Source organism: Sporosarcina sp. P3, assembly GCF_002743415.1.
GTDB classification, from domain to species: domain Bacteria; phylum Bacillota; class Bacilli; order Bacillales_A; family Planococcaceae; genus Sporosarcina; species Sporosarcina ureae_A.
In genome coordinates this window covers 115,343-173,013 of record NZ_PDZE01000004.1, presented here as the reverse complement: position 1 = coordinate 173,013, position 57,671 = coordinate 115,343, and the positions used below count along the sequence as shown (strand labels likewise).

Annotated in this window: 54 protein-coding genes (2 of these 54 running past the window's edge); 37 read left to right on the top strand and 17 right to left on the bottom strand. The window is 43.0% G+C overall.

Annotated features, from left to right (window positions below; translation table 11 throughout):
* Together CSV61_RS07020 and CSV61_RS07015 are read left to right on the top strand one after the other, a co-directional pair.
* Nucleotides 1–903, top strand: the 3' portion of a protein-coding gene (locus CSV61_RS07020; protein WP_143561063.1) for an S-layer homology domain-containing protein. The gene continues 1,374 nt to the left of window position 1, outside the view; 903 of the gene's 2,277 nt are visible here — the last part of the coding sequence; the start codon falls outside the window, past its left edge; the stop codon is at nucleotides 901–903.
* A gap of 122 nt (nucleotides 904–1,025) precedes the next feature.
* The gene (locus tag CSV61_RS07015; protein ID WP_099638621.1) at nucleotides 1,026–2,165 is read left to right on the top strand and encodes a polysaccharide pyruvyl transferase family protein; all 1,140 of its coding nucleotides are present in this window, start codon (nucleotides 1,026–1,028) and stop codon (nucleotides 2,163–2,165) included.
* Between the two features lie 55 nt (nucleotides 2,166–2,220).
* On the opposite strand, the gene CSV61_RS07010 is transcribed toward CSV61_RS07015, so the two are convergent.
* Nucleotides 2,221–2,895 carry a LytTR family DNA-binding domain-containing protein gene (locus CSV61_RS07010; protein WP_233193537.1) on the bottom strand — a complete coding sequence of 225 codons (675 nt, stop codon included), beginning with the start codon at nucleotides 2,893–2,895 and terminating at the stop codon, nucleotides 2,221–2,223.
* 201 nt (nucleotides 2,896–3,096) lie between these two features.
* Between CSV61_RS07010 and aceA the strand changes: the two genes are divergently transcribed.
* Together aceA and CSV61_RS07000 are read left to right on the top strand one after the other, a co-directional pair.
* Nucleotides 3,097–4,377, top strand: a complete 1,281-nt coding sequence (aceA, locus tag CSV61_RS07005; RefSeq protein ID WP_083035146.1) for an isocitrate lyase — start codon at nucleotides 3,097–3,099, stop codon at nucleotides 4,375–4,377.
* 236 nt (nucleotides 4,378–4,613) lie between these two features.
* The gene (locus tag CSV61_RS07000) at nucleotides 4,614–5,783 is read left to right on the top strand and encodes a pyridoxal-phosphate-dependent aminotransferase family protein (protein WP_099638620.1); all 1,170 of its coding nucleotides are present in this window, start codon (nucleotides 4,614–4,616) and stop codon (nucleotides 5,781–5,783) included.
* A gap of 398 nt (nucleotides 5,784–6,181) precedes the next feature.
* Here CSV61_RS07000 and CSV61_RS06995 read toward each other — a convergent pair whose 3' ends face one another.
* Together CSV61_RS06995 and CSV61_RS06990 are read right to left on the bottom strand one after the other, a co-directional pair.
* Nucleotides 6,182–7,855, bottom strand: coding sequence for an N-acetylmuramoyl-L-alanine amidase (locus CSV61_RS06995; RefSeq protein WP_158233791.1), 1,674 nt, complete (start codon nucleotides 7,853–7,855; stop codon nucleotides 6,182–6,184).
* Nucleotides 7,856–8,068: 213 nt separating this feature from the next.
* Entirely contained in the window at nucleotides 8,069–8,980 is a 912-nt protein-coding gene (locus tag CSV61_RS06990) for a C40 family peptidase (RefSeq protein WP_099638618.1), read from the bottom strand.
* Nucleotides 8,981–9,272: 292 nt separating this feature from the next.
* Between CSV61_RS06990 and CSV61_RS06985 the strand changes: the two genes are divergently transcribed.
* Both CSV61_RS06985 and murJ read left to right on the top strand, forming a co-directional pair.
* Nucleotides 9,273–10,370, top strand: coding sequence for a glycosyltransferase (locus CSV61_RS06985; RefSeq protein WP_099638617.1), 1,098 nt, complete (start codon nucleotides 9,273–9,275; stop codon nucleotides 10,368–10,370).
* Nucleotides 10,367–11,650: a murein biosynthesis integral membrane protein MurJ gene (gene murJ, locus CSV61_RS06980; RefSeq protein WP_099638616.1), complete on the top strand. Its 1,284-nt coding sequence runs from the start codon at nucleotides 10,367–10,369 to the stop codon at nucleotides 11,648–11,650. Before CSV61_RS06985 ends, murJ begins: the two co-directional genes overlap by 4 nt.
* 143 nt (nucleotides 11,651–11,793) lie before the next feature.
* Here murJ and CSV61_RS06975 read toward each other — a convergent pair whose 3' ends face one another.
* On the bottom strand, nucleotides 11,794–13,386 hold the full coding sequence (locus CSV61_RS06975) for a SulP family inorganic anion transporter (RefSeq protein ID WP_099638615.1): 1,593 nt from the start codon (nucleotides 13,384–13,386) through the stop codon (nucleotides 11,794–11,796).
* 202 nt (nucleotides 13,387–13,588) lie between these two features.
* Between CSV61_RS06975 and CSV61_RS06970 the strand changes: the two genes are divergently transcribed.
* Nucleotides 13,589–14,326, top strand: a complete 738-nt coding sequence (locus tag CSV61_RS06970; RefSeq protein WP_099638614.1) for an SDR family NAD(P)-dependent oxidoreductase — start codon at nucleotides 13,589–13,591, stop codon at nucleotides 14,324–14,326.
* Between the two features lie 70 nt (nucleotides 14,327–14,396).
* On the opposite strand, the gene CSV61_RS06965 is transcribed toward CSV61_RS06970, so the two are convergent.
* The 4 genes from CSV61_RS06965 to CSV61_RS06950 all read right to left on the bottom strand — a co-directional run bounded on the left by CSV61_RS06965 (nucleotide 14,397) and on the right by CSV61_RS06950 (nucleotide 17,738).
* Nucleotides 14,397–15,086: a C40 family peptidase gene (locus tag CSV61_RS06965; RefSeq protein ID WP_083035154.1), complete on the bottom strand. Its 690-nt coding sequence runs from the start codon at nucleotides 15,084–15,086 to the stop codon at nucleotides 14,397–14,399.
* Between the two features lie 331 nt (nucleotides 15,087–15,417).
* On the bottom strand, nucleotides 15,418–17,070 hold the full coding sequence (locus CSV61_RS06960; protein ID WP_099638613.1) for a b(o/a)3-type cytochrome-c oxidase subunit 1: 1,653 nt from the start codon (nucleotides 17,068–17,070) through the stop codon (nucleotides 15,418–15,420).
* A 3-nt stretch (nucleotides 17,071–17,073) separates the two neighbouring features.
* A complete protein-coding gene (locus CSV61_RS06955) occupies nucleotides 17,074–17,574 on the bottom strand; it encodes a cytochrome c oxidase subunit II (protein ID WP_083035156.1) in 501 nt (166 codons plus the stop codon).
* A gap of 26 nt (nucleotides 17,575–17,600) precedes the next feature.
* Nucleotides 17,601–17,738, bottom strand: coding sequence for a cytochrome c oxidase subunit 2A (locus tag CSV61_RS06950; protein ID WP_233193536.1), 138 nt, complete (start codon nucleotides 17,736–17,738; stop codon nucleotides 17,601–17,603).
* Between the two features lie 338 nt (nucleotides 17,739–18,076).
* Between CSV61_RS06950 and CSV61_RS06945 the strand changes: the two genes are divergently transcribed.
* A complete protein-coding gene (locus CSV61_RS06945; protein ID WP_099638612.1) occupies nucleotides 18,077–18,781 on the top strand; it encodes a glucosamine-6-phosphate deaminase in 705 nt (234 codons plus the stop codon).
* A gap of 434 nt (nucleotides 18,782–19,215) precedes the next feature.
* On the top strand, nucleotides 19,216–19,674 hold the full coding sequence (locus CSV61_RS06940; RefSeq protein ID WP_099638611.1) for a C40 family peptidase: 459 nt from the start codon (nucleotides 19,216–19,218) through the stop codon (nucleotides 19,672–19,674).
* A gap of 98 nt (nucleotides 19,675–19,772) precedes the next feature.
* On the opposite strand, the gene CSV61_RS06935 is transcribed toward CSV61_RS06940, so the two are convergent.
* Together CSV61_RS06935 and secA2 are read right to left on the bottom strand one after the other, a co-directional pair.
* Complete coding sequence (locus CSV61_RS06935) at nucleotides 19,773–20,681, bottom strand: accessory Sec system S-layer assembly protein (RefSeq protein ID WP_099638610.1); 909 nt, start codon at nucleotides 20,679–20,681, stop codon at nucleotides 19,773–19,775.
* On the bottom strand, nucleotides 20,678–23,041 hold the full coding sequence (gene secA2 / locus CSV61_RS06930) for an accessory Sec system translocase SecA2 (RefSeq protein WP_099638609.1): 2,364 nt from the start codon (nucleotides 23,039–23,041) through the stop codon (nucleotides 20,678–20,680). Before secA2 ends, CSV61_RS06935 begins: the two co-directional genes overlap by 4 nt.
* Before the next feature lie 288 nt (nucleotides 23,042–23,329).
* On the opposite strand from secA2, the gene CSV61_RS06925 reads away from it, so the two are divergent.
* The gene (locus tag CSV61_RS06925; protein WP_083035160.1) at nucleotides 23,330–24,373 is read left to right on the top strand and encodes a glycosyltransferase family 4 protein; all 1,044 of its coding nucleotides are present in this window, start codon (nucleotides 23,330–23,332) and stop codon (nucleotides 24,371–24,373) included.
* Between the two features lie 330 nt (nucleotides 24,374–24,703).
* Here CSV61_RS06925 and CSV61_RS06920 read toward each other — a convergent pair whose 3' ends face one another.
* Nucleotides 24,704–25,735: an LCP family protein gene (locus CSV61_RS06920; protein ID WP_099638608.1), complete on the bottom strand. Its 1,032-nt coding sequence runs from the start codon at nucleotides 25,733–25,735 to the stop codon at nucleotides 24,704–24,706.
* 142 nt (nucleotides 25,736–25,877) lie between these two features.
* Nucleotides 25,878–26,510, bottom strand: a complete 633-nt coding sequence (locus CSV61_RS06915) for a YigZ family protein (RefSeq protein WP_099638607.1) — start codon at nucleotides 26,508–26,510, stop codon at nucleotides 25,878–25,880.
* Between the two features lie 150 nt (nucleotides 26,511–26,660).
* On the opposite strand from CSV61_RS06915, the gene CSV61_RS06910 reads away from it, so the two are divergent.
* The 4 genes from CSV61_RS06910 to CSV61_RS06895 all read left to right on the top strand — a co-directional run bounded on the left by CSV61_RS06910 (nucleotide 26,661) and on the right by CSV61_RS06895 (nucleotide 29,677).
* On the top strand, nucleotides 26,661–27,809 hold the full coding sequence (locus CSV61_RS06910) for a sensor histidine kinase (protein ID WP_199173600.1): 1,149 nt from the start codon (nucleotides 26,661–26,663) through the stop codon (nucleotides 27,807–27,809).
* Nucleotides 27,810–27,837: 28 nt separating this feature from the next.
* The gene (locus tag CSV61_RS06905) at nucleotides 27,838–28,518 is read left to right on the top strand and encodes a response regulator (RefSeq protein ID WP_083035164.1); all 681 of its coding nucleotides are present in this window, start codon (nucleotides 27,838–27,840) and stop codon (nucleotides 28,516–28,518) included.
* Between the two features lie 59 nt (nucleotides 28,519–28,577).
* Nucleotides 28,578–29,144, top strand: coding sequence for a nuclear transport factor 2 family protein (locus CSV61_RS06900; protein WP_099638606.1), 567 nt, complete (start codon nucleotides 28,578–28,580; stop codon nucleotides 29,142–29,144).
* 155 nt (nucleotides 29,145–29,299) lie between these two features.
* Nucleotides 29,300–29,677: a YhjD family protein gene (locus CSV61_RS06895; protein ID WP_099638605.1), complete on the top strand. Its 378-nt coding sequence runs from the start codon at nucleotides 29,300–29,302 to the stop codon at nucleotides 29,675–29,677.
* Here the strand turns inward: CSV61_RS06895 and CSV61_RS06890 are convergent.
* The 3 genes from CSV61_RS06890 to CSV61_RS06880 all read right to left on the bottom strand — a co-directional run bounded on the left by CSV61_RS06890 (nucleotide 29,640) and on the right by CSV61_RS06880 (nucleotide 32,361).
* Nucleotides 29,640–30,176, bottom strand: coding sequence for a competence protein ComK (locus CSV61_RS06890; protein WP_099638604.1), 537 nt, complete (start codon nucleotides 30,174–30,176; stop codon nucleotides 29,640–29,642). The two genes, CSV61_RS06895 and CSV61_RS06890, sit on opposite strands and share 38 nt — an antisense overlap.
* Nucleotides 30,177–30,519: 343 nt before the next feature.
* Nucleotides 30,520–31,683, bottom strand: a complete 1,164-nt coding sequence (locus CSV61_RS06885) for a M20 family metallopeptidase (protein ID WP_099638603.1) — start codon at nucleotides 31,681–31,683, stop codon at nucleotides 30,520–30,522.
* Nucleotides 31,684–31,851: 168 nt separating this feature from the next.
* The gene (locus CSV61_RS06880) at nucleotides 31,852–32,361 is read right to left on the bottom strand and encodes an antibiotic biosynthesis monooxygenase family protein (RefSeq protein WP_099638602.1); all 510 of its coding nucleotides are present in this window, start codon (nucleotides 32,359–32,361) and stop codon (nucleotides 31,852–31,854) included.
* Between the two features lie 291 nt (nucleotides 32,362–32,652).
* Here CSV61_RS06880 and hemE point away from each other — a divergent pair, with 291 nt between their 5' ends.
* From hemE to hemY, 3 genes are read left to right on the top strand one after another with little or no spacing between them, the layout of a single operon-like run.
* Nucleotides 32,653–33,696 (top strand): uroporphyrinogen decarboxylase, encoded by a 1,044-nt coding sequence (hemE, locus tag CSV61_RS06875; RefSeq protein WP_099638601.1) that lies wholly within the window; start codon nucleotides 32,653–32,655, stop codon nucleotides 33,694–33,696.
* A 24-nt stretch (nucleotides 33,697–33,720) separates the two neighbouring features.
* Nucleotides 33,721–34,656 carry a ferrochelatase gene (gene hemH / locus CSV61_RS06870; protein ID WP_099638600.1) on the top strand — a complete coding sequence of 312 codons (936 nt, stop codon included), beginning with the start codon at nucleotides 33,721–33,723 and terminating at the stop codon, nucleotides 34,654–34,656.
* A gap of 28 nt (nucleotides 34,657–34,684) precedes the next feature.
* Complete coding sequence (gene hemY, locus CSV61_RS06865) at nucleotides 34,685–36,100, top strand: protoporphyrinogen oxidase (RefSeq protein ID WP_099638599.1); 1,416 nt, start codon at nucleotides 34,685–34,687, stop codon at nucleotides 36,098–36,100.
* Nucleotides 36,101–36,263: 163 nt separating this feature from the next.
* Here hemY and yhfH read toward each other — a convergent pair whose 3' ends face one another.
* Nucleotides 36,264–36,389, bottom strand: a complete 126-nt coding sequence (gene yhfH, locus CSV61_RS06860; RefSeq protein ID WP_083035173.1) for a protein YhfH — start codon at nucleotides 36,387–36,389, stop codon at nucleotides 36,264–36,266.
* Nucleotides 36,390–36,596: 207 nt separating this feature from the next.
* Between yhfH and lplA the strand changes: the two genes are divergently transcribed.
* From lplA to CSV61_RS06810, 9 genes are all read left to right on the top strand, one after another.
* Nucleotides 36,597–37,589, top strand: a complete 993-nt coding sequence (lplA, locus tag CSV61_RS06855) for a lipoate--protein ligase (protein ID WP_099638598.1) — start codon at nucleotides 36,597–36,599, stop codon at nucleotides 37,587–37,589.
* Nucleotides 37,590–37,696: 107 nt separating this feature from the next.
* Entirely contained in the window at nucleotides 37,697–38,395 is a 699-nt protein-coding gene (locus CSV61_RS06850) for a response regulator transcription factor (RefSeq protein WP_083035175.1), read from the top strand.
* Nucleotides 38,395–39,417 carry a sensor histidine kinase gene (locus tag CSV61_RS06845; protein WP_099638597.1) on the top strand — a complete coding sequence of 341 codons (1,023 nt, stop codon included), beginning with the start codon at nucleotides 38,395–38,397 and terminating at the stop codon, nucleotides 39,415–39,417. The genes CSV61_RS06850 and CSV61_RS06845 overlap by 1 nt, the downstream gene beginning before the upstream one ends.
* Nucleotides 39,398–40,177, top strand: a complete 780-nt coding sequence (locus CSV61_RS06840) for an ABC transporter ATP-binding protein (protein WP_083035177.1) — start codon at nucleotides 39,398–39,400, stop codon at nucleotides 40,175–40,177. The genes CSV61_RS06845 and CSV61_RS06840 overlap by 20 nt, the downstream gene beginning before the upstream one ends.
* The gene (locus CSV61_RS06835) at nucleotides 40,149–42,083 is read left to right on the top strand and encodes an FtsX-like permease family protein (RefSeq protein WP_099638596.1); all 1,935 of its coding nucleotides are present in this window, start codon (nucleotides 40,149–40,151) and stop codon (nucleotides 42,081–42,083) included. The genes CSV61_RS06840 and CSV61_RS06835 overlap by 29 nt, the downstream gene beginning before the upstream one ends.
* 622 nt (nucleotides 42,084–42,705) lie before the next feature.
* The gene (locus CSV61_RS06825; RefSeq protein ID WP_099638594.1) at nucleotides 42,706–44,259 is read left to right on the top strand and encodes a fatty acid--CoA ligase family protein; all 1,554 of its coding nucleotides are present in this window, start codon (nucleotides 42,706–42,708) and stop codon (nucleotides 44,257–44,259) included.
* Nucleotides 44,260–44,383: 124 nt separating this feature from the next.
* Nucleotides 44,384–46,354, top strand: a complete 1,971-nt coding sequence (locus CSV61_RS06820) for a S9 family peptidase (protein ID WP_099638593.1) — start codon at nucleotides 44,384–44,386, stop codon at nucleotides 46,352–46,354.
* Between the two features lie 103 nt (nucleotides 46,355–46,457).
* Complete coding sequence (gene aspA / locus CSV61_RS06815) at nucleotides 46,458–47,903, top strand: aspartate ammonia-lyase (RefSeq protein ID WP_099638592.1); 1,446 nt, start codon at nucleotides 46,458–46,460, stop codon at nucleotides 47,901–47,903.
* A 402-nt stretch (nucleotides 47,904–48,305) separates the two neighbouring features.
* The gene (locus CSV61_RS06810) at nucleotides 48,306–48,596 is read left to right on the top strand and encodes a late competence development ComFB family protein (protein ID WP_099638591.1); all 291 of its coding nucleotides are present in this window, start codon (nucleotides 48,306–48,308) and stop codon (nucleotides 48,594–48,596) included.
* A 760-nt stretch (nucleotides 48,597–49,356) separates the two neighbouring features.
* On the opposite strand, the gene CSV61_RS16550 is transcribed toward CSV61_RS06810, so the two are convergent.
* Nucleotides 49,357–49,542 (bottom strand): hypothetical protein, encoded by a 186-nt coding sequence (locus CSV61_RS16550; protein ID WP_143561062.1) that lies wholly within the window; start codon nucleotides 49,540–49,542, stop codon nucleotides 49,357–49,359.
* A 169-nt stretch (nucleotides 49,543–49,711) separates the two neighbouring features.
* Between CSV61_RS16550 and CSV61_RS06805 the strand changes: the two genes are divergently transcribed.
* The 11 genes from CSV61_RS06805 to csrA form a co-directional block, all read left to right on the top strand.
* Nucleotides 49,712–50,560, top strand: a complete 849-nt coding sequence (locus tag CSV61_RS06805; RefSeq protein ID WP_099638590.1) for a DegV family protein — start codon at nucleotides 49,712–49,714, stop codon at nucleotides 50,558–50,560.
* Nucleotides 50,561–50,574: 14 nt separating this feature from the next.
* A complete protein-coding gene (locus tag CSV61_RS06800) occupies nucleotides 50,575–51,945 on the top strand; it encodes an ATP-dependent helicase ComFA (protein WP_199173599.1) in 1,371 nt (456 codons plus the stop codon).
* Entirely contained in the window at nucleotides 51,942–52,556 is a 615-nt protein-coding gene (locus tag CSV61_RS06795; protein WP_099638589.1) for a ComF family protein, read from the top strand. Before CSV61_RS06800 ends, CSV61_RS06795 begins: the two co-directional genes overlap by 4 nt.
* 5 nt (nucleotides 52,557–52,561) lie before the next feature.
* Nucleotides 52,562–52,978, top strand: a complete 417-nt coding sequence (locus tag CSV61_RS06790) for a TIGR03826 family flagellar region protein (protein ID WP_099638588.1) — start codon at nucleotides 52,562–52,564, stop codon at nucleotides 52,976–52,978.
* Between the two features lie 127 nt (nucleotides 52,979–53,105).
* Entirely contained in the window at nucleotides 53,106–53,372 is a 267-nt protein-coding gene (gene flgM, locus CSV61_RS06785) for a flagellar biosynthesis anti-sigma factor FlgM (RefSeq protein ID WP_099638587.1), read from the top strand.
* A 17-nt stretch (nucleotides 53,373–53,389) separates the two neighbouring features.
* A complete protein-coding gene (locus tag CSV61_RS06780) occupies nucleotides 53,390–53,896 on the top strand; it encodes a flagellar protein FlgN (RefSeq protein ID WP_099638586.1) in 507 nt (168 codons plus the stop codon).
* A gap of 12 nt (nucleotides 53,897–53,908) precedes the next feature.
* Nucleotides 53,909–55,453, top strand: coding sequence for a flagellar hook-associated protein FlgK (gene flgK, locus CSV61_RS06775; RefSeq protein WP_099638585.1), 1,545 nt, complete (start codon nucleotides 53,909–53,911; stop codon nucleotides 55,451–55,453).
* A 16-nt stretch (nucleotides 55,454–55,469) separates the two neighbouring features.
* The gene (flgL, locus tag CSV61_RS06770; protein ID WP_099638584.1) at nucleotides 55,470–56,357 is read left to right on the top strand and encodes a flagellar hook-associated protein FlgL; all 888 of its coding nucleotides are present in this window, start codon (nucleotides 55,470–55,472) and stop codon (nucleotides 56,355–56,357) included.
* A gap of 65 nt (nucleotides 56,358–56,422) precedes the next feature.
* Entirely contained in the window at nucleotides 56,423–56,974 is a 552-nt protein-coding gene (locus CSV61_RS06765; RefSeq protein ID WP_099638583.1) for a DUF6470 family protein, read from the top strand.
* A 60-nt stretch (nucleotides 56,975–57,034) separates the two neighbouring features.
* Entirely contained in the window at nucleotides 57,035–57,520 is a 486-nt protein-coding gene (gene fliW / locus CSV61_RS06760) for a flagellar assembly protein FliW (RefSeq protein WP_099638582.1), read from the top strand.
* Nucleotide 57,521: 1 nt separating this feature from the next.
* Nucleotides 57,522–57,671: the 5' portion of a carbon storage regulator CsrA gene (csrA, locus tag CSV61_RS06755; RefSeq protein ID WP_099638581.1), read on the top strand. It continues 72 nt past the right edge of the window; the window shows 150 of its 222 coding nt (coding positions 1–150); the start codon lies at nucleotides 57,522–57,524; its stop codon lies off the right edge, out of view.

Genomic DNA, 57,671 nt, shown 5'->3' with positions numbered 1-57,671 from the left:
CGCATTAGCGTCAACTACGGATTTGCTGAACAATCATTCCCGGTCACGGTCATTGATCAGCCTGCAAGACTCGACGTGAAATCTTCTGCAACAAGCGTTAAACCAGGGGAGAAGATTACATTTACAGCTACCCCGGCTGATGCTTCCGGGAATCCAATCATCTATCAACCGCACCAATTAGTATGGAGCGTTACAAATGATATTGGTTCCATTACTTCTTCTGGAACGTTTACAGCAACGAAAGCAGGAACAGGACAAGTGCAAGCCACTCTCGGCAAGAAAGTGATTTCGGTACCAATTGAAGTGAAATCCACAAATGCCCCAACTCAACCAGTAGAGCCGGGACCTGTGCCACCTATTGTAGACAATCCGAGTAAAGAATTGTTTAACGATGTACCGTTGTCTTATGCCTACGCGACGGAAATCTATTTCTTACGTGATCGAGGTATCATTAATGGCGACACAGACGGGGCATTCAATCCGGGTGACACGTTATCAAGAGAACACGCAGCGTTAATTTTAAGCCGAGCTTTCAATTTACCACCGGCAGAAGAAGCGCATAGAGAGTTCAGTGATGTTCCGAAAACGCATCGCTATTACACTGAAATCAGTGCGATCGCTAATGCGGGTATTGTAGGCGGTTATTCTGACGGGACGTTTAACCCGACAGGCCAATTGACTCGTTCGCAGATGGCCATGATTTTAGTCAAAGCGTATAGTTTAGAAGGAGAGTCTGCAAAGAAATTTATAGACGTCTCACCGCAACATGGTGCGTACAAGCAAATTCATATTTTAGCACACCACGGAATTACCACGGGGAATGAAAAAGGCGAGTTCATGCCAGGCAAGCCAGTCAACCGTGCTCAATTTAGTGCATTCCTATATAGAAGTATAGCGAAGTAAGTATAGAAGCCTTCCACTCCTTGGCGTGTCCTCGGGGTGGAAGGCTTATCTGTCTTTTGAATACACTATAAAAGGCCACTCTGCTATACTTATAGCAAATGAACTGTAGAGGATGGTATAAATTGAAAATAGGAATAGTAGGGAACTATGGAAACGACAATAACGGCGATGAAGCCATTTTATTGAGTCTTATTTCGCAAGTTACATCGACTTTCAATGTCCCAAGTGACGTCATTACGGTATTCAGCAATAATCCGAAGCAAACTGCGAAACGCTATCAAGTGATGAGTGCGCCTTTGTACTATAAAAAGGGTAACGCAGTGAAAACGTTCGGTGCCACCTATCTTCAAAATAAAAAAATCGTGAAAACATTTGACTTGCTTATTATAGGCGGTGGCGGGATATTAATGGATCTTTACAAACGTGAAGCACCATTATATGGATCGTACGCCATGATGGCTAAAAATTCTGGCGTTCCTTATGTCATTTATGGCTGTGGAGCAGGCCCCCTCAGTAGCGAGTTAGGCAAATGGTTCATCCGGTATATGGGGAAACATGCTGAAAGTATTTCAGTGAGAGATCCTGAATCAGCTGAATTATTACAGTCAGTAGGCGTACAAAAATCTGTAGAAGTGATAGGGGATCCCGCATTTTCATTAAAACGCGAACGCAAAACGACAGCTGATCGTCCGTTAAAAATCGGTATTACAGCTGTACCTTATTATCATGCAGGGTACTGGCCGGAGAGTAAAGAAGAAATCTATCAACAGTATATAGAAGGAATGGCGAGAAATTTAGACGAGCTAGCGGCTAAACAGCCTGTCGAAATTACTTTCTTCGCTACCAAGTTCCCGCAAGACGCTGATGTTACGAAAGATATTCAAGCCTTAATGAAGCAAGCTCCCAAAACAACAGTGATTGATCGTAATTTATTACCAGTAGATTTACTGCAAATTTCTGCTGAACAAGACATAGTAATTGGTACACGACTACACTCGCTGATCCTGGCAACATGTACTGCAACACCTGTTATTGCTGTTTGTTATCACCACAAAGTGACAGACTTCATGAAGCTAGCCGATCTATCGGAAGTAGCTATTCCAATTGGCGAAATGCATAAGTCGGACGACCACTTCACCAAAGCTTATGATGTACTGGCAGCAGACTGGAAAGAGACGTGTGCAAAAACTGAAAACCTTTCCACTTCATTATATGAAGAAGCCATGAAAGGGACCCAACAATTTACCAATGCAATTAAATAAAACAAATCAACAACTGAAGACCGATCCTGAATCAGGAACGGTCTTCAGTTTTTTATTAGAATCCTAGAAGTGCTCGCACTTCATTTAAATACGTCTGACTAACTGGCAATTCGGTACCGTCTATTAATGTAATTACCAGGTTCGAAGAGAAGTCACGAGCAATTTTTTCAATATAGTTCATATTAATAATATACGAGCGATGAATTCGTAAGAAATGTCTCGGCAAACGAAGATGTAAATCCTTCAATGTAAAACTAATATTATAATGATCGCCCGCTGTGTAAAACCACGTTTTCTTATGTAAACTTTCTATATAACTGACTTGGTCTAATGGAATCGGAAACCACTCGTCATCTTTCTTCCCTGTTAGGAACTGTAACTGATCTTTTTTGAGTACGTGGAAGTTAGGCGGGAGGATAATGATTAACGCGCCGCTTTCGCCTTGTACATTAATAGGATAGCCCATGCCGAAGTACGATGTACCATAGAGAGAGTTGTCCATGACGACTTCCACTTTACGCTGGTCTTTAATCGTCACTTCCGCAATACTGCCGGTCTGGACATGCTGACCTTCTCGCAAATGAATATCATGCATACCCGGAACGTAATAGATATAGTGATCGGAAACTGCAATAGCTATAGAAGCGTCTTTTGGAACCCAGTCTTCTAATATAGAAGCGTATTGATTCAGAATTTTCTTTGGAATATCGGTATTTTCCATAATCTTCATAAAATCCCCTTTTTATATAATTAACTTCCAATGTATGCCCTTTCATCCATTCTACCATTCTTTCATCCTCTAAAAAAGCCTTTTTGTCGAAATGAACTGACAATTCTGAAGTGCTGTTATATAGTAATACATAACGAAGATAGCTGTTATGAAACAGATTGTAACAGTTAGCCGTTGAAAAATTGGGAAGGTGTGAAGATAATGTCAACAAGACAAGAACAAATTGCACAATTGGAGAAAAGCTGGGCCGAGGATAGTCGTTGGAAAGGGATCAAACGTAACTACACTGCAGAAGACGTAGTTAAACTTAGAGGTTCACTTCTAATTCAAAATACACTAGCTGAAAAGGGTGCTGCTCGCCTTTGGGAATCTCTTCATGAAGAAGATTTCATTAATGCACTAGGTGCACTAACGGGTAACCAAGCAGTACAGCAAGTTAAAGCTGGTCTACAAGCTATCTATCTAAGCGGATGGCAAGTTGCTGCTGATGCAAACCTTGCAGGACAAATGTATCCTGACCAAAGTTTATATCCAGCAAACTCTGTACCTGCAGTTGTTAAGCGCATCAACCAAGCACTTCAACGTGCTGACCAGATCGACCATGCAGAAGGCCGTGAAGACGGATTTGATTGGTTCGCTCCAATCGTGGCTGATATGGAAGCTGGTTTCGGTGGTCCATTGAACGTATTCGAATTAATGAAAGGCATGATCGAAGCTGGAGCTGCTGGTGTTCACTTGGAAGACCAATTAGCATCTGAAAAGAAATGTGGACACTTGGGTGGTAAAGTACTTCTACCAACTCAAAATGCAGTTCGCAACCTGACAGCTGCACGTCTAGCTGCTGACGTACTAGGTGTAGATACAGTTATCATCGCTCGTACTGACGCTGACGCTGCTGACATGGTAACTAGCGATATCGATCCAATCGATGCTCCATTCATCACTGGAGAGCGCACGAACGAAGGATTCTTCAAAACTACACCAGGTATCAAACAAGCAATCGCACGTGGACTTGCTTACGCTGAATACGCTGACCTAGTATGGTGTGAAACTTCTCACCCATCACTTGAAGAAGCTCAAGAATTCGCTGACGCAATTCACGCGAAATTCCCTGAAAAAATGCTTGCTTATAACTGTTCACCATCATTTAACTGGAAAGCGAATCTTGATCAAGAAACAATCGCGAAGTACCAGATTGAACTAGGTAAGATGGGCTACAAGTTCCAGTTCGTAACACTTGCTGGTTTCCACTCACTAAACCACAGCATGTTCGAATTGGCACATGGTTACAAAACTCGCGGAATGGCTGCTTATTCAGAGCTTCAGCAAGCTGAGTTTGAAAACGAAGCAAAAGGATATACTGCTACTCGTCACCAACGTGAAGTTGGAACAGGTTACTTCGATGAAGTGACACAGGTAATCTCTGAAGGTCAATCTTCAACAACGGCTATGTCTGGTTCAACTGAAACGGCACAGTTCTAATAGTATAACCGCTTGACCGAATGGTACTTTTGGGAGAAAGTTTCGTTCGCTTCAACAAAGGGGTATTCATATGATAACGGGTCACAGCATCTTTTATTAGATGAAGTGATATGAAAAGAAATGTGCAGGGAATTGGATAAAAAATATCCAATTCCCTGCTTTTTATTTTATTTGAAAGATTTAGATAATTTATATAGTATTAGAGATGTGTACACAGGAAGAGGAGGAATTATACGATGAGAAATAAAGAAATGCTGCTAATCCCTGGACCCACACCAGTAGTGGATTCTATTTATGATGCGATGGCGAGTGAGACATGGTCACATACGGATCCGCGTTTTGTCCAAATCTATAAACATACTATCGATCAGACGAGAAAGATCTTTAATACAGATGGTGAAGTATTTGTAGTCGCTGGATCGGGAACAATCGGAATGGAAATGGCGATTGTGAATACGATTGCAGAAGGCGAAAAGCTTCTCGTCGTCAGTCAAGGATACTTCGGAGACCGCTTCATTAAACTGGGACAAGCATTCGGTATTCAAGTAGATGTATTGCAATCTGAATGGGGTAAGCAAGTATCACCTGAAGAAATAGACAAGAAATTGTCTGAAGGGAACTATAAAGCAGTCACTGTGACCCACGCAGATACTTCGACGGGCGTACGAATTGATTTGGAAGCTGTTGTACCTATCATTAAGAAGCACGGTGCTCTGGTTATCGTCGACGGTGTTTGTGCAACTACTGCGATGGATGAGGATATGAGCAAAGAATACGGGGGAGCAGGTAACACGGTCGATATCGTTTTGACCGGCTCACAGAAAGCTATTGGTGTTCCACCAGGTATTGCGCTTGTAGCATTCAATCAGACAGCTCTGGATGCGCGTGCGGCTATGGAACGTGTGCAAGCTTACTATTGTGATATTTATAATTGGATTCCGATCATGCATGATCCTTCCAAGTATTTTGCAACACCTGCAGTAAATTTAGTGTACGCGCTAGAAGAAGGGCTTCGTATCGTATTGGAAGAAGGACTAGACGCTCGTATTCAACGCCATAAAGCATTCGGCCGTGCTGTACGACAAAGTTTAGCAGTCTATGGTATGAAAGCGATCGCGTCAGAAGAAATGGCCGCTCCGACGTTAAGTTGTATTTTATATCCTGAAGGTATTGACGATGGGAAGTTCCGTGCGGCAATGGCAGAAAAGGGCACGGTTCTATCGGGCTCACTCGCTCATTTAGCAGGCAAAGCGTTCCGTATCGGACATATGGGAAATACTACAGCGGACATGTTAGAAAAGGCAGTGATGCAAATTGGTGAAACATTGAACGAGATGGGTCATCCAGTAGATATTGCTAAGGCACAAAACGTCTTTGCGACAGAAATTAATCAGCTGACTGTATAATATAATAATCTGTTATGAGAGGCTTGCTTCTTGTAACGGATTTTTTCCTTTTAGTGAGTAAAATTCGAAGTAAGAGAGCGTGTAGGGCAGTTCATGTAGTTGTTTTAATAGATTTAATGATGAACTTCTTCCTATTAGAGAACCACAACCTACATAACTACTACTCAGTAGCGCAAGCACGTGGGGATAGGCTGTAGCCAATCCCCACGTGCTTGCGCGGGTCTAGAAAGCAGACACTCAGTGATTTCAGTACCCAACAACCAGTCGAGCAACGACCCCAATCTCCCAGTTTGCAAGCCCGCTTAAAATCACAACCAAAATTCATTACCCCTTTCACTCAACCGTGTTAAAACAATAAAAAACCTCCTAGAGAACATATCTAGGAGGGAAGGATGACCTTATTGCTTGCTATAATACTGATACAGGCCTGTATAGATCGCATCAGCATAAATATTCAAATACTTCTCGCTTGTCAACTTCGCATAATCTTGTGAATTTGTAATAAAGCCTAACTCCACAAGAACAGCAGCTACGTTATTATTCTTAATGACATAAAATCCTTTATTCTTCACGCCACGATCAGACATATTGGCCTTTTGCACAATATTACGCTGAATGAAAGAAGCTAAGTCGCGGCTTTCTGTTGCGTTTACGTTAGAAGAAGAATCATAGAAAACTTCTGCTCCTTTTGCAGCAAAACCTGCTGCGTTGACGTGAATTGAAACGAATGTTTCTGCATAATTCTTCTTAGCGAAATCTGTACGTGCTTGTAGTGAATAATACGTATCGTTAGAACGTGTCATGATCACTTTAGCACCCGCATTTTTTAACTTCGCTTCTACTTTCTTAGAAACCTTCAATGTGATGTTTTTTTCAGACTGGCCATTCTTACCTGCGCCTGGGTCGTGTCCGCCATGTCCAGCGTCAACAACGATGATCCGGTTTTTCAATGGATTACCTGTTTGATTCAATAATTTCAAATACGTTTTGTGCACATAACCTGTTGTACTGCCCGTACGAATCTTCGCCCAGTATCCAGAGATGGATAGGACTTCAACTTTCTGACCCGCTTGAAGTTTACCGACAGTAGGGGCACTAGAGTTGCCGGCAGAACGCATGTTTAAATTATTTACCGTTACTTTACCCATTGTTTTAGCAACAGGGGTCGGTTTTGGTGTAGTGACAGGTGGTGGTGTTGGTGCTGGAGTACTCGGTTTCACGTCATTTATATTAGGCGTCGTAAAATATTCATGAATATATCCTTCTACACCATTGATCTTGACTTTTAGCCAGACACCTGTTTTGCCTGTTACTTCTACTAATGTACCGTTAGGCAACACATGAATGATAGCCGAGGACTCAGAAGGTGCGCTACGTACGTTCAATGGATCCGTATCGTCACCTGTTGCGACACGTACGTACTCTACACTGGATTGCTGGTCTGGTGTTTTAACTGTTAATGCAAACTGCTTGTCCATTGCGCGTGCAACAAATAAAGCGAATTGTTTACGTGTTAACTTGTTATTCGGTAAGAATTTCTTGTTGTCACCTTGTGTAATACCTGCATAATACAAGCCATTGATACGATCAGCATATTTATGACTTTGTACGTCATTCATGCCCAAAGGCTTTTGGCTCGTTACTTTTTCGGATAAGTTAAATGCTACGGACATTGCGTAAGCCATTTCATCCCGTTTAATTTCTTCGTTCGGTTTGAAGTTGTTTGCGTCCGTGTTAGGGAAGTATCCTTTTTGAAGAGCAATGTTAGCAAACTTGTATTGTTCGCTAGTCGGCTTCAAACCGTTAATTTGCATATTTTTTAACTGTGTATCTTGCGTGCCAGTTGCAATAACTAGCATCTTGGCAACATGTGAACGTCGTAAGTTATCTTGAGGATTGAATTTAGGAGTTTGATTGATGATTCCTTTTTCAGCTATGTAATGAACTTCTTTAAAATATTCACTGTTGGCGGGGACGTCGGAAAACTTAAAGCTTGCAAATGACTGGAGAGGTGCGAGAGCTAAGATCGTTAGCAGCAACAGTCCGACTGTTGCCCATTTAAATTGTTTCATGAGATCCTCCTTAAAAATATGATTTGTTACTAGACTCATAGGTTCATTTTACCAGTTATGAAATCTAATTACTAGATATTTTTGTCATGGTTCGTAAAATAGCAATGTTCCTTTCTGATTCTTCATTACTACTTTAGGAAGGGTGATACGGAAGGGGGATAGAGCTGAATATAAAAAAGCCGAATGCTCTAATTTGAACATTCGGTAGGGTCATCAATTGTTGATACGATCGATGAATTTATTTAGTTGGCCAACGGATACTTTGTCTGTCAAACCATATGTACCGTCTAGGTAGCCAGTTGTAATTTCATGATAGAATAAGATGTTGATATACTCTGTTGCCCAGTGACCAGCAGGAACATCGGAGAAATTCGCGATGGCAGAACCTCTTAATTCAAATGCACTTACTAAGATTTTTGCCATTTGGGCGCGAGTTAATTCTTTATCTGGATTAAAGTTACCTGCATCGCCAGAGAAGATGTTCGCTTCAGCGACTGCGGAAATTGCTTCGTAGTGAGGGTTTGATTCATCTACGTCTTTAAATGCAATGTTAACTGTTGTCATATCAAGCTCTAACTTTTCTGCTAATACCTGTGCTATTTCACCGCGTGTTGCATAGACGATTTCTTTAACAGGAGCAGCTGCCGCCACCTTTTTCTCTTCCTTTGCTACGTTATCAGTGAAGTTCGCTACGCGACGTGCACCGATATAACGGCTCTTCCAGTAGTATGGATCATCCAATGATGATACCATGACACCTTTGCTCACAGAAGCATGGATGAAGTTATTAGATCCTATATAGATGCCAACGTGTGATACGCCGCGACCTGATGTATTGAAGAATACTAAATCTCCAACTTCTAGATTGCTTTTAGAAATAGAAGTACCGACTCCGATTTGTTGACCAGTCGTTCTTGGAATAGAAAGACCTTCTTTATTGAATACGTATTGTGTAAATCCTGAACAATCAAATGCTGTAGGGGTTGTCCCACCTAAGCGGTAAGGCGTTCCCATATACTTTTTCGCTGTGTTGACTAATGAAGTTGGTGAGTTTGCGGAAGCAAATTCTGGTGCGAATGAAAAGAATAGTAGACTTGCCATGACCAGAGTTAATAGACGTTTCATGCTGTTCTCAAATTCCCCTTTCGCACAATCACTGTTGTGCTTTGTAATCTAGGAATATATTAGCACGGATAAACATAGAAATTGTTACATTTACATTACAAGAGAATTACACCCTGACACATGAGTGAAATGTTAGTATAAATTACTAGTTGAATTTAGATTAATTGGATCAGGTGGAATAGTCAGTTAATTATTATTGCGACTTTATATCCGCGTGGTATGTGGTATAATCATTCAACGTATAAAAAAGCGTAGTAGTTTATGACAGTACGTAATAAAGGATGAGTTATGAGTGCCTAAAGTAGTAGTGTTTAGTAATATGTATCCTTCCACTGAGCATCCCACCTATGGAATATTTGTGAAAAATCAAGTGGAACAAGTAAAAAATGAAGGTGTAAACGTTAAAGTCATCGCCATACATGATCCCGGCAAAGGAAAGATCGGAAAAATAACCAAATATTTATCATGGGGAATGCAATCCCTTCTATATGTCTTACAGCATAAAAAGAACATCAGCATCACACATGCACATTATGCATTTCCAACTGGACTAGTATCGTTGCTTGCAAAGAAAGTATGGAAGATCCCGTACGTTGTCACTGTGCATGGTGGAGATCTAGACAAAATGGCGAAGAAGAGTCCACGAATCACACAACTCACTCAACGTATTTTACAAGAATCTTCAGTGGTAATTACAGTTGGGGAGAAGTTGCGAAATGATGTCATCGAAGACTATGGTATACCCCCTAGTAAGGTAGAGGTTATGAGTATGGGAGTCGATACGGAGGTTTTCAAACCAATGGGCCAGGAAGAAGTCCGGCTTTTATTGGACGTGCCTTTAAATGAACGTGTAGTACTCTTTGTAGGAAACGTGATTGAAGCAAAAGGCGTCATGGAATTGACGGATGCATTTGAACAATTACAACAGACGCATGATGATCTTCTTCTATATATAGTAGGTTCACAAAAGGATCAGCGTTTTGTGGCAGACGTGAAGGAGAAAGTCGCGAACAATACGGGCATTCTCTTTAAAGAACCTGTCAGCCAGACTGAATTGGCGAAATGGATGTCAGCAGCGGATATTCTCGTTCTTCCTTCTTATCATGAAGGTTTTGGTTTAGTAGCACTCGAAGCGCTTGCATCAGGAGCCAAAGTCGTAGCGACGAATGTTGGAGGTCTTCCTTATTTATTGAAAGACGATGTGGGAACCTTAGTTGAACCACGTAATGCGCAAGCTTTAGCTGCTGGACTCGAAACAGCACTTGCTAGTGAAGTGACGAGGGAGCAACATGAAGTGACGCAACAAGTGATTCAGCAACATTCTTCTACAGTAATCGTCAACAGGTTGAACGATATTTATGAACAGAATGGAAAGGGATCTTCCAAATGAGTAAATTATTCAAGATCATCGGTGCTGTCGCGATCATTAATATTGTAGCCAGATTGTTTGGCTTCGGGCGTGAAGTTGTGATTGGCATACAATACGGTACCTCGACAGTAGCGGATGCCATCGCGACTGCATATACGATACCGAACTTTATTTATCTAGTGCTTGGCGGCGCGTTGACGACTGCCTTTATATCGATCTACCATTCTTCAAATATGGATCGACCATTATTTGTGCGCAAAGCATTCACGACAGTTGTCATAACCGCAACACTCGTGACAGTAGTCATCATCGTATTGACGAATCCGATTTTACATCTATTCTTTAAAGAACTAAGTGATGAAGACTACACATTAGTAAGAAATCTCTTCCTCTGGATGATGCCTTCTTCTATCGTTTTAGTCATGTCGACATGGATGAGCGGATTATTGAATATCCATGACCGCTTTCAGTTATCGAGTCTTGCCATCTTGCTGTATAACGTAGCATTTGTTGGAGTGGGGGTTGCGCTGACGAAATGGCTTGGACCTGAATCATACGGCGTCGGTGCGATGGTCAGTGCGATCCTAATGGGACTCTTCCTATATTGGGGGATTAGACGTGCAGATCTCTCTTCATTAAAACCTTCATTCGGCATGCCGACGGATATTAAGAGGATGTGGTGGCTGGCACTTCCGATTTTATTCGGTGGCGCATCTTTGCAGTTCTACTTCGTTATTCACCGTATTGCAGCCGGGGGATTAGGAGAAGGGGCAATATCTTCTATTAACTACGCATCTAAACTAACTGGCTTTCCACAAGCGATCTTGATGACAGCTGTAACGACGGTAATTTATCCAATGCTCGCGAAGAAAGAAGGCGAAGGGGATACGAATACGGTCAAAGCGCTCTACAAGAAAGGTATGCTCTATATGGTCGCGTTACTATTGCCTGCGACAGTGTTTTGCTACTTCTTAGCTGAACCGCTAGTCCGTTTAGTATTCGGTTATGGAAATTTCGATGAAAAATCCATTATGCTGACGGTGCCGGTGTTCAAAATATTTGCTCTGTCGATGTTCTTCCTAGCAGCGAATACATATGTCACTCGTTTTTATTATGCAAAAGGTAATTCAATCACACCGATCATCTTTAGTTTAATTAGCGTGTTTGGAATTAATATTGGTATTATTTTTGCGTTTGTTGATCAGCTGGGTGCGCAAGCTATTGCGTACGGTACAGTGATCAGTGCTGCGGTGAACTTCCTTTTACTTGCGGGGTATGCTCGGTTTAAATGGAAGTTATGAAGATAGTAAAAAGCTTCCACTCAGTTTATAGCTGAGTGGAAGCTTTTTTGTGGTTTCAAGTGACAGCGCGGGTGCAGAAAGCAGACACTCAGTGACTTCAGTACCCAACAATCAGTCGAGCAACGACCCAATCACCCCAACACTCACAACATAAAGAAATTATCCTCACCGATCTTGTCATACAAGCCACTACGTTTAAACAAACTCACTTTCTCAGGAGGCACTTTTTTAAAGATCAGTCGCTTGTTTTGGCGACCTGCTTCGTCGAGCATCGCAGAGAGAGCCGCTTCGCCTGTTGCGTCGATGGCTGTTAAATTTTTCATGTCTAAAATGATCATTTTCTGTTCAAGATTTAATAGCTCGGGATATCGATCTTCAAAATATTTCGCTGTACCGAAGAACAGCGGCCCCGAGATTTTGAACTTAACCAGTTCGGATTCATTTTCTGGATCCAACTTGAACTTCTCCACGTCGGTTAATTTACTCTTTTTAATAGTTAAAGAGCCACTCATTTTACGTAAGAACGACAGGGCGGCGAGTAAGATTCCGACTTCGACTGCGATCGTTAGATTCACGAATATCGTCAACAAGAAAGTTGTCAGTAACACAAGCGAATCGCCTGAGTGTAATGAAGCGATCTGAGCGAAGGCTTTACGTGAACTCATATTCCATGCAACGAACATTAAAATCGGCGCCATTGCGGCTAATGGTATATAAGAAGCGTAAGGTGCGAATAGTAATAAGAACGCCAATACAAATAAACTTTGTACGACACCGGAAATTGGACTGACCGCGCCTGAACCAATATTTGTGGCGGTACGGGCGATAGCGCCTGTTGCTGGAATTCCACCGAATAACGGTGTCACAATATTGGCGACACCTTGACCGAACAACTCTTTCTTGGAATCGTGTTTCGGTACTTTAGTTTTCATTCCATCGGCAACGACTGCGGAAAGCAGGGACTCGATTGCACCGAGTGCGGCAATGATTAAGGCAGGTTGCCATAAGTTTACCAGTTTGGCGAGTGTAATCTCGGGAAAGTGAAAACTAGGAAGATGTTGCGGAATGCCGCCGTATGCTGTACCGATCGTTTCCACTTTACCTGGGAAAAACAAGATCGAGCAAATAGTAGGAACTAGCAGTGCAATAAGTAACACCGGAACCTTTGGAGCAATCCTCGGTAAGAGGAAGATAACGAATAAACCAATTACGGCAGTCAAGATACTAAATGTATTGACGGTATGAAAATGACGAGCGATTTCTATCATGCTTTCATGGAAAAATTCTTTTTTCTCCACTCCCGTCAATCCAAAAAAGTTTTGGAATTGTCCAGTGAATATAATGACGGCTATTCCCGCGGTGAATCCTATCGTTACCGATCGCGGGACGAAATGAATGAGATTACTGACACCGAGAAAGCTCATGATGACGAGAAGAATACCAGCGAGAAATCCAGCGATTAGAAGGTCTTCATACCCGTATTGCAACACAATAGCTAATAATATGGGAATGAATGCGCCAGTAGGACCCGCGATTTGGTAGCGTGAGCCACCTAGCAAAGCGACTAAAAGACCTGCGATGATCGTTGTGTACAGTCCGTATTCGGGTTTCACGCCAGAAGCAATTGCAAAAGCCATCCCAAGCGGAATGGCTACAATTCCAACAGTAATCCCTGCAATTAAATCCTGCCGGAAGCCCGCTGCATTATAATGAAGATAACGTTGATCTTTGAACATAATTGTTCACTTCTTCCATTTGTAGAGTATATATACATCTCTTATTATACCGTATGCATAGGGTCTATACAAGGTATGTATAAAATGAAGGGTGTAGAAACGTCCCATATAGGCTACAGATTTTGCCAAACAGAATAATAGCATCGAATATAGTTTAGTGTTAAAGTATATAACAGTAATAACAATAAAGGAGAGATATACTATGAGCAGATTACAAGATAAAGTAGCATTTATTACAGGTGGAGCATCAGGTATGGGCGAGATGATGGTAAAGCAATTCACGGCAGAAGGCGCAAAAGTAATTGCGGCGGATATCAATACAGCAGCACTTGAAGAAAAGTGGGGCGGGCAAGACAATATCTTCACGATCAAATTGAATGTAACAGAAGATGCAGAGTGGGAAGACGCAATGAAAAAAGCTGTCGATCACTTTGGCAAAATTGATATTCTGGTAAATAATGCAGGAATCTCAACAGAAAAAACGGTGGATCAAATCACCATTGAAGATTGGCGTAGACTTTCAGACATCAATAGCTTCGGTACATTCCTAGGTATGAAGCATGTTTCTAAATATATGAAAGAAGCGAAAAAAGGAGCAATCGTCAATATTTCTTCTTATACTGCTTTAATCGGCATGGGCTTAAATCCGTACTCTGCTTCTAAAGGTGCGGTACGTGCGATCTCAAAAGCGGCAGCGGCAGAATATGGACAAGCTGGTATCCGTGTGAACACAGTATTCCCAGGAGTAATCCAGACACCCATGGTTGCAAATCTGGAAGAGTCAAAAGCTCAACTTGATATGTTGATTAAAATGACTCCACTACAACGTTTAGGTCAGCCAGAAGATGTAGGAAATGCTGTACTATTCCTCGCATCGGATGAAGCGGCTTATATTACTGGCGCAGAGCTTGTCATTGACGGCGGATATTCCGCACGATAATCAATACACTAAATAAAACGGGTTGTCCTACAAGTCATCATGACTTATAGGGCAACCCGTTTTTCATTCATTATTTAATATCTAAAAAGCGCTTGAAGCCCATGAAATGTGATTTCCAGTAAGAGGAATCTAGTGAGGCGATTTCAATTGCTTTGGTCCCTGCGTGAATGAATTCATTATTGCCGAGATAAATACCGATATGTGAGATGCCTGGACGATATGTATTTTCGAAGAATAATAAATCTCCTACTACAGGATCTTTTATAAATAGTGAACGGTTATAGAAACCGATGGTGTCTAGTCGAGGGACTTTAACGCCTGCCTGGTTGAATGCGTAGTAAATGAATCCACTGCAATCAAATCCTGCTGGTGTTGCGCCTGCCCATACATAAGGAGTCCCTAGTAATGGCTGTGTAATGTCTACTAAACTCTTACCTAGTGCTTGGTTAGTAGCAGCGACAATTGGCTGTGTCACAGGCTTGCTTGATGATAATGTACCGAATGAATTAGTAGAAGAGACAACTTTTGAAGAGTTCGTTTTATTTTCTACTATTAGTTTCTGTTTAACTTTGATATTATTAGAAGTGAGAGAATTCAGACGTTTTAACTCGGTTACCGTAATCTTGTACTGAGTGGAAATCTTGTAAAGAGTTTCTCCTGCTTGCACGACATGCGTCTTGGATGCAGCAGCAACACTGCCAACTGAGATGCTAGTTGCAAGCATAAGGGAAGCAATCGTGGTTAGGGCAATTTTCTTCATTTCGACGTATCTCCTTTGAGTATGGTAGATTTGGTACTTTGTACTAACGAGCGTTAACCGTTTATTAAATCTATAAACCTATCATACAATACAATTCTGGTTATTAAACGTATCTTTATACTTATCTTCATTAAATAATTTACTAGTTAATTAGATTCATTTTATGTAAAGGTATGATAGAATCTTTTTATAGTACATTAAAGATCTCAAGGAACTACTGTACGTAAGAGATCATTATGTATCGTATAGATTGTTGTCATAAACCAAGTTATAAAAAAGTCCCTGAAAAACCCGAAGTCATACTCCGGAGTCTTCAGGGCTTTTCTGTTGTTTAAGAACGTCCAATTGGCCAATCGAATGGAATGGATCCAGGAGGGGAGTGCTGAATAATATCGATCATCGGTATCGTATACGCGAATAAAATCAATGCGACCGTAATACCAATCCATAAATACCAGTTCTCCAAAATCTTTGGTGTTTTCTCAGCGTCTATTTCTTCTTCAGCGATTGGATATTCTTCATAACCGCGTGGTGCAAAGAATGCCAATTGAATGAAGATATAGAACATCAAAAGGATACCGATGAATAGAATCGTTCCGCCGACAGCTTGCCACATTTGATAACTAATCCAAGTAGACACTTGATCGCCACCTGCGTACTCAGAGAATGCTGAACGACGTGGTCCGCCAATCAAACCTTGAATATGCATCGAAGTAGACATAATTGTCATACCGATTGTCCAGATGAATGTCTGAATGATTCCTAGTTTATTCAATCTAGGAGTCAAGCGGCGACCCGTCAAGTGAGGAATCAACCAATACGCAATACCGAAAAATGTTAAGATGACTGTTGTGGCAACTGTTAAATGGAAGTGCCCTGTAATCCAAATCGTGTTGTGAACAAGAGAGTTTACTTGGTGAGAAGCATTAATAATACCGCCTGCACCACCGGGAATGAAGGCAGCCATACCAACGAATGGTGCCAAGAAACGAACATCTTTCCAAGGAAGCTTCTTGAACCAGCCGAATAGAGATTTATAGCCTTTTTTTCTGCCTGTAATTTCAAATGTAGCGAATAAAGAGAATGCAGTCATTAATGAAGGAATGACTACCATGAACGTTAAGACTACTTGGATGAACTTCCAAGTCGGATCAATACCTGGCTCCGTCAATTGGTGATGGAATCCAACTGGAATAGAGAACATCAACAATAAAATGAATGCCAGTCTTGCTAACGAATCACTGAAAAGCTTTCCTCCGATGATTTTTGGGATGATTGCATACCAAGCCATATAAGCAGGTAACAACCAGAAATATACGAGCGGGTGACCGAAATACCAGAATAATGTACGTGTTAATAATACGTTGACTGTTGCAACGTAACCAAGTGACCAAGGTAAGATCAATACGATGACCGAATACGCTACACCAAGCGTTGCGACAAACCACATGATCATATTAATGACTACCATGAATGCTAATAAAGGAGATTTTTCACCTTTATGAGCTTTCTTCCATACATATAGTTGACGGAAGTTAGTGAAAGCAGCAATCCAGCTACCTACAATGACCAATGTTAGGCCGATGTAGAAAATAGGATGCGCGCGAAGTGGAGTATAAAATGTATACAATACAGATGCTTCACCTGTTAAGATCATCCATGCGGATAATACAGTACCTACCAACATGACCCAAAATGAAATCCAGCCCCACTTTAATTGTTTGTCTGAAATTCCAACGGTTTTTCCCATAAGTGAAAATTGGAAACCGACAATGAAGAATGTAGTCAATACTAAACCAAGTATGACACCGTGCGTTGTTAAGATTGTATAGTAATCGATGTTGAATGGTAATGTGTATTTACCGGATCGTACTAATGTCTGAAGCAGTCCCATCAATCCACCGACTAAAAGGGAGATGAATGTGACATACATGAAGGCCATATATAGTCTGGATTCTTTTTTTGTGAAATTAAATAGTTCCATAAGTTAGTACACCTCCACTGTGCCGAACATCAAGTGGTGACCGATGCCGCAATATTCGTTACAAACAACTGTGAATTCGCCACCGTTTTTCATAACGGATTCGAAGCGACTGATATGTCCTGGTTCAACCATCATGTTGACATTTGTACCGGCAACTTGGAATCCGTGAACGACGTCTTTACTCGTTACTTGGAAGAGGACTGTGGAACCTTTTGGAACGCGAATCGTCTTAGTAGCGGTTCCATCTTCTTCTTTACCAAAGTCATAGTTGAAAGCGGAAGCGACAATATTAACAACGTATTTGCCATCAGCCACTTCTGTTAGACCGAGATGATCAGGCTGGAATGCTTCATTTGCTTCGACGTTTTGTGGATCAATTGTTTCAATGTGACTTTGTGGATGTGTTCCTTTCCAGAACGCCGCGAAGCCGATAATGAGTAAAAATAAAACCAATGATGCTAAACCGAACACAAGCCATACTTTTTCATACTTATGCAAATGCATAATGTTTCCTCCTTTAATGCGAGTAATTATCTAGATAAGAATAATCCGTAAGCGCCGAACCACATGACAAGAATGACGATCCCGACGATCATCACCATGATCAAGGTACCTTTTAAATTCGCTTCTTCTTTTGGTTGATTTGTAGAAGATATCTTCTTGCTCAATACGGCCACCTCCTTATCTGAATTGAATTCGTACTTTCATCATAATCCCGTCGGAGGAATAAAGAATTAGGGAAGTCCCTATGAATAGTAGATGAAAAGTTTTGTTCACAATATGTTCAATCACTTTACATGCTTTTGTCATACACATGTCGTTGTAATTGTGATTCAGACTGGTAGGAAGGTACTGTCAGAATAGTTCATCGGAAGCATATGGAAATTCCGGTGTAATAGTAAGTAAATTAAGGAATAATAAGTGAGAATACAGGTCTCCATGTTGACCGTATGTTTAATTAAAATTATAATATAATAAGGTAAAACCTAGGAAGCTGGTGTGTGAAATGGAAAATGTGAAATGGATTATAGTAAAAAATCCCGAAGAAGGCGCGAAGGAAGTATTTAATCTGATATCTGAAGAACTTCAACATAATAGATTGCATGTACTTGGATTAGCTACAGGTAGCACGATGATTCCGATTTATGATGAGTGGACTAATTCGTCTCTTGATTTTTCAAACATTACAGCATTCAACTTAGATGAATATGTCGGCATTGACGCGGATAACCCGAATAGCTATGCATACTTCATGGATCAACATTTATTCAGCAAAAAACCATTTAAAGAAACGTTTATTCCAAACGGCATGGCTGAAGATTTAGATAAAGAGTGTAAAGAATACGAAGATCAGTTGAATTCTCACCCGTTAGACATTCAACTTCTTGGAGTGGGAGAGAATGGTCATATCGCGTTCAACGAACCAGGAACATCATTTGACTCGGTCACACATGTTGCGACACTGACAGACTCTACATTGGGGGTTAATAGCCAGTATTTCGAAAACGATGAAAAGATTCCGAATACCGCGTTGACGATGGGAATTTCTTCGATTGTAAAGTCCAAGAAGTTAATCATGGTTGCATTTGGTGAGAAGAAGCGTGCAGCGATGGAAAAGTTGAAAGCTGGAGAGGTTACGAAAGAGTGGCCGATTACTAAATTGTTGCGTCATGATGACGTAATTGTGATCACAGATTTAGAGCTTGATTGAGTAGAATAAACTATTGTTAGAGGCTATCCTGGAAGTGCAAGCAGACTTCTGGGGTAGCCTTTTTTGTGTGAAGAGAATTTGATTGATGCGAACGTTAGCTTCACTTCGATGCTGTGGCAAGCGCCCACGTGCCTGCGCGGGTCTAGAAAGCAGACACTCAGTGACTTAAGTTCCCAACAACCAGTCGAGCAACGCCCCGCAACCGCCTAGTCACTCCAACAACCGCGCTTGCAAGTTGGGTATTCTACACAATCGACTGAACATCAAGATTTGTCAATTATAGACACAAATATTTCAGGACGTAACATATTGTTTAATGTTGAAACAATCTTGTTACACGACTGTAATATTTCAAGAGTTTGGAAAGTGCTAAGATAAATACACACACATAGACAAGTAAACTAGTAAAAATACATATTATCATGGAGGAACTTATGAACTTAGTACAAAAAGTCATTTCAGTCTTAGCACTTTCCGCACTTCTGATTGTTTCACCATTTGCAGGACAAGCAGACGCGGCTAGCAAAACAACGAACATCACTAAAACAGCTACTAGCTTAACGGGTATCAAATATCGCTATGGCGGCACGACAAGAGCAGGATTTGACTGTTCAGGTTATGTTGGGTATGTATTCAAGCAAAATGGTTTGAAAGTAGCCAGAACTTCACGTGCCATGTATGCATCCGGGCGTGCTGTTAAGAAATCAAGCCTTCGCAATGGTGATCTAGTTTTCTTTAACACAACAGGACGCGGTGTTTCTCACGTAGGAATCTATGTTGGAAACGGCAAGTTTGCGCATGCTTCTACATCAAAAGGTGTACGTGTAGATAAAGTAAATGACTCGTACTGGGGTAAGCGTTATATAGGTGCCAAGCGTGTTGCAGGTATTTAATAGAAGAGATATCGATCTTCCTTAAGCGGAAGGTCGATTTTTTTGTGAAAAAAATACCGGATAGGAGAGGGGGGAGCCCCAATCTTATCCGGTACGTATTAATTAGTTGCGTCTTGTGGAACGCGGATTGTCCAACGAGAGAAATCCGGTTCTTCTTTCTTTACTAATTCCTTAGGATAGATAAATGTCCAAGGAGTTGTGCTGTTTGCTTTCACGGAAAGTGGAGGATTCAGATCGAATGTTCCTCGCGCTACTAAATCACCTGTTGCATCTATTAATTCAAGCGGCAACTTTTCGATATTGATTTGTTTAGAGTGACCGTTACGAACAAATACGGACGCAGCGATCGTTTGGTCATCCTGTGACTGGATTTGGAAACCTGCGATATTCACTTCGCGTGGCTTTAATTTCGGAAGATCGCTTACAATGTTAGCCAATGCTTCTTTTTGCTCAGCAGGGAGTTGCTCTTCCCATGTGGGAGCAAGTTCTAGTTGATGCGGCATCATCGAGTGAACGTTGAATGCTAGTTTCCAGTTCGTCGCAGGAATTTCTTCTACTAATTGATCTTTCTTTTCAAAAACAAATACCCAAGGACGTGCACTGCGCGCTGGGATTTCACCTAACTCGTTCAAATCAAACTCTGCAGATGCTGCGGTATTGCCTTCCTCATCAAGTAATAATAACTCGATTTCGCCTACAGTGATCGCTTGATCAAGTGATGAGCGGAAGAACGCTTTGACTAACCAGCTATCGTTTGCGGGTTCCAAATCGATGTCGATACCTGATAGGGAGATTTGATTGGTCTTTAATGGCTCTAGTTCATTTGCTAGAAAGCGGAATACATATTCCTGCTCTTGTGTTAGACTCCATTGCTCATGAAGAGATAGTTCTGTTTCGATATCTTCATCACCTGAGCCTGCTTGGCCATTTTCTAAAATTTCTTCGGATTCAACTGTACTGTCCAATCCAGTTTTTTCGGTTTTTTTGAATAAATTGAAGAGTTTCATCGGGAAACCTCCTGTTGTGTATTGAGTTGCTTCATGAATGCGATAATTTCGGACGCAATATCCCGGCGCAGGCGTTGATAATGCTTGGCGAATAACTGCAAGCCTTCACGCTGGTAAATACGCATAGGATCTTCTTGTCCGTATGAACGCAATCCAATTCCTTCTTTTAGGCGAGTCATCACTTCCAAGTGCTTAACCCACATCGTGTCAATATAGCTCAACATGACTTGTGGCAACAGTTGACTCACTTGTTCATTATCAGTGAAAGTGTCGATAAATGCAAACAACTCTGCCATTTTTTCATCGTACTCTTTCAGTATATCTGCGGTTCTATCTAATGAAGTAGGAAGCTGAACTGGCGTCAATAACAGCGCGTTCATAGTCCGTTCAATCCGCTCGAAATCCCAGTTGTCGGCGATTTCATTATCAGGACAGCTATCAAGAACGACGAACTCAACTGTTTCTGACAACATCGTCTTCAGTTTTTCGAAAATATCATGGCCTTCTAGTACGCGGTTACGTAGAGAATAAATGACTTCACGTTGATCATTGATGACATCATCTAATTTCAGATTGTATTCACGCATAGAGAAGTGTGCGCCTTCAACGATACGTTGTGTGCGTTCTGTCAGTTCATCTACTTCAGGATTCAGTACTTTACCATTTTCATCGGTACGGACTTTCGTCAAGAATTTCTCGAGTTCTTCTGGAGAAAAACGCATGTACATTTCATCTTCCAAAGAAAGGTAGAATTGACTTTCTCCGTGGTCTCCTTGACGCCCTGAACGTCCTCGTAACTGATTATCCACACGGCGACTTTCATGTTTTTCTGTACCTAATACAAATAGTCCACCGTTTTCTTCTACGCCTTCACCGAGAACGATATCCGTTCCGCGGCCCGCCATATTAGTAGCGACGGTAATATTGCCTGCTTGTCCAGACTCGGAAATCAATGAAACTTCCTGCTCCACACTTTTCGCATTCAATAGATGGAATTTCAATCCTTCATCACGTAAATATTTGGCGACAGCTTCAGATTGGAGAATGGATGTTGTCCCGACCAATACGGGCTGTCCTTTCGCATGACGCGCGGCTACTTCTTTCGCTACCGCTTTATACTTATCTTCTATTGTTTTGAAAACGAAGTCTGGTGCATCGATCCGTGCACGTGGCCGGTTCGTCGGAATTTGGATTACTTCCATATTATAGACTTCGCGGAATTCCGTTTCTTGAGTTTTCGCAGTGCCCGTCATTCCACAAAGCTTTGGATACATACGGAAGTAGTTCTGAATGGTAATTTGAGCCTGTGCTTTATTTTCATCTGTAATCTCGACGCCTTCTTTCGCTTCAATCGCTTGGTGAAGACCATCTGATAATGTTCTGCCTTCCATAATCCGACCGGTGAACATATCAACCAATTCGATTTTTCCATCACGTACGATGTAATCCACATCACGCTTGAAGATGACGAACGCACGGACGGCTTGGATGACGTAGTGATAAAGTGTTTGGTGATCTAAATCATACAAATTGTCGATACCGAATGCTCTCTCCACTTTTTCGATTCCTTGTTCCGTAAGAGAAGTGGCTTTTGTTGCATCGTCAAAGTCAAAATCCTCTTCGACTTTAAAGCGTTTGGCTAGTCGGGCTGCGATGTGGTGAAGATCCGCATCTGCCTGCGTTTTGCCTGCAACAATTAATGGTGTCTTCGCTTCGTCAATCAAGACACTGTCGACTTCATCGATAATGGCGAAGTGATAAGGTCGTTGCACTTTTTGAGAAGTATGCTGTACCATGTTATCTCGTAAATAATCAAAGCCGAATTCCGTTCCTACACCGTACGTAATATCTGCTTCGTAAGCGGCTTGCTTAGCTGGACCTTGCATCATCGGAACATTCAATCCGACAGTCAATCCTAAGAAACGATGAATTTGACCGATTTGATCAAAGTCCCGTTTGGCCAGATAATCATTGACGGTAATGACGTGAACGCCTTTACCTTCAAGTGCGCGTACATATGAAGGTAGAGAAGCAACTAGCGTTTTACCTTCACCAGTCGGCATTTCAGCAATATTGCCTTCCGTCAATACAGCCCCACCGATTAATTGCACATCAAAATGGCGCATACCGAGAACCCGTTTAGATGCTTCACGTACCACTGCGAATGCATCTGGCATAATGGTCTCGACGGTTGCACCGTCTTCCAATTGTTGTTTGAATTGAACTGTCATTCCGGACAGATCATCATCCGACATAGCGATATATTTAGGTTCAAGTGAATTAATCTGCTCCACAATTTTACGGTATTTACGCAACTGCCGTTCACTTGTTCCAGTTTTACGTTTAAAGATTTTTAACATGAATTAGACGCTCCTTTATGAATCTCTATCTATAATGAGAGATTCTTATCTATTTTACCAAAAGGACCGACAAAAGACTATCTATATATAGAAAGAGAAGAACAATAGATGGATCATTATTTACAGAATAAAAGAGGTGCGAATCTTTGTCGTAGCGGTGTTTAGTAGTGTTTGCATGTCAGCAAGTAAGGGAATGGTTGGATAGTACGTACTAATTGATGAAATCTAGCAACAATCATGTTATACTAACAGGTGATATGTACGTAATGCTAATTGGGGAGGAAAGACATGTTATTCATTGCAATGTCTGTAGCTTTTATCGCTGCAATTATACTAACACCGCTAGTCATCAAATTCGCGTATCGGATCGGTGCGGTTGACCGCCCCAATTACCGAAAAGTCCACGCGAGAATCATGCCTAGAATCGGCGGGCTCGCAATTTTCGGAGCATTTATTATTGGATATGCTATATTATTGCCGAAAGACGAGCACGCAGTCAGCATCTTAATCGGTGCAGTACTGATCGTCATGATAGGCTTTTTAGACGATATGCTGGAAATTACAGCAAAAGCAAAAATGTTAGGCCAACTAGCAGCAGCGTTGGTCGTTGTACTATGGGGCGGATTACAAATTGAATTCATCAATTTGCCGTTTCTAGGACAGCTTGACTTTGGGTATTTAAGTATTCCGATCACGATTATTTGGATCATCGGAATCACGAACGCCGTCAATTTGATTGACGGATTGGATGGTTTGGCAGCGGGTGTTTCCACCATTGCGCTTATTGCCATTACGGTAATGGCTCTCTTGATGGGAGATGTCTTTGTGGCTGCAACGGCTTCTATATTAGCAGCTAGTTCGCTTGGCTTCTTATTTTTCAACTTCCATCCAGCGAAAATTTTTATGGGCGATACCGGATCACTCTTCCTTGGATTTATGATTTCGGTACTGGCGTTGCTCGGCTTTAAGAACGTTGCCGTCGTATCACTAGTCATTCCGATTATCATGCTAGGTGTGCCGATTTCAGACACATTCTTTGCGATTGTTAGACGAGTTCGCATGAAGCAGTCTATTACTGCAGCAGATAAGTCGCATTTGCATCACTGTTTATTACGCGTAGGTTTCTCGCATAGACAAGCTGTGCTAACGATTTACGGTATTGCGATTTTATTCGGAGCGGCCGCTGTATTGTTCTCACAAGCTACGGTGTGGGGTGCGTTGCTTCTGATCTTCGTTATGTTGATCGTGATTGAGCTGTTTGTCGAGTTGATAGGTTTGGCAGGAGCAAATTACCGTCCGTTGTTAAATTTAGTACGCATGATTGGTAAATAAATCAAACAAGTCCTTGTCTGCTGCGAAGCGGATGAGGGCTTTTTTTGATGAAATGTATAAAGATAGAGTGATGGCTGGGGGGAGAGGTACTGTTGATCGACGTTCTAGATGGATGCTGATCTTCTAGGAGTGAACTGCACTGCACTGCTGTCGTATTCAAGGTTTATAGAGTGGGAGTCAAAGTGACTTTTACTAGTGAATTTAATCCACTTAACCAAATTAGTACAGTGTACACTGAAACTATTACATTCTCTAATCGGACTGACTCCTTCCTATCTCTATCTACAAAAAACGATGAAACCAGTTAAGGCCTCATCGCTTCGGAGTGAATTATGGATAATCGGTTTGAGCGGATGCGGACGTTTGGTCCGTGTCTAGCTCGGTTAAAGAGGAGGAGTCTGGAATCATTCCTAGATGGGATTTCAAAATCTGCTTTACTTCTTCTAGTTTCTGTTCATCTAGCTTGTAATAGTAAATACCTGTCGACATATCGTCATAGCCTGTCAACGTAATGGTATCGACGTCCGGAAGTCCGCTTTTTATATACTGAATGAACGACAACATTTGCTTGGATGTCATGTCGGTCTTCATGTTATCACCAAGCGCATTGATCACGTCTCCATATTTTGTAATGGACGTAATCGATGTTGCTTCTTTAATCATCGCTTCAAGAATCATTTGCTGACGTTTGCCGCGCTCGATATCATTGTCGAGTTTACGAGTACGTGCTAAAGCTAACGCATGGCGTCCGTCAAGACGTTGGAGGCCTGGCATTAAGTGAATTGCATTTTTATCGTTTTCATCTTTCTCAATTCGTTCATATGGAACTTCGACTTCTACACCGCCGAGTGCGTCTACCACGTCGATGAATGCATTAAAGTTCATTTTGACATAGTAGTTGACGGGAATATCGAATAGTTCTTCGACTGTTTCAATAGAGGCTTTAGTACCGCCATAGGCATGTGCATGTGTGATTTTATCTTTATAGTTTATCTGTGGAATATACACATATGAATCACGAGGGATGCTGACGAGCTTGATACTTTTGGTTTTAGGGTTCAGAGTTGCGAGTACCAATGCATCTGACCTGCCATTTGCTCCTGTTTCTTGCCGCGTTTCACTTTCATCTACGCCAATCAATAAAATCGATACTTTGTCTTTTGCGGGTTCTACATATATTTCTGGTGGTTCTTGTTTAGCAATAGGTTCATAAGAACGATCTAGTACGTTCATCGCTTGATTATGCAATTTGAAAGCATAACCGGCAATGGCTAGGGCCGCTATGAAGAACGTACATAATGCTATCTTCAAGAAGCGCTTCGTTTTGGAAGCGTTCTTTTTCTTATATTCTTCTCTTTTCATTTTATACCTCCAGGGTGTACGGCAGAAAAAACCGTCAGTGGCAAATCTTCACATACAATTCGCAGTGATGTAAGGAAATCAGACCTACTGCTCATAAAGTTCACCTTCTACCATTATACCCGCTTTTTGGTTGGACGTATAGTTAGATGTCGAACTCTAGGAATTCATGTCCAGTTATGGTGATGATCGCCTGACCGTTCGTTAACTCCATCATCCATTCCTGAAAAATCTCTTGATCCTCTTCAGGAACATATAAAAAGAGTTCAACGTCCTCTTCATAGACAATCTCTTTTAGTGGGTATTCGGACTGCCGTACTTCGTTTTCTACTTTGCCTAGCCATGTATAATCGATAGAAGTCTTAACTAGTGTGTGTAATTTTCTTTCCACGACACCTGTTGCGGCAATGCCTTCAGAAGCTGCTTTGCCATATGCACGGATTAATCCGCCACCACCAAGTTTGATGCCGCCAAAATAGCGAGTCACAACGATCACGGTATCTTTTAGCTGTTGCTTTTTAAGAACTTCCAACATAGGAAAGCCGGCTGTACCTGAAGGCTCACCGTCATCATTCGCTTTTTGGATCTGGTCATGTTCTCCTATGATATAGGCGGAACAATTATGAGTAGCAGTATGATGGGCTTTTTTGATGTCCTGTATGAAATCCAGCGCCTCTTGTTCTGTCTCGACTCTTTTGACAAATGACAGAAAGCGGGATTTTTGGATAACGAATTCACTCTCTCCGTATAGTTGTACGGTTTTATAATTAGCTCGCATTTGTCGTACCCCCTACATTTGTAATATACTTATAATACTTATTCATCGTTAAAATGATATACTATATATGAAGTGTATAAGTATTTAGGCTAAACTGCAATAATGCTCGCTTTGCGAATTTTCACATAAACGGGTGCGGGGGGTAGTTATTTGAACGACAAAGCAATTGACATTCAACAGATGGAGAAAATTTTTGGCAACATGGTAAATGTAATGGATCGTTCAAAAAATGATATTTTTTTAATTAGTGAACAAAGCCGCCGAAGTTTTGAAGAGATGCAAAAAGAGTTAGCAGAAGTGAAAGAAAGTATTTCTCATGTGATAACAGAAGGCGATTCCTTAGAGGGTATGTCACGTCACTCAAGAAAACGTCTTGCTACTGTGTCAAAAGACTTCGTAACGTATAGTGAAGATGAAGTTAAACAAGCGTATAGCGTAGCAAATGACTTGCTTGTACGCGCCTCCATCAATAAAATGGAGGAGAAACAACTTCGTGAACGACGGGATGAACTTGAACGTCGACTAAAGTTGCTGCTCTCTACAATTGAAAGAGCAGACCAACTTGTAAACCAAGTAACCACTGTGATCACATATTTAACATCTGATTTGAAAAATGTAAGTACAGCACTAGAAACGGCTCGCCAAAAACAAGATTTTGCAGTTCAGATCATTCAAGCTCAAGAAGAAGAGCGTAAACGGTTATCACGTGATATTCATGATGGACCTGCACAAATGCTGGCCAATGTTTTGATGCGTTCGGGTTTAATCGAAAAAACGTTTGTTAAGCATGGCCCAGAAGAAGCGATGCAAGAGCTATCTTACTTAAAAGAAATGGTTAGGGGAGCGCTATCTGAAGTGCGTCGTATCATTTACAATTTACGACCTATGGCTTTGGATGATTTAGGGCTAGTTCCGACATTGCGAAAGTATTTATTGACTATTAGTGAATACGAAGCGCCGCTAATCATTCATTTTCAAAGCAATGGAGCGGAAAAAAGATTTGCTTCCAATTTTGAAATAGGTATTTTTCGTCTCATTCAAGAATCAGTAAATAACAGTATTAAACATGCGAAAACTGATGAAATATGGGTAAAAATCGAATGGTTACGCGAATCGGTTAATATAGTAATCAAAGACCAAGGTCTGGGATTTGATACAAATGAAGTAAAAGAGAAATCATTTGGTTTAATTGGAATGCAAGAACGTGTAGATTTATTGAAAGGGAAAATGAAGGTCATTTCGAAAGTTGGAGAAGGCACTTCAATACTTTTTCAAATTCCATTAGACGAAGATCTGTAAGTAAGGTAATTACTGGGAGGAATAGGATATGGAAGCGACTAAAATATTGATAGTAGATGATCACCAATTATTCCGTGAAGGAGTTAAACGGATTTTGGATTTTGAAGAATCATTTAACGTAGTAGCAGAAGGCGACGATGGAGTGGAAGTAGTCGAGTTATACAGAGAGTATGAGCCAGACGTAGTACTGATGGATATTAATATGCCACGCATGAATGGTGTAGACGCGACTGAGCAGTTAATTAATGAGTTTCCAGACGCACGCGTCATCATGCTATCCATTCATGACGACGAGTCTTACGTAACGCACGCTTTGAAAACAGGTGCTCTCGGCTATATGCTAAAAGAAATGGATGCAGATGCGATTATTCAAGCGATCAAAGTAGTAGCGAATGGTGGCTCTTACTTACATCCAAAAATTACGCATAATTTGGTAACAGAATTCCGTCGTTTGAGCGAAAGAGAACATAAAGGATCCTTCCAGCAGAACGACATTCGTCGCCCGCTTCATTTATTGACGAAGCGCGAATGTGAAGTTCTACAATTATTAACAGATGGCCAAAGTAACCGGACAATCGGTGAAACGCTCTTCATCTCAGAAAAAACGGTGAAAAACCACGTCTCCAGCATTCTACAAAAAATGAGTGTCAATGACCGTACTCAAGCTGTTGTGACAGCAATCAAAAATGGTTGGGTAGAGGTAAAATAATAAAAAAAGAGAAAGGTCTTTGCACGTTAAAGGCCTTTTTCTCTACGTAGGAGGGGCATATGAAGAAAAAATTGGCAGTCGCGTCCATGGCATTAGCGCTCGTATTAGGCGCATGTGGTAACGCAGATGAAACGAATCAGAACAATCCTGAAACCGGGGAACCCGCACCAGGCAGTGGCGCCATCGATCATGGAGTAGATGATAATAAAGTAGGGTTCAGCATGTCAGGCGACAAAGTTGAAGAAGCTACAGACGTACCAAAAGAGGATAAAGAAGATATTTTAGCTGCTTTTGATACCTACATCGAAACATTAAATAATCAAGACGTAGAAGGGTATCTTGCTACACTTTCTACTAAAGGCTATGACTTAGAGGAAGAGCGTCAAGCTACGGAAGAAATGCTTAAAAATACTACGATGAAACGTGAAACAGATCATGAAACGATCGTAAAATATTCAGAGGATAGCGCACAGTTATTTTCTACATTGAAAACGACGTTCACGGATATTGAGACAGGAGTAGAAAATACGCCTGAAGGCCGCCAAGTGACTGTTTTCAATAAAGAAGATGGCGCATGGAAAGTGTTCTCGATCCACTTTATTGGTGATGAACCAGGAAACGAATAAACGACTTTATATGTTGATATAACGACAAAACTTCCAGTGAATACAACTGGAAGTTTTTTTATGCGAAAAAAAGCCATACTACGAGTACTTGCTTTTCTGCGCTAAAGGAATTATAATCAATAAAAGAACACATGTTCTATAAGGAGGCGATTTCAATGCCTTTGATCCCCGCAGAGGCAATGCCCTATTTGGAGAACTATATTTATCTTCCTATGCTGTTGACAATTATGGAACGTGACCGTCAGTTGTTAGAGAAGGTACCGTTTAAATTGAAGAGCCCATACCTTAATTTGCTAGACGAGACAATGAACACCGTTTCTGCTGATCTACAAACAACTTCTCTGTATTTACAAAAGCACAAAATGAAAGTGATACGTCATTCGACAGATGAACTATTTACGGAATATATATTTTTACATGGTGGCTATCAAGATATGCGACGCTATTTGAATGTTCGCTTACGTAATCGATCGGAAGAATTATTGAATCTATATATTAGGAAATTGTCGAATCAGAACTCTTCGGCTCCATGATCATGTAATAAGAACTTCGCAATTCTTCTTGAGCATTTTCAAATCGTTGAGACAAAATATGCGATAATGCCATTTGGCGATAAACGGTAGCTAACGACGTATCGAGATGCATCTGCGTATCGTTTTTTAGCATAACGGTTACACCATCCTCGTGCTGAACAGCGTCTTTGACTGCATGATAAGCCACCCAGGAATTTTTATGTAAAGTAGGGGACAGTAAAGGGAAAAATAATAACGGCCGATCATTCGAATGGGTTAGCATAATCGGTGGTTTTGGACGATTTCTCAAATCCAATTTGGAACTGTTAATAATGGACTCAAAGTTGGAACGGTAATGCGCACAAGATTCTCTCATAATTTCTAATGGTGTTTTCTCGACAATAAATGTCCGGTCGCTTTCCACTACTTTTGTATAGTATGGGTTCGCATGTTGTCCATGAAGTAATGCAAAAGTATGGAATGTAACGATATAAGACGATAGATAATGTGGATTCGCCATGTTGTTCCCTCCTGTTTAATAGGACCATATACGTATTAATTATAGTATAGAAAAAGCGAAAATCAACTACAATGTTGGAAAATAGTAAATCTTCTATTAATATGGTGAGTTTTATCGAATGATTGTGGTTCTGATCGGTAGAAAATCAGCAATTTGATGCTATCAAGTTCTCGTGCATGGAAGGTGAGTGTGCGAACCGCCTTACACCCAATTTAACGGAAGCCATTCATCGGTGCCGCAGTGGAGACAATGAACTCCTCACCTACACTGCCGGCAATAGAGCGAAATTAAAAAGCTGAAGATTATCCTAAGACAATAGGAATGTTCTTCAGCATTGTGACCTTCAGTTCTGGTACTCGATAGCCGCAGCACACAATGTTTTAGCCGCTGCCATCATAGCTTTTTCGTCTATGTCAAAACGTGGGTGATGGTGAGGGTAGGCATCTGCTGGCTTGGCGCCTGTAAAGAAGAAAGTACCTGGCACTTTTTCAAGGTAGTAGGCGAAGTCTTCTCCACCCATTTGAGGTTGCATTTCTTCAACACCATTTAGATTCGGAATAGATTCAGCAACAGTTTTCAAATAGCTCGTTTCTTTTTCGTGATTGACCACTGCTGGGTATCCACGGAAGTAGTCTACAGTGATTTGGCAATCATGAGCCAAGGCAGTGCCTTCCGCTATACGCTTTATTTCTTGTTCCATTAGATTACGTACGTCCTGGGTGAATGTGCGAACAGTTCCTCCTAGAACAGCTTGGTCAGCGATGACGTTGAAGGCATTTTCTGCGACGAAAGAGCCGACGGATAGTACAGCTGATTCAATAGGATCCACACGTCTTGAGACGACTTGTTGCAAGTTCATTACGAGCTGTGAACCGATCACGATTGCATCTTTCGTTTGATGTGGAGAAGCACCGTGTCCGCCAGCACCTTGAATGGTAATATTGAATCGATCCGCTGCAGCCATGATGGGACCGGAGGCGTAATAGATGACGCCTGAGTCAAATAGAGACCATAAGTGCGTGCCGAAAATGACATCGACACCTTCTAAACAGCCGTCTTCAATCATCGCAATCGCACCGCCTGGAGCTAATTCTTCTGCGTGTTGATGGATAAATACATATTCGCCTGTTAGCTCCTCGCGCATTTCGTTCATAGCTTTTGCTAATTGAAGAAGCGTGGCGGTATGGCCATCGTGTCCACATGCATGCATGACACCGGGTACTGTGGAAGTATAGGGTGTGTCTTTTTGATCTTGGATAGGTAATGCGTCGAAGTCTGCTCGTAAAGCAACTGTTTTTCCTGGCTTTGCGCCTTTGACTCTTGCCACGACACCATTACCGCCTACTCCAGTACGTACTTCTATTCCGAGATGTTTATAAAAGTCAGCGATATAGGCAGCGGTTTTCGTTTCTTTAAACGAAACTTCGGGATTCATATGTAAGTAACGGCGAATCTCTACCATATCGTCATAGGATTGTTCTAGTTTCTGAAATAATCGTTCTTTCATTATAAAACCCCTTTCGAATAGACAAATAAGTCAATCAACTCGTTCAGTATAGCAAGCGGTACGCCATATCGCAAACTATGAATTTTGCAATTTTCCGTCACTAGAAAAGCTGAAAAACGGTAAGTTAGACGACGTTCGACATAAAAAAGAAGGTTTGACGTAGAAACGTCAAACCTCATCAGTAGGTGTTTTATAATGTGCAGTGTAAGGAGCGCTTGTGAAGATATGTTGTGTCGAACCACCGGCATCTTTGAAAACCGTTTTATCCGATAATTGATTACCGGGAGAGTTATACCAAATCTCATATAAGCGTCGATCCGTCCATTCCGTCAGCAATGTATACGTATCAGAACCGATCGGACGTAATAAGCGGAAGGCTACAAAACCTGGCATGTTTTGCAGTTGATCGCCCAAGTGTTTGTACTGATGTTCGAAAATGGGTTTCCCTTCATCTGTCACTGCCACGTTATCCATTGCAAAGAATCCCGGTTCTGTCAGGTTACCGTATGAACCCACCACTTCATATTTTCTTGGTGTTTGAAATACGCTCTTGCCATTCGTCTCATGTAGCAACAGTGTACTGCCGCCACCATTCATCAAAAGTATGGATTCATCCGTGTGCTGGTCTTTGATCTTCTCCATAAAACCCAGCGTTCCAGTCGTCATATAAATATTCATATAAAATTCCTCCTTTGGCTAGTAACAATCGTCCGTGCTTAAATTAACAACACTCTTGACTAGTGTATGTTTCTACATATAGTAATTCCCTTAAATCCTCTGAATCAAACACATCTGTTGCAAGCAAGTTAGGAAGGATTGTCTAAAGCGTGGCAGAAATGTGAGTTGCCTTAGCACAAAATTATGACAAAGGCGCAATTCGCTATACATTGACTTGTCAACGGTTTATCATGAGAACGTATATGAGTTACGTGAAAGAAATTAAAAATATGGAAAGAGGTATCTCAGAATATGTCAACTTTTAACGATACGTTATTACGTGCTGCGAGAGGCGAGGAAATTGAACACACGCCTGTTTGGTTCATGCGTCAAGCAGGACGTTCACAGCCAGAATACCTTAAGATCAAAGAGAAATACTCTTTGGAAGAAATTACGCATCAGCCTGAATTATGTGCGTACGTAACCAAGCTTCCTGTAGATCAATATGATGTAGATGCAGCTATTTTATATAAAGATATCGTGACACCACTTGTAGGGATCGGAATAGACGTAAAGATTAAATCAGGCGTGGGTCCAGTGATTTCCAACCCGATTCGTTCTGCACAAGACATCGCAAACTTAGGTGAGTTTTCAGCAGAAGAGCAAGTTCCTTACGTTTTGGATACAATAAAATTGCTAACACAAGAGCAATTGAATGTACCACTCATCGGTTTCGCAGGCGCACCGTTTACACTTGCGAGCTATATGATCGAAGGCGGTCCTTCCAAGAGTTATAACCTGACAAAGTCCTTCATGGTATCTGAGCCGCAAGCTTGGTTCGCATTGATGGATAAATTGGCTGATATGACGATTAGTTATATCCAAGCACAAGTTAACGCAGGCGTTAAAGCTGTGCAAATATTTGATTCATGGGTAGGCGCACTGAATGTATCGGATTACCGAATCTTCATTAAACCTACAATGACTCGTATTTTCTCGGAACTGCGTAAATTAAATATTCCGTTGATCACATTTGGAGTCGGCGCAAGCCACTTGGCGAATGAATGGCATGACCTACCAGTCGACGTAGTTGGACTGGATTGGCGCTTGTCTATTAAAGAAGCTGGCGAACGCGGCATGACTAAACCATTGCAAGGAAACTTGGATCCATCCATGTTATTAGCAGACTGGTCGGTCATCGAAGAACGTGCAAAGCTGATTGTTGAACAAGGTGTAGAGCACGGTAGCCACATCTTCAACTTGGGCCACGGCGTATTCCCTCAAGTAAAACCAGCAACATTGAAACGCTTAACAGCTTTTGTACATGACTATAGTAGAGAATTACGTTCGAAGTAATAATCCAACCATGAGGTGAAAATGATGACGAAAAAGAAAATGGGTTTACTCGTTATGGCGTATGGAACACCAAACTCCTATGACGACCTAATACCGTATTACACGCATATCCGTAGAGGCCGTCCACCGGCTCCGGAACAAGTAGAAGATCTGCGCAATCGCTATGAAGCAATCGGAGGCATTTCACCACTTGCACGGATTACGGATGATCAAGCGGACGCATTAGGCGCTCGTTTGAATGAAGTACAAGATGAAATTGAATTCAAAGTATATGTGGGTCTGAAGCATATTGCACCATTCGTAGAAGATGCTATACAAAAAATGCATGAAGATGGTATTACAGAAGCGGCATCTATTGTATTGGCACCACATTTCTCTACGTTCTCCGTTAAATCATACAACGGTCGCGCGAAAGAAGAAGCAGACAAGCACGGGATCACGCTTACTTCGGTGGAAAGCTGGTACAAGCAACCGAAATTCATCGAGTACTGGGCAAACCAATTACGTCAAACTTATGATGCGATGGACGAGGCAGAGCGCGAGAATTCATGCTTGATCGTATCTGCGCATTCGTTACCGGAAAAGATTCTTGCTAACGGTGATCCATACGCTGATCAGTTGAAAGAAACAGCAGAAATGATTACAGAAGCGGCAGGCGTCAAAACATACGCACTCGGCTGGCAAAGTGAAGGGCAAACGCCTGATCCTTGGTTAGGTCCCGATGTACAAGATCTCACACGTGAACTGTTTGAAACGAAAGGCTATACATCGTTCGTTTACACACCAGTTGGTTTCGTGTCAGATCACTTGGAAGTTCTGTACGATAACGACTACGAATGTAAAGTAGTTTGTGACGATATCGGCGCTGCGTACCACAGACCAGCTATGCCGAACACCGATCCTTTATTCATTGATGCAATGGCGGATGCGGTAATGGATCAATTGCACGCAAGTAAATGAATTCAAGTGGATCGGAGTGAAAAAGGACATGAGTGAACGAAAAAAAGTTGTCATAATCGGCGGCGGCATCACAGGTCTTGCTGCAGCGTATTATATGCAAAAAGATGCCCGTGAACAAGGACTTCCCATAGATATCATCATGATTGAAGCTTCAACACAACTAGGTGGAAAAATCCAAACAGTCCGTCGAGACGGCTATGTAATCGAACGCGGTCCCGACTCCTTTTTGATCCGTAAAAAAAGTGTAGACCAATTAGCGACTGACCTGGGGATAGAGGATCAGCTTGTGCGTAACGCAACAGGGCAAGCGTATATTTTGTTGCATGATCAAATGCACAAAATCCCGGCAGGTGCTGTTATGGGGGTACCGACTGAAATCAAACCGTTTGTTACATCTGGTTTATTCAGTTTGAGCGGTAAAATACGTGCGGCAGGTGACTTCGTATTACCACGTTCTGAAGTAACCGGAGATCAGTCGCTCGGTAAGTTTTTCCGTCGACGCTTTGGTACGGAAGTGGTGGAAAATCTAATCGAGCCACTGTTGTCGGGCGTCTATGCCGGTGATATCGATCATATGAGCTTGGAATCGACTTTCCCACAGTTTTATGAAGTGGAAAAAAATCATCGTAGCTTAATTTTAGGAATGAGAAAGACAACGCCTAAACAGCTACCGCAAAAAAATAGTCATAGTTCAAAGAAAATGGGTGCGTTCCATACATTTAAAAATGGTCTGAATACATTGATCGAAGCATTAGAAGAGCAGTTGACTGATGTCGATGTGATGAAAGGTACGCGTGTCACCCACATAGCGAAACAAGGTGACCGTGCCGTTCTAACATTGAACGATCAACAGCAAATCGTCGCAGATGCAGTGATTATGTCTGCAAGCCATATAGTAGCGAGTCGTTTGTTTGAACCGCATGGTCTGTTGAAAGAGCTAGGAACGATTCCGATGACATCTGTCGCAACAGTTGCACTAGGTTACCCGAAAAGTGCGATGAAGAGCGATATCGATGGAACAGGTTTCTTAGTTCCGCGCAATAGTAACCATTCAATCACCGCCTGTACACTCGTCGACCGTAAATGGCCAACGACAACACCAGACGATAAAGTGATGGTGCGGGCATTCGTCGGCCGTGTTGGAGAAGAAGCGATTGTTGACTTACCAGATGCAGAGATTGAGAAAATCGTTCGCAAAGATATGAAAGAAATTCTCGGGCTTGAAGGTGAACCGGATTTCTGTATTATCACACGTTGGAAAGAAGACCGACCGCAATACCGTGTAGGCCATAAAGAAAAGGTTTTACGTGCGCGGGAAGAAGTACAATTGGAGTTTCCAATGGTCGAGCTAGCTGGTGCATCCTATAAGGGTGTTGGTTTGCCTGACTGTATCGATCAAGGAGTCGCCGCGAAAGATCAAGTATTGGCGAAGTTGTTTAAATAACGTAGAAAAATCCGTACAACCCTAGTTGTGCGGATTTTTTATATTGTATGGGGAATAGGACGGGTAGGCGCGGTGGGTCTAGCACGATGCGCTTGTTGTTCTTTCTATGTATTTTCGCAAAAAAAAGCGAATATAGGAATATTCGCCGAATGAAAGTTATGTTTTATTTTACGTTGCAATGATTACATTGATTAGAGTAACACTCGTGCTGCTCTTCAATTTCTGTTCCACATGTCGCACAAACCTTCGCCGGCAAGTTCTTGAAAAATTCAACGATGCTTTCTACCATATCCATCCATCCCCTTCTGTTTGTTGTATAACTCTTTGGTATATACATATTGTATTATAACAGATGCCGGAAGTCAACATTTCATTTAACTATCTGTTAAAATGGACTCAAGCCTTTGGTGACGCGCTTTCAAGCGGTTTTAGGAGTTCTGAATTGAGAGAATTAACAGAAAATAAATGTGACAATTTTGTGAGGAGAGAAGAAAATATGAAATTTATCGATAATCAAGGCATTACAGACCCGCGTATTAATCTCGCTATTGAGGAATATGTACTCAATACGATGGACGTAGACAAAGATTCGTATTTACTGTTCTATATCAATGAACCTTCTATCATAATTGGGAAAAACCAAAATACGGTGGAAGAAATCAATACAGAGTTTGTGGATCGTCAAGGCATCCACGTAGTACGTAGACTGTCTGGTGGCGGGGCGGTGTATCATGATAAAGGCAACTTGAACTTCAGTTTCATTACGAAAGATGATGGAGAGTCGTTCCGTAATTTTAAGAAATTCACGGAACCTGTAACAGAAGCACTGGCTAAAATGGGAATCAAAGCGGAATTGCTTGGCCGTAACGATATTTTAATTGATGGACGCAAAATCTCGGGGAATGCACAATTCGCCACAAAAGATCGCATGTTTAGCCATGGGACGTTATTGTTTGATACAGATATGGAAGGCGTCGTGAATTCACTTAAAGTGAGGAAAGACAAAATTGAATCAAAAGGAATCAAGTCGATTCGTAGTCGTGTTGCGAATATTTCCGAGTTTTTGGAAGAGCCGATCTCCATTGAACAGTTTAGACAGGAAATCTTAAATTCAATGTTCGATGGGGAAGAAAATATTGAGTATCGTGTGTTGACGGATGAAGATTGGACGAAAATCCGTGAATTGTCTGCGGAGCGTTATGGTAACTGGGAGTGGAATTACGGACGTTCGCCGAAGTTCAACTTACAGCAATCTAAACGTTTTCCTGTCGGTGGCATTGATGTCCGTTTGCAAGTTGAAAAAGGCAGTATAGAAAACGTCAATATATATGGTGACTTTTTCGGTGTTGGCGAAGTGCAAGAAATTGAAAATCGTTTAGTCGGTGTGAAGTACGAACGCAAGGCAATTACGGAAGCACTTGAGTCTCTGGACGTGGAGAAAATCCTGGGCGGTATTAAGCTAGAAGAATTTGTGGATGTAATCTATTAAAGAACAGCGCATGTCTCGCGAGGCATGCGTTTTTTGTATACGACGATTTATTTATGTGCGCTGTGAAATGCGTTATACTGAATATAATGAGAAAGTGAGGGGTTACGGTGAAGCACCGAATATTTATTGTTGAAGATGATTTGAAAATTGCTCAATTATTAGCGGGAACGCTTGAAAAATATCAATACGAAGTCGCGATCATTCAGGACTTTGACCGAGTCGTCGAAGAATGCATTGCATATAATCCACATTTAGTGCTTTTAGATATCAACTTGCCGATCTATGACGGTTACTATTGGTGCCGTCAACTACGTCAGCATACGATGTGTCCAATTATTTTCATCTCGGCACGTTCAGGTGATATGGATCAAGTGTTTGCGCTAGAAAATGGTGGCGATGATTTCATTACGAAGCCATTCCATTATGAAATTGTGTTGGCGAAAATTAAAAGTCATTTGCGCCGTTCATTCGGAGAATATTCACCGAGTCAGTCGGAGCGTATGATTGTGTCAGGTGATTTGACTTTATATATCGAACGAATGACGCTACAAAAAGGTCAAGAAGAAATTCCCCTTCAGAAGAAAGAATGTGTCATTTTGGAATTGCTCATGGGCGAGTCTCCGAAAGTCGTGTCACGCGAAAGGTTACTTGAAGAACTGTGGGATGATCAGTCATTCGTCGACGAAAATACGCTCAATGTCAACATGGCCCGCGTGCGCAAGAAATTAACGGATTACGATGTGCAGTCTTGGATTGAAACGGTGCGTGGTGCGGGATATCGCTTCATGCCGGAGACGGAAGCGTAATGAAGGCTTTCACACTGTTTGTTAAAGAGCATGTATCGTTCATGTTATTTCAAATCGGACTCGTATCGTTCATTTTACTATTGTTTTGGCTTGACGGTTTCCGCAGTCCAAACACGGCGGTCTATTCGGTCGCGATGAGTATTTTACTTACAGCGGGTTATTTACTTGCGAAATTCATTAGGCGGCGTACATATTACGCGAAGATTGCTGAAAAACCGAAGCAGATGGAAGATGCGTTGATTCGGCACGTTATGACACCTGAACATCAACAGACGATGGAATTTACACGTGAATTATATCGCCTGTACCAGCGTGAAGTGCAGACGTTATATGACAGACAAAATCGTCATTTACATTTCGTGAATCAATGGGTGCACCAAATGAAAACGCCGATCTCAGTTATAAATTTATTACTGCAAGAAGAGGAAGTGGATAAGAAGAGTATTGAACAGGAAGTGGGGCGCATCCAAAATGGATTGGAAATCGTCCTGGTCAATGCACGGCTTGAAACATTTGAAGAAGATATGCAAATTGAACGGCTATGGCTTCGGCAAGTGTTGCAAGAAGTGCTCAATGATAATAAGCGGCTCTTTATTGCGAACGGTCTATTTCCCGTGCTGAACGTCGATGAACACTTAACGGTTGCGACCGATCGAAAGTGGATCAAGTTCATGCTCAATCAATTCATTACGAATGCAGTGAAATATACGTTTGAAAAAGGGAAGAAAATACATGTCAATGCGGTGCAGCTTCCAGAAGGACTGTGTCTGGAGATTGTCGATGAAGGAATCGGAATCCCAGCATCCGATTTACACCGTGTGACGAAAGCTTTCTTCACAGGAGAAAACGGCAGATTGTCTGGTGAATCGACCGGCATGGGGCTGTATATAGCGTCTGAAGTCTGTGAGAAACTAGGCCATCAACTGACGATATCCTCGCAGCAAGGTGAAGGCACGACGATCGCATTACTATTTACAGACGGAGAGGCGGGTGAACAACCAAATGACACAACCGGTCGTTAAGATGGAAGATATAACGAAAATCTATGAAGGAAAAGTGGTACACCGTGCATTGAATCAATTGGACTTCGATGTGCAAAAAGGGGAGTTCGTTGCGATCATGGGGCCGTCGGGTAGCGGTAAGACGACGTTGCTCAATTTATTGATGGCCACGGATATTCCGACGTATGGCAAAATTGTCATTGGTGGGGTAGAACCCGAGAAACTCAGTCAAAATGAAATTGCTTTGTTCCGCAGACGACAAATCGGGTTCGTCTTTCAGGAAATCAATTTACTGCAAATGTTGACGGTGGAAGAAAATCTTGTCTTGCCGTTAACGCTTGATGGATTACCTATCGAAGAGATGAAAAAACGTGTGAAAGATATGGCACAAAAGCTGAATCTAGAAGATATTTTGGAGCGCCGACCGGATGAATTATCAGGTGGACAAGCACAACGTACCGCGATAGGGCGAGCGCTCATCCATCAGCCGAGCATTGTATTAGCGGATGAACCGACAGGAAACTTGGATTCCAAGTCTGCGAAAGATGTACTCGAATTACTCGAACATATTAACCAGCATGAAAAGACGTCGATCATTATGGTGACGCACGACCCGGTCGCGGCAAGTTACTGTGATCGCGTGCTATTCATTAAGGACGGAGAGTTTTTCAATGAAATTTATAAAGACGAACGCCGGCAAACTTTTTTTCAGCGGATTTTGAATGTGTTGTCATTACTTGGAGGGAATGTGAATGACTTTTCGACAGTTCGCTTATCGTAACGTCCTTCGTAACCGCCGAGTGTATGCAGCATTTTTCATGGCGAGTGTATTTTCCGTCATGGTATTTTTCCTTTATTCGATGTTGCTGTTCCATCCGTCCATTGAAAACACCTTCTTAAAAGAGATTTCAACGCTCGGCATGGGCATAGCGGAAATCATTCTATTCATTTTCACACTGTTTTTCTTATTTTATTCAATGCGCGCATTTTTGCAGGCGCGATCGAAAGAGTTCGGTGTGTTACTACTTCTTGGAATGGCCAAACGCCAGTTGCATCGACTTATTTTCATTGAAACGATGTTACTAGGCTTTGCCTCGATCATCAGTGGAATTTTCCTCGGCTTCATGTTCTCGAAGTTCTTCTTCATGATCGTCAAAGCGATTGTGCAAATTCCAGTGTTACCGCTTTATTTATCTTGGAAACCATTCGTGCTGACGATGGGCGCATTCCTTAGTTTATTCGCTATCATTTCCTATATCGCCCCTGTATTCATTCAGCAAGGGCAAGTATCGGATTTATTACATGGGGATATGGCGGTGCAGTCGGTTTATTCGTACTCGAAAAGCCGTGGGATCTTTGGTGTGGTGCTCTTATTGCTTGCGTACGCGATGGCGGCATTCGTCTCACGTTCGAGCATCATCAGTCTGTTCTTCTTGCTACCGCCACTCCTCACCATCGGGACGTATTACTTTTTCACGGACACGTTACCGCTCGTCTTGCATGCACTGCGACGGCAAAAGAAGTTTTTTTGGCGAGACTTCTGGATGATCTCGATCTCGGAAAGCATCGTCCGTTTAAGAGAAAATGCGCGGATGTTCTTCATCGTGACAATCGTTTCGACGATCGCGTTCATGTCGGTCGGTATTCTGGCGTCGTTAACGTCGTTCGCTTCGCAATACCGTGAAGTGAATCCACTCGGGCTTATTTATAAAAGTTTGCCACATAATGAATTCGAATACGCGCATATCGCGCAATTGACCAATGAACTCGAACAGGAAGGCCTCGATTATTGGGCTGTACGGTTTCGTGTGCTGCAACAGCAATCATCCTATACTAAAAACAAAGTCCATATCGTCAAGTTGTCCGACCTGAATGAATTGGCCGCAACCTTCGGGGAAAAGCCGCTTTCATTGCAAAGCGGACATGCGTTGTTCTTACCGGCAACAGCAGCCGCTGCTAATCAGTTGTCGACAGAATCAGTCAATACAGAACTGGCTAATAGTGGCGTGTCACTTGATATCGAAGGCGTCTATCCGTATAAACTGTTTCCGCCGAACGCAATCGGGCTTAATACGATTGTCGTCAATCACTTGGACTTCGATCGGATTGAAGAACATGCAGGTGCCGATGCACTGGCGTTTAATTATTATGCGTTTAACGTGCGAGACTGGCAAGAAACGCAAGAAATTGGATTGTCTATCAATGCCCAAGTGCTGGCCGGGCTCATGCTCGAACACCGCGATCCGGTGCGCTACGAGTTTGAGAATCCCGGATTGAATTACTCGCATATCCGCATGACGTTTTCGTTGCTGTTGTTTATCGGGTTATTGCTGGCGGCCGTATTTTTCCTTGCGTCTGGGAGTTTCATTTACTTCCGGTTGTATACGTCGCTCAGCTACGATCGACGGCAGTACGCGGTGTTGCAGCGGATTGGGATGACGGATCGGGAGTTCACGAAGATCGTCAACCGGCAGTTGATTCCGCAGTTTTTCTTCCCGTGGGGTGTGTCGTTCATCCACAGTGTGTTTGCTTTTATGTCGCTGCAAGTGATTTGGGATGCGCTCGCCGAGATCTCGATCGTCAAAGAACTGGCGCTCGTGCTGGCGGGCTTTGCGCTAATGCAAATTTTCTATTTCTACCTAATCCGCTGGCGCTATATTTCACATATTAAGGCACCTACTTCTTAAAGAAGAGGTGTCTTTTTGAATGACAGTAGTTTAGTTCTAAAATACAAGTGGAAGGGCATAAGGGTAGGGATTTGCGCTCTAGGCGGACGCGTTCTGGAGGGCCCGCGGTGAGCCCCCTAGTCGCTGCGCTCCTTTAGTGGTCTCACCTGATCGGGCTGATCCTCCCAGAGTCGCCGCCTGCCGCTCCAATCCCTTACAATCAGAGTAGGTGATAATTTTCAAAGTTCACTGCAGTTAGGGTTGTCATTGCTTTTGTAGTTGGACTATGATTTGAACTTGACTGAAATATGCTCAAAGCCTAAAGTTACACACTATTGTTAGTAAGAGGTCTATACCTAAACACTTTGAAAGTAGGATTGAAGCGGAAGCTGGGGCGACTCCTAGAGGATCAGCGTGCGCCTTGAGACCCCGCAGGGAGCTAAGCGGACGAGGAGGCTCAAGCCACGCCCTCCGGAACGCGTCCCCAGCTGGAGCTTCAATCCCATCCACTCAGCCCGTCCATCCTATGCTATTAAACTAAAATAATTAAATTCCCAGTAAAGTCTTGCCAATTATTTGTTTTATCAGTATAATGAACGAAATACTGAATGGTTATTCATTCACTTGTTAGGGAGATGAAAGCATGAATTTAGTTTCAAGTGTTCAGCAAACCGCACAGACCAAGCCAAGTAAAATCGCCTACCACTTCATGGGAAAAGACACGACGTACGCAGAGTTCGACATGTCCGTATCAATGTTCGCCAACGCACTACAAAACCTAGGGGTCCACAAAGGGGACAAAGTCGCATTCCTACTCGGCAACACGCCGCATTATCTGATCTCACTCTATGCCACTATGCGAATCGGAGCGACAGCTGTGCCGATCAACCCGCTTTATACACCTGACGAAATTTCGTACATCCTAGAAAACAGTGACGCCAAAGCCGTAATTGCGATTGATCAATTATTGCCATTAGTAGAAGTCGCAAGCCAGTCATTCCCAACGATTGAGAACTATGTCGTCTGTGAACTGAGCCCAGATGCTGCACAGAAATTAGCTGAGCTGGACGATACAGTAAAGGCAAAAGTGCATCCATTTAGCATGCTTATTAAGAAATCAAAACCGATGACAGAAGCGGTAGAAGTTGACGAAAATGAAAGCGCTATCATATTGTATACATCTGGAACGACAGGACATCCAAAAGGTGCGATGTTAACGCATAAGAATATTTACTCGAATGCGCGTGATGTAGGAGACTATTTAGGTTTCTCCGAGAATGATAAAATCGTAGCGACATTGCCTTTATTCCATGTATTCGCATTAACTGTCGTCGCGAATGCGCCACTCGTTAAAGGTGCGACGATTTTACTTGAACCACGCTTTAGCCCGGGCGAGATCTTCCATATGATTCGCGAGCAAAAGGCGACCGTATTTGCTGGAGTTCCTACTATGTACAACTTCCTTTATCAATATCCGGAAGGGAAAACAGAAGACTTCGATTCAATCAGACTAGCGATTTCAGGTGGATCGTCTTTGCCTGTTTCGTTGCTTCATAACTTCGAAGAGAAATTCGATGTGCGTGTTTCGGAAGGCTATGGTTTATCCGAAGCTTCACCGGTTACTTGTTTCAACCCGTTGGATCGTGAACGTGTTCCCGGCTCGATCGGAACGAATATTATGAATGTCGAGAATAAAGTGGTCGATGAAAATGGAGACGAAGTTCCTGACAATCAAGTCGGTGAACTCATTGTACGCGGACCGAACGTCATGAAAGGGTATTATAAAATGCCGGAAGAAACTGCAGCTGCACTTCGTGACGGTTGGCTCTATACAGGCGACTTGGCGCGACGAGATGAAAACGGTTACTTTTATATCGTAGACCGCAAGAAAGATATGATTATCGTCGGCGGATTCAACGTCTATCCGCGAGAAGTAGAGGAAGTGTTGTTTAGTCACCGCGATATTGTGGAAGCTGCAGTCGTTGGTGTACCGGATACAAACTTCGGTGAAGAAGTACAAGCTTACGTGGTGTTGAAGGAAGGTTCGGACGCTACAGAACAGTCGTTGCTTGAATTCTGTGCGAAGCGCCTCGTGAAGTACAAAGTGCCGAAAACGATTGAGTTCCTAGATGAGTTGCCGAAAAATACGACAGGTAAAATTTTAAGACGTTCATTGAAAGATCAAGTGAAAAGTTAAGGATGATGGAAACGAGTGATGGGGAATGAAATCCCGTCACTCGTTTTTTTTACGCAATAATTGCCAAAGTAAGTGGAGTCTTGTTATGGTTTAGAGAGAATAGTAAGAAAACAGGAGGGATTAGATGGATAAACGATGTGTAACGATTGACGATCTATTTGAAACGAAATCAGTGACGAACCCGGTCCTGGCACCTAACGACCAAGAAGCAGTGTTTACCGTGACGGAATTAAATAGAGTGGACAACGCGTATCACTCAGCGATCCACCATATCGATTTACAGACGGGTGACGTAACGCGCTGGACATACGGTAAGCAACGAGTCGGTGCAACGAAATGGTCTCCAGACGGCAAGCAAGTAGCTTTTTTATCGAATCGAAGCGGAACAGATCAACTGTATATGATGCAAACAGCAGGCGGGGAAGCCTATGCATTAACGGACTGTAAAAAAGGGATCGATTCATTCGAATGGTCGCCGTGCGGCAAGAAAATCTGGTTTACGGGTAAGCTTACAACAGGCGAAACATTTCCTATTACGGTAGAGAAGCAAAAAGGATTTCCCAAACCGATCCGCGTGACGAAAATGAAATACAAAGAAGATTTCATCGGCGTCTTACCGCCAGACGAATACACACAAATCGGCTATGTCGATGTAGCTACGTGCAATGTTTGTAATTTCACGAAGGAACCATTTGATCATTCATTAGAAGCGGTTTCGCATGACGGTAAACACTTGGTCATCGGGGTCAATCGCAACAAACAGACCGATCATGACTTCAGTGTTCCGTTAGTACTCGTGGAGATTGAAACGAAAAAAGAGACTGTCATTCTCGACGAACCAGGCTATTTCGGCCAAGTCGCTTTCTCTGCAGACGATCGCTATATTGCGTATACCGGGTACGATCTGACGTTCCAAAACGTCACACAGGCGGATGTGTTCGTCTATGACCAAACGAACGGACAGACGATGAATCTAACAGCGGGAATTGACGCACCGGTCGGAGACGAAAGTATTTCCGATCACTTGCAGCAAACGATTGCGCCAGGTGTCGTGTGGACGGAAGACGAGCAACTGTATTTCCAATTATCGAGTATGGGGGAAGTGCGTTTGTATGCGGCTACACTCGACGGCGCGATCTATCCTGCGACTGGCGAAGAGGAACATGTCTACGGGTATGATGTGGCGACTGACGCTGAATTCGCGTTGCTTACTGTCAGCACGATGACCAATCCAGGAGAATTGTATCGCCAAACGATTGCGACAGGTGAACGAACGAAATTGACTTCATTCAATGAAGGCTGGCTGAAGAAAGTCGAGTTAGTTGAACCGGAAACGATTCATTACTCGAATGGGAACACCGATATTCAAGGATGGCTAATGAAGCCAGCGAAATGTACAGCAGGTCAAACGTATCCACTCATTGTAGAAATTCATGGCGGACCGCATGCGATGTACGGCTATACGTATTTCCATGAGATGCAAGTACTAGCTGCGCAAGGGTACGGTGTTCTCTATCTCAATCCACGGGGCAGTCACGGCTACAGTCAAGCATTTGTTGACGCGGTGCGCGGCGATTATGGTGGCGGTGGATACGAAGACATAATGGCAGGATTAGATGAAGTATTGAAAACAGAAGATTGGATCGATGAAACGCGCCTTGGTGTAACGGGTGGTAGCTACGGTGGCTTTATGACGAACTGGATTGTCGGGCATACGAATCGTTTCAAAGCAGCGGTCACGCAACGTTCTATCAGCAACTGGGTCAGCTTCTTCGGCGTATCCAATATCGGCTACTACTTCACCGACTGGCATTTAAAAGCGGGGATGACAGATGTCGATACGCTCTGGAAGCAGTCACCGCTCAAGTATGCGGAGAATATCGACACTCCTCTATTGATTCTTCATGCGGAACGAGATTTCGTTTGTCCGATCGAACAAGCGGAACAACTCTTTATAACATTAAAAGATTTAGGTAAAGAGACAGAATTTGTGCGCTTCCCCGAATCCGATCATAATATGTCAAGAACAGGGAAACCGAACTTACGAATTGCGAGATTAGAAGAGATTACCGGGTGGTTTACACGTTACCTATAAGGTAAGATAAAATTGTATGCTCAAACAGCTATACATGCGAAATATTGTGTGTATAATGAGATACGAATTACACTTATAAAAAACACTTGAGAAGAGGTTCTGCATGATGGAAGAACAATTACTGTACAGAATAGAGTCGGATTTTATCGGAGAGAAGAAGGTGCCACAAGACGCGTATTATGGTATTCAAACATTACGCGCAGCAGAAAACTTCCCCATCACGGGCTACCGCGTTAACCGCGACTTAATTCGTGCGATTGCAATCGTCAAAAAATCTGCAGCACAAGCTAACCGCGACATTGGTCAATTGGACGCTACTCTTGCAGAAGCGATCATTACAGCATCTGAAGAAGTCATCAATGGCGCATTTCGCGACCAGTTCCTCGTCGACCCGATCCAAGGGGGAGCAGGAACGTCAGTCAATATGAACGCAAACGAAGTCATCGCCAACCGTGCACTTGAAATTCTCGGTTACAAAAAAGGCGAATACGATATTATTAGCCCGAACTCGCACGTCAACATGGCGCAGTCGACAAACGACGCGTTCCCGACTGCGATCCATATCGCCACACTAATGAAGGTAGACAAGCTACTCGGTGTCATGGAATCCCTTCATAAAACCTACTTGAAAAAATCTATCGAGTTCCAATCGGTCTTAAAAATGGGCCGTACACACTTACAAGACGCGGTTCCGATCCGTCTAGGACAAGAATTCGAAGCGTACGCAATGGTACTACGCCGCGACATCGAGCGCATCCGTGTATCACGTGTCTACTTATATGAAATCAATATGGGCGCAACTGCTGTCGGAACCGGCTTAAACGCAGATCCACTATACATTCAGAAAGTAGCTAGCTACCTGTCAGAAAACAGTGGTTTTGAATTAAAGTCTTCTACGCACTTAGTAGACGCTACACAAAACACGGACTCGTATGTTCAAGTATCAGCGGCATTACGCGGTACGATGCTGAACCAATCTAAAATCTGTAATGACTTGCGCTTGATGGCATCCGGCCCACGTACAGGTCTATCCGAAATTTCATTACCAGCAAGACAACCTGGATCGTCTATCATGCCAGGAAAAGTCAACCCGGTAATGGCGGAAGTGATGAACCAAGTGTCGTTCCAAGTCGTCGGAAACGATATGACGATCGCATTGGCATCCGAAGCGGGCCAGTTCGAATTAAACGTTATGGAGCCAGTACTAGTGTTCAATCTTCTCCAGTCATTGAAAATCATGACAAACGTTTTCGGCGCATTCCGCGATTATTGTTTAGATGGAATCAAGGCAAACGTCGAGCACTTAGAAGAGTACGTTGAGAAGAGTATCGGTGTCATCACAGCAATCAACCCGCACGTTGGCTATGAAGTGGCGTCGGAAATTGCGAAAGAGGCACTGTTAACGAACAAGTCAATCCGTGAGATTTGTATCGAGCGAAATATCTTGTCGAAGGAAGAGTTGGACGCAATTTTGCATCCGTTCGAGATGACGAAGCCTGGTATTTCGGGTAAAGAGTTGTTGAAGAAGAAGATTATTCTTTCGAAGTAAGGTTTTGCAGTGCGGAGGCTTGACGGGGCTAGTGGTTCGGGGAATGGGGCTCCAGACGGGACGCTTTCCTGCGGGCATGGCTTGAGCTTCCTCGTCCGCTAAGGTAAAGATGTGCTCCTAACGCTTCGCTTTTACTCGCAAAAGCCGTTCTTCGTTACGGCTTTCGCTACCTGCGGGATCTCAAGGCTCATGCTATTCCCGCGGGAGTCGCCCGTCTTCCGCCCCATTCCCTAGGTACATAGTGGGTGCTACTACAAGCGTACGCTGGCATGCTGAGTGATAGTTGTACTGAACTTGCCTATTGGATAACTTGAAGACATAGAGCGATATATTGAATCATTACTATCCAGTTATTCATATCTGCAATCTCTATCTACTCTGAGTTAGAAGGAGTATCTGACTATGAAAGTGCATAATATTATGGAGGTCGTGGTACGCGACGTGATTTCCAAATATCAAAACGAGTTGAATTTGCCGTGTACGTGCGATCATTGTCTTAACGATGTACTAGCGATGACGTTGAATCATGTGACGCCTCAATATGTCGTTGATGAAGCAAACAGTGCGTATATCCGGGCAGTCCATGAAGCGGATCGTCAAGGGGCTACTGCTATACTGACGAAAGTCGCATGGGCTGCGAGCGTTGTGGGACAAAATCCGCGATGTGGCAATATGAAAAATCCTTCCGAGTGATTCGGAAGGGTTTTTTCTTTGGGATAGGTGTGTTGTTGGAGGGGGTTGTTGCTTGTAGGGGTGGGGAGTGTGGTTGGGCCGCGCTCATAGTAGGTTGAGATCCGCTCTATGTGGATTGGTTAGCGCTCTATGATGTGTGTTGACCGCTCATAGTTTGCTGTGAGTGCTCTATTCGACCATTTAAACGCTCAATAATGACGTTTATCCGCTCAATCCAGCCGATTGAAAGTCTAAATCTCCACATTTCATCCGCTTTAATAGGAGCAGTGGCTAGGGCCGCGCTCATTGTTGGTTGGGATCCGCTCTATGTATCTCGGCAACCGCTCTATATTATGTGTTATCCGCTCATAGTTTGCTATGAACGCTCTAATCGACCATTTAAACGCTCAATAAAGATGTTTATCCGCTCAATCCAGCCGATCGATAGTCTAATTCCCCGCATCTCATCCCCTTTAAAAGTGACAGTGGTTGGCCCGCGCTCATAGTAGGTTGAGATCCGCTCTATGTAGCTCGGCAACCGCTCTATAATATGTGTTATCCGCTCATAGTTTGCTGTAAATGCTCTATTCGACCATTTAAACGCTCAATAAAGACGTTTATCCGCTCAATCCAGCCGATCGAAAGTCTAATTCACCACATTTCATCCCCTTTAAAAGTGGCTAGGCCCACGCTCATAGTTGGTTGAGATCCGCTCTATGTATCTCGTTTACCGCTCTATAATATGTGTCATCTGCTCATAGTTTACGGTGGAGCGCTCTATCTAACCATTTAAACGCTCAATAAAGACGTTTATCCGCTCAATCCAGTCGATCGATAGTCTAATTCCCCGCATCTCACCCCCTTTAAAAGTGACAGTGGTTGGCCCGCGCTCATAGTTGGTTGAGATCCGCTCTATCCAACTCAATTCTCGCTCTATAACATCTGTTACCCGCTCATACTTTCCCATCAACGCTCTATCCAATCATCTAACCGCTCAATAAAAACGCCTATCCGCTCAATCCACCAGCCCACAGAACACACCTCCCCACGTACCGCAATTCATCCTCACCAATTCCTCCTTCACAGATGCCAATTCCACCGATTTCAGGTAGAATAAGTAACAGGAGTTGATCATATTGAAAACAGCGATTGTGACAGACACGACGGCGTATTTGCCGGATGATATAAAAGCAGAACTGGGGATTCATACGATCCCGTTACTCGTCACGATAGACGGCAAAGAATTTAAAGAAGACGCTGACATCACAACCGAAGCATTCTACGAAATAGTACGTGGCAAAGGCCCGCTACCGAAAACATCTCAGCCCGCGATTGGTGATTTCGAAGCGCTCTATAGCGAACTTGCGAAAGACTACGACGCGGTCATTACGATCCACCTATCGAGCGGCATCAGCGGAACGTATATGGGCGCGATTCAAGCTGCCGAGCTCGTGCCGGAACTAGAAGTGTTACCGTTTGATTCAGAGATTTCGGCCTATCCCCAAGGCTTTTACGCGATCCGTGCCGCGCAGCTTGCGAATGAGGGCGTGCATCCGCGTGAGATTATTGAAGAATTGAAAGAAATGCAGAAAGATATTCGAGCGTATTTCATGGTGAACGACTTATCGCATTTGCAACGTGGCGGTCGTTTATCAGGTGCTCAGGCGCTAGTTGGCGGACTGTTGCAAGTGAAACCGATCTTGCATTTCGAAGACAAAGTCATTGTCCCGTTTGAAAAAATTCGTACGTCGCGAAAAGCGATGAAGCGGATTTCGGATTTATTGTCGGAAGACGCAAAGAATCATTTGCTCGATGCGGCAGTGATCCATGCGAATCGCTATGACGAAGCAGTAGAATGGAAGAAACAGTTAGAAGAAAAACATCCGAACGTCGATTTCACGATCAGCCATTTTGGCCCGGTCATCGGCACGCATCTGGGTGAAGGGGCGATGGGGCTCGGTTGGGTGAAACGACGCGGAACCTGAACAGGGGGAACTGCATGTCCGAACGACACCAACTCAAGCAATTTTTGGCCGGACGCATTTGGTTGCGTCATCTTTTGCCATTCCCGGAAGAAACCGTTGACGAAGCCATCCGTCATGGCGAGATCCATATAGAACAAGGCGTCACGACGAAAAAGACGTGGCACGGTACGCACTATGCTTGTCAGCTTTGCCATAATGAAAATTCAACACGCTTCACTGTATTTGCGTGTGCGCAATGTGAAGCAACGTGCGCATATTGCAGAAACTGTCTTAACATGGGGCGCGTGTCTTGCTGTTCAGAGTTACTTACGTGGACAGGCACGCCACCAACTTTCTCGACGAACCATCGCATGAACTGGCAAGGGAATTTAACACCTTCTCAGCAAAAAGCGACGCGTGAGTTGCTCGACAGTACGAAACAAGGCGTATCACATTTACTTTACGCGGTGTGTGGATCCGGCAAGACGGAAATGTTGTTTCAGCCGATTCATTATGTATTGAATGAAGGCAAGCGGGTCTGTCTTGCAGCGCCTCGAGTCGACGTCATTTTGGAACTATTGCCGCGGTTAACGACGGCTTTTCCTGATACTACAATAGAAGCGCTATATGGTGGCGCGGAAGTAGAAAACTTCGACGCACAATTAATCCTCGCGACGACCCATCAGCTTTATCGCTTTCACGAGGCATTCGACGTGATTTTCGTAGATGAAGCCGATGCGTTTCCGTATACAGCGGACGAAACGTTACAGCGAGCCGTTAGAAAAGCCGCAAAACCTAACGCGCCGATTCATTTCGCCACCGCGACGCCTTCGAGTCAGTTGCTTGCGATGAATAAAAAGCAAGGCAACATATCTGTCCTCGCGAGACGTTATCACGGTCAACCACTACCTGTACCGCGTAATGAAGCGTTGTGGAATTACGAGAAACAGCTGAAAAAGAAACGGATTCCAGCGAAATTACTACGTTGGACTACCCAACGTCTCAACAAACAGCAACCGTTTCTCATCTTCTTCCATCAAATTGAACTGATGGAACTGGCTGAACCGTTATTTCAGAAACTGGATGAGCGGATTTGTGCCGTTCATGCGGAACATGAGGATCGCAAAGAACGGGTGCAGTTGCTGAGGCAAAAAGAAATTCCTGGCTTGCTGACAACGACGATTCTCGAGCGCGGGATTACGATACCGAATGTGCAAGTGGCGGTTGTGGGAGCGGAGCAAACGATTTTTAATAAAGGTGCGTTGATTCAAATTGGTGGGCGAGTGGGGCGTTCTGTACCGAATACGTCAGGCGACTTCGTATTGTTTCATCAAGGGATCACACAGGCGATGGACGAGGCGAAGCGGGAAATTCGGAAGTTGAATCGTACGGAGGTACCGCAATGACGTGTTTACTTTGTGATAAAGCCCTACACGATCAGCCGACTTGGCAACACTTTCTCGGTATTCAAAGAGACGCTTTTGCTTGTCCGATTTGTTTAGAGAAGTTCGAACGCATCGATCAGGTCATAGAAGACGATGTACTCGATTCTGTCCATTCGCTGTATGCATATAATGAAGCAGCGAAAGAGTTCTTGCATCAGTTCAAGTTCATGCAAGACGTCGCGCTCGCGCAAATTTTCGCGTCTTCATTGCGAAGCGTACTGAACGATTCCAAGAAGATTGTCGTGCCGATTCCGATGCATCCGATTAATAAACGGAAACGAACTTTTTCGCAAGTCGATGCGTTGCTAGAAGCAGCGAAGATTCCGTATCAATCGCTACTTGAAAAGACGACGGAATCGGTCATGGGAGAAAAATCTCGTAGCGAACGTCTCGCGATGACTGAACTATTTCATGTAACGGCCGATATACAACGTAATGAAGCAGTGTATGTACTTGTCGACGATATTTATACGACTGGCACGACATTGCGTCACGCAGCAGAGGCGTTGAAACAGCGCGGTGTACAACGAGTGGAAGCTGTGACGTTGTTTAGACCTATGAGAGAGAAGTGAGAGAGATGGCGGAAGTACGAAATTGTCCGACATGTGGCGGTATGTTTAATTACACGGGCCTTCGGGATGTGTGTGGAACGTGTGCGCAAGCGGAAGAGCAAATGTATGAAACGGTGTATCGATTTTTACGCAAGCGGGAAAACCGTGCGGCGAATATCGACCGAATCGTGGAAGTAACAGGCGTGACATCAGAATTATTGTATCGCTGGGTGCGAAAAGGAAGACTGCAACCGGCATTGTTCCCGAATCTTGGCTATCCATGTGATAAATGTGGCGCATTAACATCGACAGGTAAGATCTGTGCCAAATGTACGGAGGAAATTCAATCTGACTTACGGACATTTGACGCAGCGGAAGAGCTTCGTGAAGCTATAAAGGCGCAAGAACGAGGCACATATTACACTCAAAAAGACGGTAGATGAGGAAATACGAAGCGAGCAGTTCGTACTGCTCGTTTTTTCGTACAAAAGCCTCTAAAAACTTCTTGAAATCTGCCGAAGTAAAGAGTAGGACCCAAATCTACCATAAGAATTGAAAGGAGCGAGACGTATGAAAATAGATGGATTTAAACCACAAGCCGTCAACCCGTACCGCAATCAGCAAATGAAAGTAGAACAAACGAAGCAAGCAGCGCAAGTGAAAACGGATAAGCTCGAAATTTCTTCAGAAGCGAAAAAATTATCTGCCACTTCACCGATTGAATCCGCAAGACAACAGCGTGTACAGGAATTGAAAGCGCAAGTGCAATCTGGAGAATATCAAGTAGATGCGAGCAAACTCGCTTCCAGCATGCTGTCGTATTTCAATAAGCCATAAGGAAAGTAGGGTTAGACATGTCCATTGAACCAATTTTGACAACGCTCAATCACCTAGAAAAACTGCATACGAGCTTGCTCCGTCTGTCGAACGACAAGACCGCACTGCTAAAAAGCGGTGACGTCGACGGGATTGACCAGCTGTTGAAGGAGGAGCAAGCTCACCTAGCAGCTATTGTACAAATGGACCAGAAGCGCCTGCAGGAAGTGAAGCAGTATATGACCGCACAAGGACGTGTAGTGCCTGCTGAACCGACCATGACGCAATTAATCGAAGTAGCAAACATTCCGGACAAAGAACAGTTAGCAGAGGCGAAGGACCGTCTCCTGCATGCGATTCATGAGTTGAAACAGCAGAACGAACTCAATCAGCAACTGACCTATCAATCTCTTCAATTTGTGAATCTATCGCTGGACATGGTCCGTCCGCGTCCGGAAACCGTCAACTATTCGAAAAATGAAGTACAAGGGCAGTCACAAAGCAGAGCCAAAGCGAAGCTCTCCTCATTCGACTCCCAAGCATAAGGAGGACATCACATGCGCTCGACATTCATGGGACTAGAAACTAGCAAACGCGGATTGTATACACAGCAATCCGCTCTTTATACGACAGGGCATAACGTAGGGAACGCGAATACGCCTGGCTACTCACGCCAACGCGTGAACATGCAGGCGACGTCTGGATTTCCTGGAGTAGGACTGAACGCGGGCACGACTCCTGGCTTTCTTGGGACAGGGGTGGAAGCGGGAAGTATTCAGCGGATTCGGGATACGTTTGTCGATCATCAGTTTCGTAATGAATCGACGAAGCTTGGGTATTGGGAGTCCCGTACGAATGCCATTGCGCAAATGGAAGACGCAGTTGGCGAACCTTCCGAGTATGGTTTACAACAATCGATGAGCGACTTTTGGCAATCGTTGCAGACGCTTGCGACGAATCCGGAGAACGGTGGCGCGCGGGCAGTCGTTGTAGAGCGTGGGGTGGCGGTAGCGGACTCGTTTAACTATATTCATAAGTCGGTTTCTGAAATTAAAGGGAATCTTGGCGACCAGATTGACTTCAGCACAAATAATATAAACTCATTGCTGAGTCAAATTGGAGAGTTAAATAAACAAATCGCTACAGTAGAACCGAATGGCTATTTACCGAATGATCTCTACGATGCACGTGATGGTTTACTAGATCAGTTGTCTAGCTATGTACCGATTGAGACGAGCTATAAGAAATCGGCTGGACGTGCTCTTGCGATTTCGGAAGGTACCGTGACCATTAAGATCAAAACGAATGTTCCAGGAAAAACGATAACTGTAGTACAAAATGACAAAGCCGCAAAACTTACTGTAGACGGCAAAGATCCAGATAAGCCGTTTCCAGATCCTATGACTGGCTTCACGTTTACAGGCGGACCGATTGAGAAACCTGAAGACGGTAAGCTGTCAGTCACTGAGATGGTCAAAAGTGGTGAATTGAAATCACTTGTGGATTCATATGGGTATCAAGATGGCGATCAAGTAAAAGGGCTGTATCCTGAGATGCTGGCTAAGTTAGACAAAATGGCGAATGAATTTGCTAAAGCGTTTAACGCAGTTCATGAAGAGGGTACGGACTTAGCAGGTGTAAAAGGCGAGCCTTTCTTTGTTTTACCTACTGACGCAACCGAATTTACCGCAAGTAATATTGCAGTGAATGATGAAATCAGAAAAGATCCAAATAAACTGGCAGCCTCGGATTCAAAAACAGGTGCGGAAGTCGGTAACGGCCAAAACGCGAAAAAACTTGGCGATGTATTCTTTGCGAAGTTACCAGGCCTAGACGGTTCAAGTGTTCAGAGCTACTATGCTCAAACAATCGGCCAACTAGGGGTAGAAGGACAACAAGCTATTAAAATGACAGATAGCTCAGGCGTATTGCTGTTGGCTGTATCCAACAGACGTGACTCCATCAGCTCCGTCTCACTAGACGAAGAAATGACCGACATGATCCGTTTCCAACAAGCATACAACGCATCTGCCCGAATGATCACTGTGATGGATGAAGCGCTAGACAAAATCATCAACGGTATGGGTACAGTCGGCAGATAAATTAGGAGGAATCTTCATGCGTGTAACACAATCGATGCTCTCTCAAAATATGCTGCGTAACTTATCGAGCAGCTATGATAAAATGGGCAAACTGCAGGAACAATTGAATACAGGCAAGAAAGTAACCCGTCCCTCCGATGATCCGGTAACGGTCATGAAAGGTATGGGCTACCGCATGCAGGTCGACAAGGTAGAGCAATTCCAAAAGAACATGGGCGAAGTGAATAACTGGCTCGATAGTTCGGATGATGCGTTGGATGGAGTAGGACAAGTTTTACATCGTTTGAAAGAGCTGGCTACCAATGCTTCCAACACGGGTGCGATGACAGAGACAGATAGGAAAGCGATAGAAACAGAAATCGGTCAGCTCCGTGAACACTTGCAAGATATGGCCAATACTAAAGTTGGCGATAAGCATATATTCAGCGGCAGTATGACGGATCAACCACTTTTTAATAAGGATAAGGGTACGTTTGAAGATGGAGATTCATTTTCTAAAAACGTAGAAATAGAAGTATTCGACGGTATAAACTTACGAGTCAGTACCGATGTAAGCTCTATGTTTAAAGAAATCGATGATATGCTTGTTAAGGTAAAAGATCTAACGGCAACAGGTTCTTCAGGTACTGAAAGTTTCGGTAAAATGATTGGTGATATCGATGGCCATTTGGATGTCGTTCTTTCAAAACGCGCAGACATCGGCGCCCGTTCCAACCGTGCAGAACTGATGAACAATCGTCTCGAAATGCAAGAAGGTGCAGCGAAGAAACAACGTTCTCAAAACGAAGACGTTGATTATGAAAAAACGATTACGGATTTGATTACATCAGAATCGATCCATCGTGCAACATTGTCAGTTGGCGCTAGAATTATGCAGCCTTCTTTAATGGATTTCCTACGCTAAAAGATGTGGCGGACACTAAGCAAGTGTCCGCTATTTTTATATAAGAAAGTAAGGGAGTGATAGAAGTGAACATTCCACAGCTTCAAATTCAAACCACACCGGCAAAGATTGATCTGCAAGTGACGAAACCTGTTCAAGAAATCCAACAACCAAGAGCTACACTGAGTATTGAACAACCTGCGGCTATTCTCGAAATGTCAACAACCCGACCGCAACTATCACTCGATACAACAGAAAATCGGGCAGACATCGATATGAAAAGCGTATTCCGTCGAACAACTGAAAATGCTCAATACGGCATGCAGAAAGTACAAGAAGGCGCAGCTCGCCGTGCACAAGAAGGTCAGCAACTCATGAAAATTGAAAACGGTTCAACGATAGCGGATATCGTAAAACAGAACACAGAGAAACCGATGGCGGAACTGCAAGTGAAATTCGTAGGGGATCGAACAAAAATCAAAACAGGTATTACGCCTGGTTCACTGGACATCAACGTAACTCCACAGAAACCGAAAATCGATGCGCAAATAAATAAACCAATCCATAACTATACGCCTGGTAAAGTATCTGTAGAGATGCAACAATACGGATCTATACAAATTGATTGGAAAGTTTAATGAATAGAAATAGAACGATGAGTAATCAACTAGCAATATGTTAAAAAGGAGAGAAATCTAGTGACACAACAACTAAAAGAAATCCAAACCAAGTTCCACGGTAAAATAGAAGTAGATCTATCTAAAGCATGGCATTTCCCAAAAGGACTTCCAGGATTCGAAGAGGAAGAAGAATTCGTCATATTGCCAATCGGTGATAATCAGGAATTTCAAATCATGCAGTCGACTAGAGAAGCTGGTGTTGCATTCGTCGTAGCGAATCCATACAAGTTCGTAGAAGGCTATGACATCAAAGTAGATGAACCAACAGTCGATTTACTAGAAGTGAAAAGCCCAGAAGACTTAATGGTACTCGGAATTGTCTTCATTAGAGAACCATTTGAAGATTCTACAATTAACTTACAAGCACCACTACTGTTCCAAACAAACAACAGAAAAGCCAAACAAATGGTATTAAATGATAAGCGCTATCTTATCAAACATCCAATAGATGAAAAGAAATTGGATAAAATGAAAGAAAAAACAACTAGCGGAAAGAGTGAATAACATGTTAGTACTTTCACGCAAAGCGGGCGATACGATTAAAATCGCAGATAATATAGAAGTGAAGATTTTGGAAGTAAAAGGTGACACGGTACGGGTAGGGATTGAAGCACCTAAGTCAGTAGAAATTGTACGGGGTGAACTCATTCAGTCT

Excerpts from the sequence above, each read along its gene's own strand:
- CSV61_RS07010 (WP_233193537.1), bottom strand. The coding sequence starts at position 2,895 with ATGAAGATTATGGAAAATACCGATATTCCAAAGAAAATTCTGAATCAA.
- aceA (WP_083035146.1), top strand. The coding sequence starts at position 3,097 with ATGTCAACAAGACAAGAACAAATTGCACAATTGGAGAAAAGCTGGGCC.
- CSV61_RS07000 (WP_099638620.1), top strand. The coding sequence starts at position 4,614 with ATGAGAAATAAAGAAATGCTGCTAATCCCTGGACCCACACCAGTAGTG.
- CSV61_RS06995 (WP_158233791.1), bottom strand. The coding sequence starts at position 7,855 with ATGAAACAATTTAAATGGGCAACAGTCGGACTGTTGCTGCTAACGATC.
- CSV61_RS06990 (WP_099638618.1), bottom strand. The coding sequence starts at position 8,980 with ATGAAACGTCTATTAACTCTGGTCATGGCAAGTCTACTATTCTTTTCA.
- murJ (WP_099638616.1), top strand. The coding sequence starts at position 10,367 with ATGAGTAAATTATTCAAGATCATCGGTGCTGTCGCGATCATTAATATT.
- CSV61_RS06975 (WP_099638615.1), bottom strand. The coding sequence starts at position 13,386 with ATGTTCAAAGATCAACGTTATCTTCATTATAATGCAGCGGGCTTCCGG.
- CSV61_RS06970 (WP_099638614.1), top strand. The coding sequence starts at position 13,589 with ATGAGCAGATTACAAGATAAAGTAGCATTTATTACAGGTGGAGCATCA.
- CSV61_RS06965 (WP_083035154.1), bottom strand. The coding sequence starts at position 15,086 with ATGAAGAAAATTGCCCTAACCACGATTGCTTCCCTTATGCTTGCAACT.
- CSV61_RS06960 (WP_099638613.1), bottom strand. The coding sequence starts at position 17,070 with ATGGAACTATTTAATTTCACAAAAAAAGAATCCAGACTATATATGGCC.
- CSV61_RS06955 (WP_083035156.1), bottom strand. The coding sequence starts at position 17,574 with ATGCATTTGCATAAGTATGAAAAAGTATGGCTTGTGTTCGGTTTAGCA.
- CSV61_RS06945 (WP_099638612.1), top strand. The coding sequence starts at position 18,077 with ATGGAAAATGTGAAATGGATTATAGTAAAAAATCCCGAAGAAGGCGCG.
- CSV61_RS06940 (WP_099638611.1), top strand. The coding sequence starts at position 19,216 with ATGAACTTAGTACAAAAAGTCATTTCAGTCTTAGCACTTTCCGCACTT.
- CSV61_RS06935 (WP_099638610.1), bottom strand. The coding sequence starts at position 20,681 with ATGAAACTCTTCAATTTATTCAAAAAAACCGAAAAAACTGGATTGGAC.
- secA2 (WP_099638609.1), bottom strand. The coding sequence starts at position 23,041 with ATGTTAAAAATCTTTAAACGTAAAACTGGAACAAGTGAACGGCAGTTG.
- CSV61_RS06925 (WP_083035160.1), top strand. The coding sequence starts at position 23,330 with ATGTTATTCATTGCAATGTCTGTAGCTTTTATCGCTGCAATTATACTA.
- CSV61_RS06920 (WP_099638608.1), bottom strand. The coding sequence starts at position 25,735 with ATGAAAAGAGAAGAATATAAGAAAAAGAACGCTTCCAAAACGAAGCGC.
- CSV61_RS06915 (WP_099638607.1), bottom strand. The coding sequence starts at position 26,510 with ATGCGAGCTAATTATAAAACCGTACAACTATACGGAGAGAGTGAATTC.
- CSV61_RS06905 (WP_083035164.1), top strand. The coding sequence starts at position 27,838 with ATGGAAGCGACTAAAATATTGATAGTAGATGATCACCAATTATTCCGT.
- CSV61_RS06900 (WP_099638606.1), top strand. The coding sequence starts at position 28,578 with ATGAAGAAAAAATTGGCAGTCGCGTCCATGGCATTAGCGCTCGTATTA.
- CSV61_RS06895 (WP_099638605.1), top strand. The coding sequence starts at position 29,300 with ATGCCTTTGATCCCCGCAGAGGCAATGCCCTATTTGGAGAACTATATT.
- CSV61_RS06890 (WP_099638604.1), bottom strand. The coding sequence starts at position 30,176 with ATGGCGAATCCACATTATCTATCGTCTTATATCGTTACATTCCATACT.
- CSV61_RS06885 (WP_099638603.1), bottom strand. The coding sequence starts at position 31,683 with ATGAAAGAACGATTATTTCAGAAACTAGAACAATCCTATGACGATATG.
- CSV61_RS06880 (WP_099638602.1), bottom strand. The coding sequence starts at position 32,361 with ATGAATATTTATATGACGACTGGAACGCTGGGTTTTATGGAGAAGATC.
- hemE (WP_099638601.1), top strand. The coding sequence starts at position 32,653 with ATGTCAACTTTTAACGATACGTTATTACGTGCTGCGAGAGGCGAGGAA.
- hemH (WP_099638600.1), top strand. The coding sequence starts at position 33,721 with ATGACGAAAAAGAAAATGGGTTTACTCGTTATGGCGTATGGAACACCA.
- hemY (WP_099638599.1), top strand. The coding sequence starts at position 34,685 with ATGAGTGAACGAAAAAAAGTTGTCATAATCGGCGGCGGCATCACAGGT.
- yhfH (WP_083035173.1), bottom strand. The coding sequence starts at position 36,389 with ATGGTAGAAAGCATCGTTGAATTTTTCAAGAACTTGCCGGCGAAGGTT.
- lplA (WP_099638598.1), top strand. The coding sequence starts at position 36,597 with ATGAAATTTATCGATAATCAAGGCATTACAGACCCGCGTATTAATCTC.
- CSV61_RS06845 (WP_099638597.1), top strand. The coding sequence starts at position 38,395 with ATGAAGGCTTTCACACTGTTTGTTAAAGAGCATGTATCGTTCATGTTA.
- CSV61_RS06840 (WP_083035177.1), top strand. The coding sequence starts at position 39,398 with ATGACACAACCGGTCGTTAAGATGGAAGATATAACGAAAATCTATGAA.
- CSV61_RS06835 (WP_099638596.1), top strand. The coding sequence starts at position 40,149 with ATGACTTTTCGACAGTTCGCTTATCGTAACGTCCTTCGTAACCGCCGA.
- CSV61_RS06825 (WP_099638594.1), top strand. The coding sequence starts at position 42,706 with ATGAATTTAGTTTCAAGTGTTCAGCAAACCGCACAGACCAAGCCAAGT.
- CSV61_RS06820 (WP_099638593.1), top strand. The coding sequence starts at position 44,384 with ATGGATAAACGATGTGTAACGATTGACGATCTATTTGAAACGAAATCA.
- aspA (WP_099638592.1), top strand. The coding sequence starts at position 46,458 with ATGATGGAAGAACAATTACTGTACAGAATAGAGTCGGATTTTATCGGA.
- CSV61_RS06810 (WP_099638591.1), top strand. The coding sequence starts at position 48,306 with ATGAAAGTGCATAATATTATGGAGGTCGTGGTACGCGACGTGATTTCC.
- CSV61_RS16550 (WP_143561062.1), bottom strand. The coding sequence starts at position 49,542 with ATGGGAAAGTATGAGCGGGTAACAGATGTTATAGAGCGAGAATTGAGT.
- CSV61_RS06800 (WP_199173599.1), top strand. The coding sequence starts at position 50,575 with ATGTCCGAACGACACCAACTCAAGCAATTTTTGGCCGGACGCATTTGG.
- CSV61_RS06795 (WP_099638589.1), top strand. The coding sequence starts at position 51,942 with ATGACGTGTTTACTTTGTGATAAAGCCCTACACGATCAGCCGACTTGG.
- CSV61_RS06790 (WP_099638588.1), top strand. The coding sequence starts at position 52,562 with ATGGCGGAAGTACGAAATTGTCCGACATGTGGCGGTATGTTTAATTAC.
- flgM (WP_099638587.1), top strand. The coding sequence starts at position 53,106 with ATGAAAATAGATGGATTTAAACCACAAGCCGTCAACCCGTACCGCAAT.
- CSV61_RS06780 (WP_099638586.1), top strand. The coding sequence starts at position 53,390 with ATGTCCATTGAACCAATTTTGACAACGCTCAATCACCTAGAAAAACTG.
- flgK (WP_099638585.1), top strand. The coding sequence starts at position 53,909 with ATGCGCTCGACATTCATGGGACTAGAAACTAGCAAACGCGGATTGTAT.
- flgL (WP_099638584.1), top strand. The coding sequence starts at position 55,470 with ATGCGTGTAACACAATCGATGCTCTCTCAAAATATGCTGCGTAACTTA.